44 protein-coding genes, 1 tRNA gene and 1 pseudogene (2 of these 46 cut by a window edge) are annotated in these 57,671 nt (G+C 63.4%); 20 read left to right on the top strand and 26 right to left on the bottom strand.

Translation table 11 applies throughout. The annotated features are described in order from the left end of the window. The 3 genes in view from POR01S_RS07025 to pilL2 are tightly spaced (at most 23 nt apart) and all read right to left on the bottom strand, a layout consistent with a single transcriptional unit that may run on beyond the window. On the bottom strand, positions 1-536 hold the 5' portion of the coding sequence (locus POR01S_RS07025) for a TIGR03759 family integrating conjugative element protein (protein ID WP_042134784.1). The gene continues 178 nt to the left of window position 1, outside the view; only the first 536 of its 714 coding nucleotides appear in the window; the start codon lies at positions 534-536; the stop codon falls past the left edge of the window. Next, positions 533-1,177, bottom strand: coding sequence for a hypothetical protein (locus POR01S_RS07020; protein ID WP_156045011.1), 645 nt, complete (start codon positions 1,175-1,177; stop codon positions 533-535). The genes POR01S_RS07025 and POR01S_RS07020 overlap by 4 nt, the downstream gene beginning before the upstream one ends. Positions 1,178-1,200: 23 nt before the next feature. Then, entirely contained in the window at positions 1,201-1,557 is a 357-nt protein-coding gene (gene pilL2 / locus POR01S_RS07015; RefSeq protein ID WP_052382639.1) for a PFGI-1 class ICE element type IV pilus protein PilL2, read from the bottom strand. A 605-nt stretch (positions 1,558-2,162) separates the two neighbouring features. Between pilL2 and POR01S_RS07010 the strand changes: the two genes are divergently transcribed. After that, the gene (locus POR01S_RS07010) at positions 2,163-2,399 is read left to right on the top strand and encodes a type II toxin-antitoxin system Phd/YefM family antitoxin (RefSeq protein ID WP_042134779.1); all 237 of its coding nucleotides are present in this window, start codon (positions 2,163-2,165) and stop codon (positions 2,397-2,399) included. A 273-nt stretch (positions 2,400-2,672) separates the two neighbouring features. Here the strand turns inward: POR01S_RS07010 and POR01S_RS23320 are convergent, their stop codons facing one another. The 9 genes and pseudogenes from POR01S_RS23320 to hemA form a co-directional block, all read right to left on the bottom strand. After that, entirely contained in the window at positions 2,673-3,881 is a 1,209-nt protein-coding gene (locus POR01S_RS23320; protein WP_081875176.1) for an STY4528 family pathogenicity island replication protein, read from the bottom strand. Positions 3,882-3,892: 11 nt separating this feature from the next. Next, positions 3,893-4,444, bottom strand: a complete 552-nt coding sequence (locus POR01S_RS07000; protein ID WP_042134775.1) for a DUF2857 domain-containing protein — start codon at positions 4,442-4,444, stop codon at positions 3,893-3,895. 29 nt (positions 4,445-4,473) lie between these two features. Continuing rightward, positions 4,474-6,042: a ParB family protein gene (locus tag POR01S_RS23315; RefSeq protein WP_081875175.1), complete on the bottom strand. Its 1,569-nt coding sequence runs from the start codon at positions 6,040-6,042 to the stop codon at positions 4,474-4,476. A 147-nt stretch (positions 6,043-6,189) separates the two neighbouring features. Next, positions 6,190-6,279, bottom strand: a pseudogene (locus POR01S_RS23310) (LysR family transcriptional regulator); the annotation flags it as partial. 14 nt (positions 6,280-6,293) lie between these two features. Then, on the bottom strand, positions 6,294-7,493 hold the full coding sequence (locus POR01S_RS06990) for an MFS transporter (protein WP_081875174.1): 1,200 nt from the start codon (positions 7,491-7,493) through the stop codon (positions 6,294-6,296). 69 nt (positions 7,494-7,562) lie between these two features. Further along, positions 7,563-9,419: an asparagine synthase (glutamine-hydrolyzing) gene (gene asnB / locus POR01S_RS06985; protein ID WP_042134774.1), complete on the bottom strand. Its 1,857-nt coding sequence runs from the start codon at positions 9,417-9,419 to the stop codon at positions 7,563-7,565. Between the two features lie 18 nt (positions 9,420-9,437). Continuing rightward, the gene (locus POR01S_RS06980; protein ID WP_042134772.1) at positions 9,438-10,508 is read right to left on the bottom strand and encodes a Gfo/Idh/MocA family oxidoreductase; all 1,071 of its coding nucleotides are present in this window, start codon (positions 10,506-10,508) and stop codon (positions 9,438-9,440) included. Beyond that, positions 10,505-11,005: a GNAT family N-acetyltransferase gene (locus POR01S_RS23305; RefSeq protein ID WP_081875173.1), complete on the bottom strand. Its 501-nt coding sequence runs from the start codon at positions 11,003-11,005 to the stop codon at positions 10,505-10,507. Before POR01S_RS23305 ends, POR01S_RS06980 begins: the two co-directional genes overlap by 4 nt. Then, positions 11,005-12,237, bottom strand: coding sequence for a 5-aminolevulinate synthase (gene hemA, locus POR01S_RS06975; RefSeq protein WP_042134770.1), 1,233 nt, complete (start codon positions 12,235-12,237; stop codon positions 11,005-11,007). Before hemA ends, POR01S_RS23305 begins: the two co-directional genes overlap by 1 nt. A 153-nt stretch (positions 12,238-12,390) precedes the next feature. Here hemA and POR01S_RS06970 point away from each other — a divergent pair, with 153 nt between their 5' ends. Then, positions 12,391-13,245, top strand: a complete 855-nt coding sequence (locus tag POR01S_RS06970) for a helix-turn-helix transcriptional regulator (RefSeq protein ID WP_042134768.1) — start codon at positions 12,391-12,393, stop codon at positions 13,243-13,245. Positions 13,246-14,220: 975 nt separating this feature from the next. On the opposite strand, the gene POR01S_RS06965 is transcribed toward POR01S_RS06970, so the two are convergent. Together POR01S_RS06965 and POR01S_RS06960 are read right to left on the bottom strand one after the other, a co-directional pair. Then, the gene (locus POR01S_RS06965; RefSeq protein WP_042134766.1) at positions 14,221-16,881 is read right to left on the bottom strand and encodes a DUF4214 domain-containing protein; all 2,661 of its coding nucleotides are present in this window, start codon (positions 16,879-16,881) and stop codon (positions 14,221-14,223) included. 152 nt (positions 16,882-17,033) lie between these two features. Further along, positions 17,034-18,371 carry a DUF4214 domain-containing protein gene (locus tag POR01S_RS06960; protein WP_042134764.1) on the bottom strand — a complete coding sequence of 446 codons (1,338 nt, stop codon included), beginning with the start codon at positions 18,369-18,371 and terminating at the stop codon, positions 17,034-17,036. A 221-nt stretch (positions 18,372-18,592) separates the two neighbouring features. Between POR01S_RS06960 and POR01S_RS06955 the strand changes: the two genes are divergently transcribed. The 5 genes from POR01S_RS06955 to POR01S_RS23080 are packed head-to-tail and all read left to right on the top strand — an operon-like array spanning position 18,593 to position 23,848. Next, entirely contained in the window at positions 18,593-19,582 is a 990-nt protein-coding gene (locus POR01S_RS06955; protein WP_042134762.1) for a GDP-mannose 4,6-dehydratase, read from the top strand. Next, positions 19,575-20,546, top strand: coding sequence for a GDP-mannose 4,6-dehydratase (locus POR01S_RS06950; RefSeq protein ID WP_042134759.1), 972 nt, complete (start codon positions 19,575-19,577; stop codon positions 20,544-20,546). The genes POR01S_RS06955 and POR01S_RS06950 overlap by 8 nt, the downstream gene beginning before the upstream one ends. 9 nt (positions 20,547-20,555) lie before the next feature. Continuing rightward, entirely contained in the window at positions 20,556-21,335 is a 780-nt protein-coding gene (locus POR01S_RS06945) for an ABC transporter permease (RefSeq protein WP_042134757.1), read from the top strand. 12 nt (positions 21,336-21,347) lie between these two features. Then, a complete protein-coding gene (locus tag POR01S_RS06940; protein ID WP_042134755.1) occupies positions 21,348-22,550 on the top strand; it encodes an ABC transporter ATP-binding protein in 1,203 nt (400 codons plus the stop codon). Positions 22,551-22,558: 8 nt separating this feature from the next. After that, a complete protein-coding gene (locus tag POR01S_RS23080; protein WP_052382635.1) occupies positions 22,559-23,848 on the top strand; it encodes a class I SAM-dependent methyltransferase in 1,290 nt (429 codons plus the stop codon). 79 nt (positions 23,849-23,927) lie between these two features. Here the strand turns inward: POR01S_RS23080 and POR01S_RS06930 are convergent, their stop codons facing one another. Continuing rightward, a complete protein-coding gene (locus POR01S_RS06930) occupies positions 23,928-25,763 on the bottom strand; it encodes a DUF4214 domain-containing protein (RefSeq protein WP_042134752.1) in 1,836 nt (611 codons plus the stop codon). Positions 25,764-26,856: 1,093 nt separating this feature from the next. On the opposite strand from POR01S_RS06930, the gene POR01S_RS23075 reads away from it, so the two are divergent. Beyond that, the gene (locus POR01S_RS23075; protein ID WP_052382634.1) at positions 26,857-28,521 is read left to right on the top strand and encodes a beta strand repeat-containing protein; all 1,665 of its coding nucleotides are present in this window, start codon (positions 26,857-26,859) and stop codon (positions 28,519-28,521) included. 481 nt (positions 28,522-29,002) lie between these two features. Here the strand turns inward: POR01S_RS23075 and POR01S_RS06920 are convergent, their stop codons facing one another. Both POR01S_RS06920 and POR01S_RS06915 read right to left on the bottom strand, forming a co-directional pair. Next, the gene (locus POR01S_RS06920; RefSeq protein ID WP_042134750.1) at positions 29,003-29,287 is read right to left on the bottom strand and encodes a DUF3509 domain-containing protein; all 285 of its coding nucleotides are present in this window, start codon (positions 29,285-29,287) and stop codon (positions 29,003-29,005) included. A gap of 184 nt (positions 29,288-29,471) precedes the next feature. Next, positions 29,472-30,911, bottom strand: coding sequence for a cellulase family glycosylhydrolase (locus POR01S_RS06915; RefSeq protein ID WP_042134748.1), 1,440 nt, complete (start codon positions 30,909-30,911; stop codon positions 29,472-29,474). Between the two features lie 328 nt (positions 30,912-31,239). On the opposite strand from POR01S_RS06915, the gene POR01S_RS23070 reads away from it, so the two are divergent. Genes POR01S_RS23070 through POR01S_RS06900 form a run of 3 tightly spaced genes read left to right on the top strand, consistent with a single transcriptional unit; the run spans position 31,240 to position 37,543 of the window. Beyond that, positions 31,240-32,589, top strand: coding sequence for a methionine biosynthesis protein MetW (locus POR01S_RS23070; RefSeq protein WP_052382633.1), 1,350 nt, complete (start codon positions 31,240-31,242; stop codon positions 32,587-32,589). Then, positions 32,586-35,870: a glycosyltransferase family 4 protein gene (locus tag POR01S_RS06905; RefSeq protein ID WP_255211806.1), complete on the top strand. Its 3,285-nt coding sequence runs from the start codon at positions 32,586-32,588 to the stop codon at positions 35,868-35,870. Before POR01S_RS23070 ends, POR01S_RS06905 begins: the two co-directional genes overlap by 4 nt. Then, positions 35,867-37,543, top strand: a complete 1,677-nt coding sequence (locus tag POR01S_RS06900) for a DUF6311 domain-containing protein (protein WP_042134746.1) — start codon at positions 35,867-35,869, stop codon at positions 37,541-37,543. Before POR01S_RS06905 ends, POR01S_RS06900 begins: the two co-directional genes overlap by 4 nt. Before the next feature lie 12 nt (positions 37,544-37,555). On the opposite strand, the gene POR01S_RS06895 is transcribed toward POR01S_RS06900, so the two are convergent. From POR01S_RS06895 to POR01S_RS06885, 3 genes are read right to left on the bottom strand one after another with little or no spacing between them, the layout of a single operon-like run. Beyond that, on the bottom strand, positions 37,556-38,536 hold the full coding sequence (locus POR01S_RS06895) for a glycosyltransferase family 2 protein (protein WP_042134744.1): 981 nt from the start codon (positions 38,534-38,536) through the stop codon (positions 37,556-37,558). Continuing rightward, entirely contained in the window at positions 38,533-38,913 is a 381-nt protein-coding gene (locus tag POR01S_RS06890; protein ID WP_052382632.1) for a GtrA family protein, read from the bottom strand. The genes POR01S_RS06895 and POR01S_RS06890 overlap by 4 nt, the downstream gene beginning before the upstream one ends. A gap of 51 nt (positions 38,914-38,964) precedes the next feature. Continuing rightward, positions 38,965-40,116, bottom strand: coding sequence for a glycosyltransferase (locus POR01S_RS06885; protein WP_042134742.1), 1,152 nt, complete (start codon positions 40,114-40,116; stop codon positions 38,965-38,967). A 152-nt stretch (positions 40,117-40,268) separates the two neighbouring features. Between POR01S_RS06885 and POR01S_RS06880 the strand changes: the two genes are divergently transcribed. Beyond that, on the top strand, positions 40,269-41,657 hold the full coding sequence (locus tag POR01S_RS06880) for an MBOAT family O-acyltransferase (protein WP_042134740.1): 1,389 nt from the start codon (positions 40,269-40,271) through the stop codon (positions 41,655-41,657). After that, a complete protein-coding gene (locus tag POR01S_RS06875) occupies positions 41,579-42,658 on the top strand; it encodes a hypothetical protein (RefSeq protein ID WP_255211805.1) in 1,080 nt (359 codons plus the stop codon). The genes POR01S_RS06880 and POR01S_RS06875 overlap by 79 nt, the downstream gene beginning before the upstream one ends. Here POR01S_RS06875 and POR01S_RS06870 read toward each other — a convergent pair. Both POR01S_RS06870 and POR01S_RS06865 read right to left on the bottom strand, forming a co-directional pair. Then, positions 42,639-44,099: a hypothetical protein gene (locus POR01S_RS06870; RefSeq protein WP_156045010.1), complete on the bottom strand. Its 1,461-nt coding sequence runs from the start codon at positions 44,097-44,099 to the stop codon at positions 42,639-42,641. The genes POR01S_RS06875 and POR01S_RS06870 overlap by 20 nt on opposite strands. A 41-nt stretch (positions 44,100-44,140) precedes the next feature. Further along, positions 44,141-45,310, bottom strand: a complete 1,170-nt coding sequence (locus tag POR01S_RS06865; RefSeq protein ID WP_042134733.1) for a glycosyltransferase family 4 protein — start codon at positions 45,308-45,310, stop codon at positions 44,141-44,143. Between the two features lie 380 nt (positions 45,311-45,690). Between POR01S_RS06865 and POR01S_RS06860 the strand changes: the two genes are divergently transcribed. The 4 genes from POR01S_RS06860 (at position 45,691) to POR01S_RS06845 (ending at position 51,693) form a co-directional block, all read left to right on the top strand. Then, a complete protein-coding gene (locus tag POR01S_RS06860) occupies positions 45,691-47,085 on the top strand; it encodes a glycosyltransferase family 4 protein (protein ID WP_042134731.1) in 1,395 nt (464 codons plus the stop codon). 123 nt (positions 47,086-47,208) lie between these two features. Then, entirely contained in the window at positions 47,209-48,972 is a 1,764-nt protein-coding gene (locus POR01S_RS06855) for a type I secretion system permease/ATPase (RefSeq protein ID WP_042134729.1), read from the top strand. Continuing rightward, entirely contained in the window at positions 48,972-50,294 is a 1,323-nt protein-coding gene (locus tag POR01S_RS06850; protein WP_042134727.1) for an HlyD family type I secretion periplasmic adaptor subunit, read from the top strand. Before POR01S_RS06855 ends, POR01S_RS06850 begins: the two co-directional genes overlap by 1 nt. Before the next feature lie 4 nt (positions 50,295-50,298). After that, the gene (locus tag POR01S_RS06845; protein ID WP_042134725.1) at positions 50,299-51,693 is read left to right on the top strand and encodes a TolC family outer membrane protein; all 1,395 of its coding nucleotides are present in this window, start codon (positions 50,299-50,301) and stop codon (positions 51,691-51,693) included. A gap of 49 nt (positions 51,694-51,742) precedes the next feature. Here the strand turns inward: POR01S_RS06845 and POR01S_RS06840 are convergent. Then, positions 51,743-51,818: transfer RNA gene (locus POR01S_RS06840), tRNA-Thr, on the bottom strand. 117 nt (positions 51,819-51,935) lie between these two features. On the opposite strand from POR01S_RS06840, the gene POR01S_RS06835 reads away from it, so the two are divergent. Next, the gene (locus tag POR01S_RS06835; RefSeq protein WP_042134723.1) at positions 51,936-52,283 is read left to right on the top strand and encodes a hypothetical protein; all 348 of its coding nucleotides are present in this window, start codon (positions 51,936-51,938) and stop codon (positions 52,281-52,283) included. A 152-nt stretch (positions 52,284-52,435) separates the two neighbouring features. On the opposite strand, the gene betA is transcribed toward POR01S_RS06835, so the two are convergent. The 3 genes from betA to betI all read right to left on the bottom strand — a co-directional run bounded on the left by betA (position 52,436) and on the right by betI (position 56,592). Continuing rightward, complete coding sequence (betA, locus tag POR01S_RS06830) at positions 52,436-54,178, bottom strand: choline dehydrogenase (RefSeq protein ID WP_042134721.1); 1,743 nt, start codon at positions 54,176-54,178, stop codon at positions 52,436-52,438. 90 nt (positions 54,179-54,268) lie between these two features. Then, on the bottom strand, positions 54,269-55,741 hold the full coding sequence (betB, locus tag POR01S_RS06825; protein WP_042134719.1) for a betaine-aldehyde dehydrogenase: 1,473 nt from the start codon (positions 55,739-55,741) through the stop codon (positions 54,269-54,271). A gap of 263 nt (positions 55,742-56,004) precedes the next feature. After that, positions 56,005-56,592, bottom strand: a complete 588-nt coding sequence (gene betI / locus POR01S_RS06820; RefSeq protein ID WP_027597348.1) for a transcriptional regulator BetI — start codon at positions 56,590-56,592, stop codon at positions 56,005-56,007. A gap of 195 nt (positions 56,593-56,787) precedes the next feature. Between betI and POR01S_RS06815 the strand changes: the two genes are divergently transcribed. Together POR01S_RS06815 and POR01S_RS06810 are read left to right on the top strand one after the other, a co-directional pair. After that, on the top strand, positions 56,788-57,198 hold the full coding sequence (locus tag POR01S_RS06815; protein WP_027597349.1) for a winged helix-turn-helix transcriptional regulator: 411 nt from the start codon (positions 56,788-56,790) through the stop codon (positions 57,196-57,198). Further along, positions 57,182-57,671, top strand: partial view of an LLM class flavin-dependent oxidoreductase gene (locus POR01S_RS06810; RefSeq protein ID WP_042134717.1) — the 5' portion only. 512 nt of this gene lie beyond the right edge of the window; only the first 490 of its 1,002 coding nucleotides appear in the window; its start codon is at positions 57,182-57,184; the stop codon falls past the right edge of the window. The genes POR01S_RS06815 and POR01S_RS06810 overlap by 17 nt, the downstream gene beginning before the upstream one ends.

The raw sequence follows: 57,671 nt of genomic DNA, 5'->3' as shown, positions 1-57,671 counted from the left end.
CTATCCACCAGGTACAGGTCGAAGGCCCGACCTTGTGCCTGCAACTGCCGGACACGTTCAAGGCAGGGCGGGCAGTCCGCTTTGACGAACACGGAAAGGCGCGCTTCCTCTGCCACCTTGGCATCCTCGAGCGTGACCCGCTGCAAGTCAGGTGCAAGGCGCTGCCAGGCAGCGTCGTAGGCGCGCTGATAGGTCAGCAGTTTCTCGACGCGTCGGGCCTCGGCTCTGACCTGCAACTCCGCAAAGCGCGCACGCTCTTCGTCACTTCGTGCCTCGATACCCAGGGCGGTCAACGGGTCCAGGTGCGGCGCGTAGATGCCTAGCGGCCCCTGCATCAGCTCGCGATAGCGGACCCAGTCACTGGCCTGCAGACCCCAGGCCTGGGCCTGTGCGTCCTCGCTCAGCGTGAGTCGGCTGTGTTGGGTATCGCTCCAACGCGTCTGGTCGTGGGCGGTGGGCGCAGGAGATGCCTGAACAGCCTGAATAGAGCCAAGGATCAGACTGAGCAACGCGGTAGCAGGTAACCGTTGTGTCATCGCGTGTCTCCTCCAGGCAGCGGCAGACGCCGCACCAGGCCATCCACTCGAAATGTCGCGGTGTCCTGGGTCAAGCCGGTGAGCTGCCATTGGCCCAAGGACTCGCCCACGCGGAGCAGCGTGACGGCGCTGAGCCCTTCCTGGTGAACTGGTAACAGGGCAAGAAAAGTGTGGCCGCCACGTTGCTCTGCACCGAGTAGCTGAAAGGGCAGTTTGGACGCCTTGGCCTTTGGTGCAGGTCGTGCCGGTGTTTGGCGCTTCTCGCGAGGCGCCGTTGCCTGGTGCATCAGGGCGTGCAACTGAGCCTCAAGTCGGTCAGTGCGTTGTTGCAAGGTCAGCACGTCCGCAGCCTGGGCATGCTTTTCTTGTTGCTGGACAACGGCAGCCAGGCTGGCTTTAAGGTCCTCGCGTACTGCGCTTAGCTCGGTCAGGCTGACCAGGCGCTCTGGCGTTGGCAGGGCATCCAGTCGGGCAGTGAGGGTGGCCATATCTGCCTGCAGCGCCTGAAGGCACGGCTGGTCATTGTGTTGCACTAGTTGCTGACGCAGGCGCGACTGGCCCATGTGGTCATGCACCATCAGGATGCTGAGCGCGAGTAACCAGGCGGCGCCGCCCAGGCGTTGTAGATGATCAGCACGCATGGCCAGAAAAGACGCTCGCACCCTCACGATGGCCGGCCCTCGATTGGGTAGGTCGGCGCAGGTGCAAAGCACACACGCCGAGCGAGCGAATCCACCTGTAGCGTCCAGGCAGGGCCTGCCAGGGTCTGCAGGGCGTCACGCAGCGGCAGCGGCCCCAACTGCAGGTGTGCGGCCGGCAAGGGCAGCGCATAGAGCTGAGCCGCCTCTTGCGTCTCGCACAGCGAAAAGCCGGAGCGGATCAGCACATAGCGCAGGGCATCGCCCACAGTACGGTCGGCGCCGGCGGGGATGGAAATGTCCACAACCTGGCGCATCAGGTTGCGTTGAGCGAGTTCAGGTCCTTGCTCGACCAGGGTGTAGCGTCCCTGGCGGACAACCAAAAGATCCTGTTCCGGTACGGGCGTTGGCGAACGCACAGGAGGGGTGTCGGACAGCGCGCTTGCTGGGCCGGATGGCAGTAGGGCGCAGCTTTGGAGCAGTAGGCATAGGGCCGCGGCGCAGGCAGGTATGAGGCAAGCGGTGGCGTAGGGTGCGCGCATGGAAGACTCCCGAGAAGGCGAGTCGCTACTTTCCAATGCAGGACCGTCTGGAGGCTGCGATTAAGGCGCACTGTGGCCGTACCAGTTTTTCGCTAGGTGTTAGGTAAGCGCGTCGGTTGCGAGCCATGTGATAGCTATCCCCTAGGGATAGCTATGAGCAGGTCGTACGGTAATTCTTGCGACGTTCCAGCGAGTACGTGTGGCTGCTGTATCGATCCACACAATTTGTCCGCATGCCCTCAGATCGACGGCATGAACGATCTGCGGCTCCATGGATTTCATGGGTAGCTCAAGCCAGAATGTTCGATCTGCGTGCAATGTCGAGAGGCATCTCTGCTTGCAGAAAAAGGTCTCTGCTGCGTTTCTAGGACCCACGGTAATGCTTCTAAGCTGGCCTAAGGGCTTTTAGCATCGAATTCAAGCGGTGTTTGAGAAGGGAGTGAAGAATGCGTGTACTGACCTTTAGCCAGGCTCGCGCCGACCTTGAGCAGACGATGGACGAGGTTTGCCGAAACCACGAGCCTGCTGTAATCACGCGTCAGCGTGGCGAACCTGTTGTGATGATTTCTTTGGATGATTACAACGGTATGCGCGAAACCATATACCTCCTGGGATCGTCGGCTAACGCCAAGCGCCTTCGCGCCTCCATTGATCAGCTTCGGGCCAGCAAAGCCATCTCATAGGAGTGACCATCAATGAGCCATATGGCGATGCGATGTCACAAAGAAGGCTCACAACAGTGTCTGAATCTCTTTACGTAGGATGGCCTGAAGGACGACGCCGAGGTGACCAGCGTTGTCTCAGATGAGCCTTACCCGCACTATCCCCTGGGGATAGATACTTCCGGCGCCTGCTCCGGACTGAGCAGCATTGTCTCAGGCTATCCCCGGGGGATAGCTTTCAGGAGTGAACGCGGCGGTGCTGAACAATGTTGCGCCCCGGTAAACCTGCCCTATCTATCCCCTGGGGATAGCGTCCCGCGGAGGGAGACGCAGCGCTGATCGTAGTTGATCCAAGTGAGCCCGACCTACCTCAGGATTTCGCGACGTCTGGCACGCACGCGCCGGTGGCGATTTGGCAGGAATGATCGGTGTCGGCTCAGGCGGCAGTGGTGGTGGGGCAGGCGTAGATGCTGCCGCGCGATTGAATTCGCCACGCAGGGCTTTCTGGATGATGCCGAACAGATAGCCTGCGGGATTGCGAACCGCAGAGCGCTCGCAGCGGGCCGCCCATTCATCGAGAATCGCCTGTCGCTGTGCAGGCTCCACGGGCTTGAGGGCCGCTAGGGCGCCGGACTGTTGCTCGCGGTCAAGGGTGAGAAAGCGTGGGGGTAGTACGAGGTCGTTAGACTCAGTCATCTTCGTACGTACTAATTCTTTATCTACTTTAAGTACAGTACGGTCTGCCTTCGGATTCCGAAGGGTGTCGTTAGAATCGGGGATTGCACCTGTTTCGGAATCCGAAGGCGGTGCGGGCGTACTGTCTTCGGATTTCGGAATTTCAGGGTCCATTACCGCCAGCACGCCTTTGTCCGCCCAGCCCTGCTGAGCGAGACGTTGAGCAATGATCTGCAGGCGAGAGGGAAGGCTCCGCTGGTTGACCTGCGGATCTTCAGTCACCTCCTTTAGCACCTGTCGCGCGACCACCTGCACTGTCTTCGCCGCGTGGCTCAGTGCTTGGCTCACCAGCTTCAGATAGTCCGGATCCAGCTGGATTGCTTCGAACGGCGTGAGGGGCTCATCGTGCAGGACATAGAGGTTGCCCTGGATACGGCCGGTGTGAGGATCACGTTGTCGCCGGACAAGACTCAGCCACCGCGTCAGTCGGAGGAGGGCCAGGGCGCGGGCCACGGTTTCGTTGGACGCTTGTGTGGCGCAAGGCATGACTGCCAAGTACGGACGGAGCCGCTCGTAGGTCGGAAAGGCTGTCAGGCCGCTGCGATCCAGCAGCACGTGCAAAACCTGCCAGGCGTTGCGCTCTAGCGGCGTCAGGCGCCGATCAAGCAGGAGCGCGCGCGGTAGGCTGTCGTGGCGGTTACCGCTGTAGAGGAAACCATCCTGGGGCGTGCCGTCCGCCTTTGGGGATGGTTTGAGGGTGCGCAGGACGTCATTGAAGACAGCTGTCAGGGGTGCGGGAGTCGCGCGCCGCAACGCCTCGTGGGCCATGCCTACGCTCCCTATTGACCGGTCCAGCGACGAACCGACGACCATAGAACGGCCAGCGGTACTTCATGCGCCTCAGCGAGCTCCATGGCCAGCTCAAGCATGGCGGTCTCGTCGTCGGTTGATAGCCCTCGCTGCGCTACCTCGGTTTTCCATTGCCGCCAGAGTGCGGCGTCCTGCGCATCGTCCAGCGCGGGATAACGGCCTTTGCGCTTGGGTAAGCCCAGCACCTTGCGGCGTAAGGCAACCTCTTGGTGGGTGAGCCCGAAGCGGTGACTGACCATCTCGCTGCTACTGCCCAGGCGCAGCATGCGATCAATCTGCGCGATTTCCTGACTCACATCGGCAGATTGTCCAAGCAGACGTTTGATCACGTCGCGATTGATCGACACCGTGCACCATGAGACTGGCGCGTTTACCAGAAGGCTGACCAGGTCTGGCTGCTTCAGGGCGGCCAGCTCCTCCTCGTCAAATCCCATCGCTTGGCAGCGGCGCAGCTCGCCGTGATGTAAGTGGTGCAGGGCTTGGGTCAGGACGGCTTGGTTCAGAGGGTGGCTGGTCGGCATGACAGAGGTTCTCGGAACAGTGCACAGGATTAAGAGAAAGAACCGGCCTCTAGGCGGTTGAGGCGACGGGTGTGGCGGATGAGCCGGAATAGCAGTGAGAGCGAAGGTCCACTTAGTGGCGCGATCTCGCCCGCCTGACCCTGCAAGAGCGCGCCGAATCCATCGGCAAGGGCTGCGCGGTCGACCAGGGGTAGCCTCTGAGCGGTGCCGTTGAGCGCGTGCAGCAGGATCAACACGGTACGCGCAGCGGGCTGCAGGGCATGGGCACCGGTTGGCCACGTACAGGAGAAGCCCAGATGACTGGTCTGGACGCTCACGTAGGGCTCGATACCTGCGTCTCGAGCCAGCTGCTGCGCAAGATGTGCAATCTGCTCCCGCAGGTGCTCAGGTTGGATACGCACAGATTCATGGGGTGTCGCGTGGTCGCTGGATTTATCCTTGCCCAGAGAAGATTGAGCCATGTGGGACTTGTTTCCCGGCTGCGCAAAGGGCTCATCGGTATGGCGGGCAATCAACTGTTGAATGGCCATGAGCCGTGGAGTAGTACCCGAACCGGTCTCATTGGGTGTGTGCCCCGGTGCGTGCGAACCGAGCGGTGGCGTTTGCGAGAGCGCACGTTGGCGCGTTTCCTGATGATTGATGTCCAGTGCCAGCGCCTCGTAATGCATCCCGAGCGCTGCGGCCATTTGTGCGATCAGCTCGTCCTGTACGCGTCGTGGGCAAAAGTGCTCGCCGGCAGAATCAAATTGCGCCAATACGTGTTGGAACAATTCGGCAAAGGTGTGGCGCTCGCGGTGGTTTGCCAGACGCTGCCAGGTGCGTTCGCACGCCCGTCTTAGAATCGCAAGGCGTTCCACTTGATGCCGTCCAAGGCCGGCGTACAGCACGGTGGGTATGGCAGGGAGCAGATAGCGCAACGCTTCCTGCATGCGACTGATGTGGGATTGGCGAACGGGATAGCCATCCGCGTTGAGGCGCCGTGCCAGTTCGGATTGGGAGAGGGTGCGTCCGGCTTCTTGCTCGTAAAGCACTTGCGCCCGTTGGATGGCCTTGGCGCGTTCGATAAAGGTGAGGCCGCCGCGGAGTTCATTTTCGGCTAGGTGGCCCGTCAGTGCCTCTAGCTCGCCACGCTCGGTCCACGGACGATACCGGCAAGTCAGCCGGGAAAAGCGCTCTTCGCCAGTTTCGGCATAGAGCTCGCGCAGGATCGACAGGCGCGTATTACCCCCGCTGTAAATGATGTAGTGAGACTCGCCAGTACGCCGCGTGATGACAGGTACGCTGTCCAGACCACGCTCGCGGATCGAAGCCTTGATCTCGTCATAGGCAGGATTTCTTAGAGTACGGGGGTTGTGATCAAAGGGGCGCAGCTCGTCGAGGGTAACAATCCGTAGCGACTCGCAAGCCGTTCCTGCTTCGTACGTTTCGGGCTCCAGGCGCGAATCTTCTACCGGGCTATCTTGGTGAGCCTTGGCAGGAACGCCCTGTCGGGAGGCATGGGATTCGGCATCGCCGGAAACTGTTCGGGCCAGCGGGTCAAGCGAGTCAGGTTTGATCGGCTCGTCAGAGCCGGTGGCTTCATGAGGATACGTGTGCATGGCAGACGTAAGGTCAATTGAGTAGGGGTGAATAGGTCCGGTCTCCGTTGCTCCTGCAAACGGTGCCACCGTCGATGGAAACGCCCTCACAGCGCACGACCAATAGGAGATACCAGGATTAAAGCGCTTCTGACGCTCTCCCTAAACCGACTGCTCGATATGCAGTCGTGCCGCTGCCCGGGCGAAATGACGTTCTTTTGCCGCGGCAATGAAACAGCGTAAGTGGCGCAGTTCCACAGCCTTTCCTTCAGTCAGTGTTTAGAGTCGAGATAGGTGTGATTGGATGCCGTGCCTTTCTGGCGTAGTAGGAGCAGTTGAGCAAAGGCGCCAAGTGCGGCTACGCCGGCAGCGTAGAGCGCCAGATTACCGACCGATTGTTCGAGAAGTAGAACGAACCCGCCTGCAGCCGCACCAAGAGCGCTCCCCAAGTACAAGGCTGATTCATTCAAGGCCACGGCAAGGTTGCCATCACCATGGTGTTGGCGCGCCTGGATCAGCTCGTTGTTCTGCGGTACCTGCAGGGCCCAGCCGACCGCGCCCCAAGCGGCAATGGGCAGCATGACAAGCCACTGATTCCACTGTGCGGTTTGAGGAAGAAAAAGCAGAGACAGAGCCAGAACGACCATGATCCCTAGGGTCAGCACCGCACCACGAACGCGATCAACCAGGGGGCCAATTAAGAAACTTCCTAGTACACCGCCGATACCCCATACCCAGAGGTAGGGCGTGACAGATTGGATACCACCGTAGGCAGGGTCGGACAGCAGAGGGGCGATGAAGGTATACATGCCGAGGCTGGATACGGCCGCTAGCAACGACACGAGCAAAATGGTCAGGACTCGGCCATCGCTGAGCATGGCGAGTTTTTGGCCAAGGGAGCTGGCGGTCGCCTTGGGTAGCGCTGGCAGACGCAGGTAAAGGCCCGCCCAGCTCACAGCGCCCAGGAGCGTGATCAACCATAGAGCTGCTTGCCAGCCCCATTGGTCAGCCAATAGCAAACTCAGCGGTACACCAAGGACCACACCGCTGGCCATGCCGCCCAAAATTACGGCGATACCTTTGCCGCGGCGCTCCGGAGTAGAGAGCGATGCGGCGGCAGCAATGCCCATGGCGAGGTAGACACCGGCACCAATACCGGCGATTGCGCGGCAAACTACAAGCGTCATAAAGCTATCAGAAAGGGCGCTTCCTGCGTTCGCAAGTACGAAGACCAGTAGGGCGAGTAACAGTCCAGCACGTTGCCGGTTGGGCGGCACAAGGGCGACGAACACAGGCGAGCCGATGCCATAAGCAAGGGTAAAGGCGGTAACCAGTTGGGCCGCCATGGCTACTGACACTGAGAGGGAGCTTTGGATGAGCGGGATGAGCCCTGCTGTCACATAGGAGGCCATCCCAAGGGCGAAAGCGCCCAGGGCGATGAGATAGGTAGGTGAAGTACGATTTGAAGGCATGACAAAGTCCTCACGGAGGTGAGTCGGTAAATAGGAAGTGAAGGGGCGACGCGGCGGTCGCCCAAGTAGCTAGAAAAGCTCGACGCTGACGTCGTACTCGCGCAACCAAGTATCAAGCCCGACCGCGAGTTCCATACCCATGCGGTCATACATAGGCGAGTGGGCGCCAAGGGGCCTTTCTAACGCTGCCTCTACACGGGTGAAGTCGAGGAAGGGGCGGACGGGCGCATTCGAGTCATCCTGGATAGCGGCTAGGGCTCTGCGTAGCCCCTGCTCGTAAGCGGGATCTTGCGTCGAGGGGTAGGGGCTCTTCACGCGCTCGACGATAGACGCTGGCAGAAGGTCGCGTGTCGCCGCGCGCAGAATGCTCTTTTCTCTACCGTCGAAGGCCTTCATCTGCCAGGGGATGTTGAATGCATATTCGACCAAGCGGTGGTCACAGAACGGCACCCTTACTTCCAGTCCAACCGCCATACTCATCCGGTCCTTGCGATCTAGTAGCGTCTGTACAAAACGGGTCAGGTTGACGTAGCTCATCTCCCGCATCCGGCGATCACCGGCGGCCTCACCCGGCAAGCCGGGCGCTTCAGCAATAGCCTGCGAATAGCTGTCCTGCAGGAAGCTGTGCATATCCAGATGTTTTAATAGTCCTGGATCGAACAACGTCTTGCCGTCGAAATATTTTTCCGTCACGGAAGTCAACCAGGGAAAAGTGCGCGCTTGGATGGCAACTGGATCGTGGAACCAGCGGTAGCCGCCGAACACTTCGTCTGCGCTTTCTCCGGACAAGGCGACAGTAGAATGCCGTCGGACCTCTTCAAAGAGTCGGTAAAGCGACGGCCACATATCGCCCCAAAAGGCGGGGGGTAGGTCCAACGCTCGGATAACCTGAGCCCGCAGTTGCGGATCGGCAAGTTCCCGACTGTCGAGGACGACCTCGCCATGGTGGGACTGGATCTGCTGCACCAAGTCCGTCACGAAGGGTGCATCGGCCGTGCCTCGAACAGCATCGCTTGCGAAGCCCTGGCCATGATCAGCGAAATCCAACGAGAAAGAACGGATGTTCTCTTTTCCCGCTGCAAGTAGCTTGCGCGATGCCAGCGCTGTGATGATAGAAGAGTCGAGTCCGCCTGAAAGCAGACTACACAAGGGCACATCCGAAACGACCTGACGCTCAACTATGTCTTCGAGTAGATCACGCGTGTGGCCAATGGTCTGGTCCAACGAGTGCTCGTGCTCCCGTGCTTCAAGCTTCCAGTAACGCTGCCGTTGCAGACCACTGCGGGCAATCCTGATCCATTCGCCGGGTAGCACTTCGCGCATGCCAGCAAAGATGGCCTGCCCTGGGGTTTTCACCATCTCAAGGATTTCACGCAGACCGTCTGCTTGAATCTTGCGAGGTACCAGAGGGTTCGCCAGCAAGGCTTTGGGCTCGGAGCCAAAAATCACGCCATCGGCAGTTGGAAAGTAATAAAGCGGCTTGACCCCCATCCGGTCACGGACCAGTAGCAGTTCTTGCTTGCGTCTGTTCCAGATCGCGAAGGCGTACATGCCATTGAGTCGTTCGACGAAGTCATAGCCCCACTCCAGATAGGCGTGCAGGACTACCTCGGTGTCGCTGCGAGTTTCGAACTGATGTCCGAGTGCTTGCAGATCACGCCGGAGGTCCTGGAAGTTATAGACCTCGCCGCTGTAGGTGATGGCTACCGCTTCAGGGTCGTTGCCGAAGCCTGCCGTCATTGGCTGGCGACCGCCTTCGAGGTCAATGATGGAGAGGCGTCGATGTCCGAGTCCAATAGGTCCATCAATCCATAGGCCGCCCGCGTCAGGTCCTCGTCGCGTCATCGTTGCGGTCATGCGCTCCAAGATAGAACGCTGGAAGTTAAGATCTTGGCTGAAAGACAGCCAGCCAGTAATGCCACACATTGGCGGTCTCCTTTGAAATCAGCCCAAAGTTTCCAAGTCACTCGTTTCCGGCAGCAGGCTGCGGTTCCCGTAAGGGACATAGCAGGCCGGAGCAGGGCAGCGGGCTGAGGACTCAATCAGGTTAAGCTGGTGCTGTAGAGCGATAGCCGTTTGCAGGTCGGCAAAGGGCTGTGAGGGCATCTCGCGAAGGGATACCCATCGCACTACGTGGCGGCAGAGGCGACTCAGCTTATGTAGGGTTTCGAGTCCGGGTTGGGCAGGGCTAAAACACTGTTCATCGATCAGTTGCTCCCGCCCTTGATCATTGCGCGTCCAAATTCGCAGATAATCCTGATCCCAGGACGGCGTATCGAAGACCAGGCGCGCCTGAATGACTCGCTGTTCTTGATCGATGAAGCTGAAGTCCACCGTGCGCTGACGCATGATGTTCACGAAGCTGGCATAGCCTGCGAGTGTGGCCTGGCCCAACGTTCCGGTGAGAGAGACGGTATCCAGCACGGCATGTCCGGAAATCGAGAAGTCCGAACGTACTCCGAGCACATCGTGAATCTGCAAAGGATCAGCAGAGGAGCAGATCCACGACACCAGATCCAGCGCGTGGATGACCTCACTGGTGACACCGCAGGTAGGGCGGTAGTCATTGAGCCGGTCCTTACCCCAGTGAAAGCTGGCCCTCACCAGCGACCAACCCTGTGCGCTGATCTGCCGACGCAGAGATTGTGTGGCGGGTGAGTACCGTTCTACCAAGTCCAAGGCAAAACCACTTACCTGACTTAGCTGCTCGGCAACGAGTGTCAGGTCGTCAGCGGGAGTAACGAGTGGTTTCTCGCACAGCACGAAGCCACGATATCCGCTTAGCTCCGTCAAGATTCGTGCATGACTTTCATCGTTGACGCTGACTACGACGATGTCGGGCTCGAAGTGATGAAGCGCGGACGCCACCGTAGGAAAGAATGGCAGTTCTGGTGCCTTGGGTTTCCGATCAACATACGCCAAGCGCAAGGGCATGCCAGTACTGACGGACAGGTGTTCAAAGGCACGCCAAAAACGATGACCGGCATAGCCCAGACCGATGATCAGGACGTTCATGGCCGGCCCTCCGCACGTACCAATAGGGCTTCGCCAGTCGAGGCGAATCCGAGCCTCTGGTAGAGCGAGGTAGCAGCAGGCGTAGTTTGTAGAGCGACTGAGTTCACTTGGCGCGTCCTGAACCAGTCTAGAAGCCGCTGCATGAGTGCCTTTGCGATACCGCAGCGGCGTAGCTCAGGCGCTACGGCAACCGATTGAACCCAACCCGATCGGCCATTAAGACAGTCGGGAGCCGGGGCACGGTCATCAATGATGCCTGTGGCGCAGCCGAGTATGGCTTGGGTGTGCTTATGCTCAGCGCACAGGATGAGTACCCGATCTGACCCTTCAAGACAGGTGGCCAGCCAAAGCGGGTAGGCCCTGCGCCAACGCTCAGTGTCTGTGGGTGTACGGCTGGCGTAAGGCGCTCCGCCGGCATCGAGTAGATGGGCTCTGAGCTCGATGAGCGCAGGGATGTCGTCAGGCGTAGCACGACGGATGTCGTAGGAGATGCTCATCACGCAACCTCCGCACCAATCCGCTGGGAGGCAAAAGGAATGGCGAAGTGCTCGAAGGTTTCCCGTAGGGCAAAGGCCAGTTGCTCGATCTGCTCATCGCTATGGTTGGGCGTTGCGTTAACGCGGAAGCGTTCCGTGCCTACGGCGACCGAAGGAAAATTGATCGGCTGGAGATAGATGTGATGGGTTTGCAAGAGGCGTCCTGCAGCCGCTTTGCAACGCTCGGCATCGCCGATTAGTACCGGCAAGATGTGGGTGCGTGAGCAGGGCATGACGGGGATGTCCTGTTCCAGAAGCTTGCCGCGCAGTTTTGCGGTATGCGCGTGCAGCCGCTGCCGTTCTACGTCACTACGCTTGAGGTGTTCGATACTCTTAAGGCAGCCCGCCGTTACCGCGGGCGGCAGAGACGTGGTGAAGATGAAGCCCGTTGCAAAGGAACGTACAGCATCAATGATGACGGAGCTTGCGGTGATATAGCCACCGATGACACCAATGGCTTTAGCCATAGTGCCTTGGATAATGTCTACCTGCTCCGCGATGCCTAGTTCAGCCGCAACACCGGCACCCCTAGGCCCATACATCCCTACCGCATGTACTTCGTCGAGGTAGCTTAGAGCGTTGTATCGCTTGGCCAGCGCAACAATTTCTCTAACGGGTGCGACATCGCCGTCCATGGAGTAAATAGACTCGAAGACAATGATCTTGGGTCGGTCATGGGAGTAGGTTTGTAGCAGCTGCTCCAAGTGCTCGAGATCGTTGTGCCGGAAGATATGGCGCTCATTCGAAGTTGAGCGGATGCCGTTAATGATCGAGGCATGGTTACACTCATCACTGATCACCACGCAATCGGGTAGCTCCCGCAGTAGACACTGCAGGGTGGCATCGTTGGATCCGAAGCCGGTAGGAAACACCAGTGCCGCTTCCTTACCGTGCCAGTCGGCCAAGCTTTGTTCTAATTGTCCGTATAACGCATGAGAGCCTCCAATGTTGCGCGAGCCTCCCGAACCTGCACCGTAGGCATCCAAGGCCTCGTGCATGGCGCTTCGTACCTTGGAATGCTGGGACATGCCCAGGTAGTCATTGCTGCACCACATCACGACTGGTGATTGCGAGCCATCAGCAAGGCGAGCCAGAGGGTAGCGGCCACATAAGCGGTCCAAGGTTGTAAAGGTGCGGTATTGGTTGGCTTGTTTCAGGGCTTCCAACTTCTGATGCAAGAGCGTGTTGTACATCCGTTTGACTCCTAGACAGTAATAGCAGGCGCGTCTGTTCCTCCTCGCGCAACAGCCCTGACATAAGGCACTCGGCGCCAGGACGCGCTATTCTTCGCACCCTTTTAAGACTGTTACAATTTGGTTGCTTATACTGTTACTAGGAGTAATGGCATGCCGGCGGCACGGTCTTTCGAACGTTCTCGGATTGAGCTTGCAGAGTTTCTAAGAAGTCGCCGGGAGCGGCTGACGCCTGAAGAGGTCGGGTTGCCGTCCGGTGGGCGACGACGGACACCTGGGTTACGGCGTGAAGAGGTAGCGACGCTGGCACGAGTGGGTCTCAGTTGGTACACCTGGCTCGAACAGGGCCGAGAAATCAACGTGTCCTCGACTTTTCTGGACAATCTATCCCGTGCACTCAAGCTCGATGCCACGGAGCGTCGTCATCTCTATCTACTCGCCCAACAGCGGCCACCGTGTGAGCCCGGCAGGACATGGTGCGTGGTTCCGCCCCTGATTATTCGCTTGATGGAGGATCTGAATGCCCGGCCGTCCTACGTCCTAAACCTGCGCTGGGATGTGCTGGCCTGGAATGACGCAGCTGACCGACTGTTTGGCTTTTCGGAGCAAGCGCTTGAGCGGCGTAATTTGCTTTGGATGCTGTTTACGTCCAAGCGGCTACGCCAGCTTCTCGACCCATGGGAGGGCCAAGCAGTCCAGATCTTTTCGAGCTTCCGGCGCGATTTTGTTCAGGGAACCCAGGACGCAGACATCGTGGGACTGGTAAAGGACTTGGAGCGGGTAGCTCCAGAATTCTGTGACTGGTGGAATCGCCAGGACATCCATGGGCCCTGCCAAGGGACTCGATACTTCCGACTCGATGGAATAGGCGAGATGGTGTTTGAGCACACGACACTTACAGTAGATGTGGACCGACATCTACGGTTGGTTTACTACGCTCCACAGCTGGATGGAGCACAGAACGCGACGTTCGAGCGCTGGCTTAAGGAAGGGGAGAAAGAAGCTTAAGTCACGAAGCCAAACGACCTGGCTGCGGAGTATCCATGGCCAGGTCGCGTCTCGACTACAGATTTGCAGCCTACGCTGATGAAAAAGCGGTGGTAGCTGCTTTAGAGAAACCCTCGCCAAAGCCCATAGGTTTTTCTAGCCGTCACAATCTCATGGACAGCTGAGTGCCACACGAGTGACGCTCAGCTGTCTCCTCCCCTAGGGGTGACGAGCCTCTGATAGCGCCCTGCGATAGAGCGTCACCATTTCATCGAGTAGATCTCGAGCCATATAGGCCGAAATTCGCTGACGTAGGTCTGTTGGGCTATCCGCATTACCCTCATCGTTGGCTAGGCGATCCAACAGGTCGCTGAGCATTGAAGCCCGTATATCCGCATCTGCCTCTGGCGACTCCCAGGTGAACTCAGGCTGTCGTAACGAGGCTGGGCTGACGGGGAAGGGAAGTACCGCACCTTTCGTATCAGCCATTGTTCACCTCCATCATGGAAATACAACGCAACGAGGTAAGGCAGGGGAGGGGCGCGAGCTTAAAAGGAAGACGATGCATGTTCATGCTGCTCCTTGGTTCGGTTAAGGAGCCGCCACCACCGTTGCTACGCGGTATGGAGGCGGACCGTACGGGGGTAGCAAACCGGGAACCAAGGGAACCGGCCAGGCCGAAGCCTGCCCCGCACGGCCCGCCATAGAACGCGCACAACCAGATGCTAAGCATTGGCTGTGAGCTATGACGCTGCCGCGCCTTGGTTTGTCAGGTTGCTACACCCGTCCACGGGATTGACCGTGGCCCGTAAAATCTAACGTTTAGGCCGATCGACTGCAAATGGTTGGCACGGATCGCGCGCCCGTTTCTGCAGTACCTACTGTGGCTTGGCCCTCCCGCTTTGGTCGTCCAGCACACGGGGTCTTGGGTGTTGATAGAGCCTCACCTTCTACCTCGCTATTTACTGTCATCGCAGAAGGTGCCCCCGAGGCTTGCTAGTGGGTATCTATGGACTGCGCAGACTGTCCAACCAGCACGACGCCGGGAGAGCCAATCGAGACCGCATCGCCGGTCTGAGCGAAGGCCCCATCCTTGCCGACCGTAGCGCCGACATAGGCGGGTTGGGTCGTCGAGAGACCGTCCCACACCGCCGAGGTGGCAGCGCCAGCGCCGAAAGCCGCTCCCGCATGCTGACCGTCGCTGAAGGTTCTGCCGCCGCCGACGGAGGCCGTCGTGACCAGGGTTCCGTCACTGGCAAGCACCGCGGTCAGGTCATAGTTGAAGGCAGCCGCGACGTTCCCCAGCTTGTCGAACAGCACTACTGCATCCTCCTTGCCGAGGCCGGGCCCGTCGACGCTGATGACTGCCGTACTGTCGCTCAAGCCCCACGCCGTCTTGAACGCACTCAGGTTCGCCATGGCCACATCGGCCACGACCAGGGTCGCACCGGCGGCGAGAACCGTATTGCCGTTGAGCGTGATCGCCGACGAGAACTGACCGGCTTCGTCCGTCATGCGCCAGCCGCTGAGATCGATGCTGGTCGAACCGTAGTTGTACAACTCGAAGAAGTCCCCGCCCTTGGCGTTGGAATTGACCTCGGTGATCAACAGGTCGTAGTGAGGTCTGGCGGCAGTCGCAAAGCTGAGGTCCATGGCGGCCACGGCATTGCCCGCATGGTCGACGACCGCGCCTGGTTGTAGCTCCAGGTGGTAGTTGCTGCTCGCCTGCAACCTGCTCGTCGGCGTCAGGTTGAGGACATTGAAGTCGACCGAAACGCCCGGATCTCCGGCTTTGAAGACCTGGACCACGGTGCCGGCCTGGTCCACCAGCTGGAGGCTGCCGCTGCCCAGCGCGATGCCTTCATCGAACGTCAGGCTGATGCGGCTCCCGGTGGGGACATCCTGCGCATCGACCGCTGGACTGCTGGCCACCAGAAGGGGAGCGGCAAGGTCCACGGCGGCAGTACCCAGCGTGACCAGATTGCCCTGGAAGTGCTGCTGCGCCGGGTCGAGGTCCTTGGACACCTGCGTCTGCCCCTGCCACAGGGTATCGCCGTTGTCCTGCAGCAGCAGGATCTCGGTACCCGGTCTGACGCTGGCGGGGGAAGCGATGGACTCGAAACTGCCCCCGGTAGCGGCCAGCAGTGCATCCAGGTTGTTGTCGAGTTCGATGGGCGCGGTGGCCGGGTCACCACTCCAGGTGAACAGCCGGAAATCGTGGGTGACCGCGGCGGAGGCACTGCCGGCGGGACCGGCCAGAATCAGGTAGCCACTGCCATCCAGGGCCCGGTCGATGGAGCGGATACCCCGTCCGCCGAGATTGAGCTCCATGGCCTCGAAGGTGGGCGAGAGGCGGTTGTCGGCCAGCACGGCCTGATAGTTGGTCACGGCAATCAGCAGCGCCTTGTCGCGCGACCCGGTATCCAGCTGCGGCGCGCGAAAACCCAGCCACAGCTGGCTGTCGTCGGGGGAGGTGGTCAGGCCTTCGATGGAGAAGCCGTTGACGTGCTCGGGGGCGATGCCGGCATCGGAAGAGACTTTCAGGCCGTAGTAGCCGGCCGGCTTGCCACTGCTGCCACTGGCATCCCAGGCATCGAGCGCCGCGACCAGGCCTTTGTAGGTCTGGATGCCAGCGGTATCGAACACCGGCTTGCCCTGGGCGTCGGTGGTCAGCTTCACGGCCAGGATGGCTTCGCGTCCCGGCGCTTCCTTGCCGCTCTTGCTGTTGCTGTGCGAGCCGGTGAGATACAGGGTCCCCTCCGTGCCGAGGGTGCCGGTAAAGGTCATGGCTTCGAAATCCAGTTCGTCGCTCAGTCCCAGCACCCCACCGTAGTCGAATGCGTCGAGCGCCTGACCACCCTGCTGATCGTAGACCCTGAGCACATTGCCCTCGTCATCGCCCACGATCAGGTACTTACCCCAGCGGATGACTCCAGACGCGTCCGACGCACCGGCCTGGGTGCCTGCCTCCGGCGTGAAGGTGAAGACGGCTGGCTGTGGCTCGGTAGGCGCCGGGGAGGGCGCGGCATTGTCGATCAGGCGCTCGGTCGTGCGGGTGACCAGTTCGATCAGTGACTGCTGTCCCTGTTGCGCCAGGATCTCGTTCAGCTCGGTCAGGCTTGGCGACTGGCCACTGACCCCCTGATAGGCGAGGGTCAGTTGGGCCTTGGCCAGCGCATGGGGCTGACCTTCCGGCGAATCCGCAAGCGCTGCCAGCACCTCCGCCCGGCTGGTGCCGGCCGCCAGTTGCTGGGTCCAGAACTGCAGGCCGTCCGCATCGGCGGGCCGCCCCAGGGCATTCTCATAGGCAGCGGTCAGAAATGCCGTTGCCGAGCCTGCAGCCACCGTGGCGAACTCCGGCGATTGCAGAAACGCCTGCTGGATGGCTTCCAGGGGTGTGCCGTTCTGCAGCGCCTGGGTCCAGTACTGCAGCCCTTCGGTGTCCGGCAGCCGTCCAAAGCTGCTCAGGTAGAGCGCGACGACAGGCACCATGCCGGAAGCCGCTTCGGTGGAGAGCGAAAAACCCGTGGCTACCTGCGCGAGACTGGCCTTGCCTTGGTCGACCTGCGCCGTCCAGTAATCGAGTCCCGCCGCATCCGGAGTGCGGCCGAGAATGCTCTGATAGTAGGCGCTGATCGTTTCACGGGTCGTGGGCATGGCGCAGGTCCGTCTGATGACAAGGGAGACGGAGCCTAACGGGCAGGGTGTTGCAGAAAGATTGCAGTTTCGGAGCAGCTTTTGCGTGTCCTGGCCAGCGACAGCGCCCTTGCCCGGAGGGGCGAAGGGCACTGGCCGCTAGAACCTCTGGGCTAGGCCCACTCGTTCTGACCCACCAGCAGGATGAAGCCATTGGCGCCGGTGGTCAGCGCCTGGTTTTCCGTCGAATCGGAAAAGGACTGCAACACATTGGCGCGACTCAGCCCGGTGCCCAGGTCATGCAGCCAGTAGTCGATACCGGCGGTCTCGCCGGTACGGCCGAGCACGTTGGCATACAGCTGCGTGACATAGGAGCGATCGTCCGCCGCGGAGAACAGCCCCTTGAACTCGCTCGAGGCGGTAAAGGACTGAGCGATGGTCTGGCTGGTCGTGCCCTTGGCGTGGTCGTACATCCAATAGTCGAGACCCGAGTAGTCCGGCACCCGGTGGAAGGCTGCGTTGTAGAGGCGGGCGATCTGCGCCTGATCGGCGGTCAGGATATAGAGGTTGCGATCGCTGAAATTGAGCAGGTTGATGTCGTGCAAGTTGAGCGCGAGGTCGCCGCTGTTGCTGGTCAGGCTGACCACGTTGCCGGCGGCCTGCCACTTGTAGGCGCTCGCCGCGTTTTCCAGCCGCAGCACATCGCCACCGCCATAGCCATAGAGGCTGCCGCGATGATCGCCGTCCAGGGACAGACGATCCTGGAAGAAGAACTCGCCATCCTTGCTGCCGCTGTTGACGCCCAGACCCACCGGCCGCGAGCTGGCATTGAAGGCGGCGGCATCGTTGTCGATGCTGGCCTTCAGGTACCACTGCCAGTTGCCGGTGTCGCTCATGCTGGCGTAGGTCGACAGGGTGTCGTTGGTATTGCCCGAGGACAGTACGCCGCGCAGGTTGCCACTGCTGTCGAGCAGCGGCCCGCCCGAGGCGCCACTGCCCAGTCCGGTGGAAAATTGATAGGCGGCAACATCGCTGTACTGGGTGGCCGTGCCGGTGTCTTCCATGAGACCGGTGCCCCGACCTGGATAGCCGAGCACGGTACCGGCGAAGGAGGTGGCGCCGCCTAGTGTGGGCGTGAGGGTGCCGGTTACCGAGCTCAGGTTGACGTTGAAGCCCAGCAGCGTCAGGTCGTTCTGCGCCTCTGAAGGCGAGACCAGGCCATCGCCGTTGGCGTCCCAGTTGCCTACCCGGCTCGACCAGTTGGTCGCCAGGTAGGTACCCAGCGGGGCCGACCAGGCACCGGTGGCGTCATTGACGAAGGCCCCGGGCGCGACCATGACCTGGACGGCGGAACCGCCATGCTCGGCGTTGTAGACCATGTGATTGGCGGTGAGCACGTCGTTGTTGCCGACCACGCTGCCCGAGCCGCGGAAGGCGGAACCATCGGGAAAGATGGATTCGAGATAGACGATGCTGCTGTAGGGTGCGGAACGGCTGGTGATTTCGCGCATGTCAGGAGAACCTCCCTGTATCTGAGCGGAGACATTCTAACGCTCACAGCGCACCCTTTCCGGGCATTCGTCGGCCCAGACAGCCGCCTGGCATCGGTATTCCGGAAACCTTGCCCTGCCGAGCACAGCACGCTTCCAGCCATATATCTGTGGTAGCATCGCCGGTCTTTTTTGTGTGAGTCGCTCGCACCTCGTCTCATAACTTTCGGAACCGTATCGCGATGGCCCAAAAAACTGCTCTGATCACTGGTATCACTGGCCAGGATGGCGCCTACCTGGCGCAGTTTCTGCTCGGCAAGGGATACAAGGTACTAGGCCTCAACCCCCGGCGTAGCACCTCCGACGTCAACCTGGCACGTCTGGAGTGGTTGGGTATCGCCAAGGATGTCGAGATGATCGACGGCGACCTGCTCGACCTGTCGGGTCTGATCCGCCTGTTCCAGCAATACCAGCCCGACGAGGTGTTCAACCTGGGCGCCCAGTCCTTCGTCAAGACCTCCTGGAACCAGCCGCTGCTGACCGGTCAGGTCAGTGGCATCGGCGCCGTCAACGTGCTCGAAGCGGCCCGTCTGATCAAGCCTGACGCCCGTTGCTACCAGGCCTCCACCTCCGAGATGTACGGCCTGATCCAGGAGCCGGAGCAGCGCGAGACCACCCCGTTCTACCCGCGCTCGCCCTATGCGGCCGCCAAGCTCTACGCCCACTGGATGACCGTCAACTACCGCGAGAGCTTCAACCTGTTCTCCTGCAGCGGCATCCTGTTCAACCACGAATCCCCGCTGCGCGGCCTGGAATTCGTGACCCGCAAGGTCACCGACGCCGTTGCCCGCATCAAGCTTGGCCTGCAGGACGAACTGCGCCTGGGCAACATCGACGCCAAGCGTGACTGGGGTCATGCCCGTGACTACGTCCAGGCCATGTGGCTGATGCTGCAGCAGGACGTCGCCGACGACTACGTCATCGCCACCGGCCGTACCACCACCGTGCGCGACATGTGCCGCATCGCCTTCGACGTGGTCGGCATGGACATGGACAAGCACCTGGTCATCGACCCGGCCTTCTTCCGTCCCGCCGAGGTCGACGTGCTGCTGGGCGATCCGTCCAAGGCCCGCGCCAAGCTGGGCTGGCAAGCCACCACCACCCTCGAAGAGATGATCACCGAGATGGTGGAAGCCGACCTGGCGCGCCTGAAGCCCCTCGCCCGTGCGTGATTTCGCCGGTCAGCCGGTCCTGGTTACCGGCGCCAGCGGCTTCGTCGGCAGCCATCTGCTGCCGGCGCTGGCCGCCGCCTTTCCGGCCGCCGAGCTGCACGGCACCTGCCGTGACGGCTCGCTGCCAAGCCAGGCCCAGGTCGTCGGCCATGCCCTCGACCTGAGCGATACGGCTGCCACCCTGGCGCTGGTGCAGCAGCTGCGACCGGCCGCCATCGTCAACCTGGCGGCCTTCGCCAGCGTCTCCGGCAGCTTCGCCCAGCCCGAGCGCTGCTGGCAGATCAATCTGCACGGCACCCTCAATCTGCTGACCGCCGCCGCGGCTCTCGAACAGCCCCCGGTGTTCCTGCAGGTCGGTTCCGGCGACATGTATGGCGCCAGCTTCAAGCGCCATGCCGAGGTGGACGAGCAGGTACCCCTGCATCCGCTCAACCCCTATTCCGCGAGCAAGGCCGCTGCCGATCTCGCCGCTGCCCAGTTCGCCGCCACCTCCAAGGTGCGCGTGATCCGCGCGCGCCCCTTCAACCACAGTGGCGCGGGTCAGGGTAAGGGCTATGTGCTCACCGACTTCGCCAGCCAGATCGCGGCCATCGAGCGCGGCGAGCAGCCGCCCGTGCTGCGCGTCGGCGACCTCAGCGCCCAGCGTGATTTCCTTGCGGTCCAGGACGTGGTCGCCGCCTATGTGGCGTTGCTGGGGCACAGCTCGGACATCCCCAGCGGCACTGCGCTCAACATCGCCTCCGGTCGTCCGCTACGTGTCCAGGAGCTGCTCGACGCCCTGATCGATCAGGCCGCCTGCCCGATCCAGGTCGAGCAGGATCCCGCACGCCTGCGCCCGAGCGATATTGCCCGCGCCGTCGGCGATGCCGGCGAACTCCGCCGCCTCACCGGCTGGCAACCCCGCATCGAGCCTTCTGCACTCGTCGCCCAGGTCCTCGCGGACTGGCGCCAATCCGGTTCCTGATCTCTGCCCATGAACTACTCGCTGATCCTCAACTTCACCCGGCAGGATCTGATCGATCGCCATTCCGCGTCGGTGCTCGGCGCGGCCTGGACCTTCATCCTGCCGCTGGTCAACATCCTCATCTTCACCCTGGTGTTCTCCAACATCATGGGCATGCGGCTGGATGCCATGGGGATGCAGTCCCTCGGCCAGTACAGCTACAGCGTCTACCTGGTCACCGGGTTGCTCGCCTGGAACTGCTTCTCCAACACCCTGACCCGCATCACCCAGGTGTTCCACGAGAAGGCCCACCTGCTGGGCAAGGTCCGGCTGTCGCTCTGGTCGCTGCCGCTGTACATCCTGCTCAGCGAGACGGTGCTCTATGCCATCTCCATGGGCTTCTTTGTCGCCTTCCTGGCGATCATCGGCTTCCATTTCCCGTCCACCGTGCTCTGGTGGCCGGTGATCTTTCTCTGCCAGCAACTGCTGGCCTACGCCCTCGGGCTGATCTTCGCCATCCTCAGCGTCTTTCTGCGCGACATCGGCCAGATCGTCGGCGTGGTCATGCAGCTGTGGTTCTGGCTGACCCCGGTGGTCTATGTCATCACCATCATGCCCGAGCGCTGGCACCCCTGGTTCGCCGCCAACCCCTTCTATTACATCGTCGAGGCCTACCGCGCCGCCCTGATCCAGGCGAGCCGGCCGGATCTGCTGGCGATCGGCGGCCTGATCCTGGCGGGCGCCGTGCTGCTGGGCCTGGGCATCGTTCTGGGTCGCAAGCTCGAACGCGACATCCGCGACTTCATCTAGCAGGCCTTCGTCATGCTCCGCGTTTCCCATGTACGCAAGGAATTCAAGCTCTATAGCCGCCCGGCGCTGCGCCTGAAGGAAATCCTCTTCCGCCGCAGCTACCACACCCGCCATGTGGCGCTGGAAGACATCAGCTTCGAGGTCCGCAGCGGCGAGACCCTGGGCATCCTCGGTCGCAACGGTGCCGGCAAGTCCACCCTGCTCAAGATCCTCAACGGGGTGCTCTTGCCCGACGGCGGCGAGATCGACATCAAGGGTCGCGTCACCGGTCTGCTCGAACTGGGTACCGGCTTCGACGGCAACCTCACCGGGGTGCAGAACATCCTCGGCAATGGCCTGCTGCTGGGCATGAACCGCGAAGAGATCGAAGCCAAGCGCGACGCCATCATCGAGTTCTCCGAGCTGGGCCGTTTCATCGACGAGCCCATCCGCACCTATTCCTCCGGCATGGTCATGCGCCTGGCCTTTTCCATCGCCATCCATGCCGATCCGGACATCTTCCTGGTCGATGAAGCCCTGTCGGTGGGCGATGGCCACTTCCAGCAGAAGTGCATGAGGCGCATCAAGGCCTTCCGTGCCTCTGGTGGCTCCATCATCTTCATCTCCCACGACCTCAACGCCATGAAGATGCTCTGCGATCGCTGCATCGTGCTGAGCGAAGGCCGCGTGGTGGCCGACGACACGCCCGAGGCGGCGGTCAATCGCTACAACCAGCTGCTCGGCGCCGACCGCGAAGAGCTGGAAGTGGAAGCCGAGGAAAGCGGCTACGGCACCGGCGAGGCCCGCATCGAATCCGCCGTGCTGCGCGGCGTGAGTTCCGGCAGCGACACCCTGGCCTGCGGCGACGTGGCCCATCTGGATGTCCGCGTCAGCGCCCGCGAGCACCTGCCCGACGCCACCCTGGGCATGATGATCCGTGACCGCTTCGGTCAGGACATCTATGGCACCAATAGCTTCCTGCTCGGCGTGCCCCTGGTGCTCGCCGCCGGCGAGACGCGCGTGCTGCGCTACGAATTCCCCATGCGCCTCGCCCCGGGCAAGTACACCCTGACCCTGGCGCTGCACGAAGGCCCCGACCATACCCGCCACTGCTACCACTGGCGGGACAACTGCATCCGCTTCGAAGTGGCCGGCATCCTGGGCTCGGTCTTCGGTGGCCTCTGCGATCTCTCCGCCGGGTTACATGACGTGACCCCCGTTTCCCAGCCCGCCTAGGCCCTGCCATGTCCGCTTCCCGTCCCGAACTCGCCCCCTGGTACGCCCTGCTGAGCCTGGAGGGCGAGGCGCTGCTGCGCGCGGCCTACCCCTACCTGCTGGGACGCGAGATCGATCCCGAGGGGCTGGCGCATAATCTGCAGCGACTGCGCGCGGGTGAAGACAAGCTCGAACTTCTAGCCGGCCTGCGTGACTCCGCCGAGGGCCGTGCCCACCGCGCCCCGGTGGCAGGGCTGCGCGGCGCGCGCTTGCGCCGGCGCTGCCGTCAGTTGCCGCTGCTCGGCAGCCTGTTGCGCCGCTGCCCGAACGCCCAGCGCCAGCAGCGCGACGCTGCGCGCCATCTGGCCCTGCATGAACGCCTGGAAGCCCATATCCAGCGCCACGAGCAGCATTACCGGGTGCTCAGCGCCGAACAGCAGGTGCTCGGTGCCCGCCAGGCCACGCCCGATCCGGCCCTGGCCGAATTGCGCGAGCGCCTGCGCCTGGCCGAGAACCTGAACCAGGAACTCCGTGCCCGCCTGACCGCCCTGGAAAGCGCACCCCGCGCAGTAACGTCCGCGGCGTCTCAGGCGACCGTCAACCAGACGCCCGCGACGGAGGCCGCCGAAACCCCGGCCAGCAACCTGCCCAGCGGCACCGTGCCCGACAGCTTCTACCTGGCCTTCGAAGACCGCTTCCGCGGCAACGCCGACGTTATCAACGCCCGGCTTTCCTACTATTTACCGACCATCGCCGCCAACCCGGCCCTGGCCCGGGGGCTGCCGCTGGTGGACATCGGCTGCGGCCGCGGCGAGTGGCTGGCGCTGTTGCCGCCTGAGGTAGAGCGCCTCGGCATCGACCTCAACGCCACTAACGTCGAGCTGTGCCGCGCCCGCGGCCTGCCCGCCGAGCACACCGACGCCATCGCCTGGCTGGCCGCCCAGCCGGCCGGCAGCATCGGCGCCGTGTCGGCCTTCCACGTCATCGAGCACCTTGGCTTCGAGCGCCTCAACCAGCTGCTCGACGTCTGCCTCCACGCCCTGGCGCCGGGCGGGCTGATCCTCTTCGAAACGCCCAACCCGGAAAACATCGTCACCTCGGCCAACTACTTCTGGACCGACCCCACCCATATCCACCCGCTGCCGCCGGCCTTCACCGAATTCCTGGTGCAGTTCAAGGGCTACGCCCAGGTGGAGATCCACAAGGTCAACGCCGTGGAGCCTGAGCATCGCCTGCACGAAGACAGCGAAGTGGCCCGCCACTGCGATCGTTGGTTCTACGGCCCGCAGGACTACGCGGTGATCGCCCAGCGGCCTTGAGGCCGGGCCCTCCTTATATAGCGCCCAATAAAAAGCCCCTGCTCCATCACTGGAGCAGGGGCTTTTTATTACCCGGCTATCAGACGTTCGCGATACCCAGGCCGGCGATGCTGGTGCCCTCGGCGAAGGGCGTACCCGCCAGTTTGATCACCGTATCGTTCTCGACATAGGTGGTGCTGCTGCCGGTGGTTTCCACATAGGCATAGGTGTCGCCCCCAAAGAGGAAGACGCTCAGGCCGTTGTCGGTCGTTGCCCCATTGGCGGCGGTGTTCAAGGCATCCGCCAGATCGGTTGCGCTCGACAGGTCCTGCACGGTCGCCTTGTCGGAAGCCACGACCGTGGCGCCTCTCAGGGTGATGGTGTCTGCCGCGCCGGCATTGGCCCCGGTGGTCGCTCGGTAGTCGGTGATGGTATCCAGCGCGCCGAGGGTCGAGATGCCATTCGGGCCAAAGACGAAATTATCGATACCTGCGCCGCCGGTCAGAGTATCCGCACCCTTGCCACCGTTCAGGGTGTCATCCCCCGAACCCCCCTTGAGGACCAGGATGCCATCGGCTTCCGCGCTCCCATCGATCGTCACCGAGCTAGTGACGGCCGACGCATCGATGGTCAGCGTCTTGCCCGCGGCTACCGTCTGATCCACCAGCGTCAGGGTGTTATTGGCCACGTCCGCCAGGGTGAGGGTGGTGTGGTTGGCCAGCACCACGTCATCCAGGGCGCCAGCGGTGAGCGCATCGGTCAGGGTCACGCTGTTCAGGCTGGTAGCCGACAGCTCCGTTCCGGTGGTGATGGCGCCCAGTACGCCTTGCACAGCGGTCAGTTCACCGGTGATCGCCGTCAGGGCGTCGGCACTGATCTTGCCGGTCGTCGCGCCATCGAGGGTCACCAGATCGGCAGCATTGGCCGTGGTATCGGTCAGGTCGACGGCCACGCCATCGGCATGAATAAAGGAGGTAGCGTCTGCGCTCAGCAGTGCCTTGGCCTGGTCGAGGCTCGCTTCGGTGATGGCAGTGACCTTGGAGGCATCGAGCACACCCGCGGTAGCTGCATTCAGCTCGGTCAGGGCCGCAGCCGTTAGCGGGCCGTTGTCCGTAAGGGCGACGGTGCCGTCCCCCGGAAACTGGATAGCGGCGGCATCGGCACTGCCAATGTTCAGGACAGTACCGCTCGGTACGGTGATGCTGGCGACGGTGCCAGTGACCGTTACCGAGCCGGCATAGGGGCCATCGCTGGAGAAGACGAAGTTGCCATCCTGTTTGGCGACAGTCACCGCAGCGCCCTGATTGGTAAAGCTCACGACGCCGTCCTGGTCCAGGGTGGCGGCGAATACCGGAGTCGGCTCGGGTTCAGGCGTCGGCTCCGGTGTCGGAGTGGTATCGGTACCCGTGGCCTGGGCGACCGCAGCGGCTACTGCCGTATCGAGGTTGGCCAGGGAAGCATCACTCGCATCGATGCTATTGAGGAAGTCGCGGCCCACGGCCAGCGCATCCGCATCGCTATAACCGGTCGCGCCACTGGCCGCGACGCTGGCGGTGAAGGCATTGGCAGCGGTGAGCTTGTTGCCCGCCGCGGTGATATCGCTGTCCTGGGCGCCCAGCAGGATCGCCAAGGCAGCCTGGGCCGGGTCCACGGCGCCGCTTTCGATCTGCGTCTGCCAATAGGCCACGCCAGCATCGTCGGCGTCGCGCTTGAACAGATTGGTGTAGATGGCATTGATCGCCTGGTTGGTGCTCATTTCGCCATACAAGGCTGCGGACTCTTCCGAAGCGGCAAAGCCGGAAAGCACCAACGACAGATCACCGCCCTGGCTATCGACCTGATCGGCCCAGTAGGCCAGGCCCGCGGGGTCGGCCGGGCGACCCAGGTAGGCGAGATAGATCTGTTGTATCTGATTCGTGTAATCCGAAGCGGCCATAGCTTTCATCCCTTTAGAAAATTGAGCGAAGTGCCCAGGGACTGTGAAACCTATCACGGTTAAATAGCCATACCATTCATAATTGTTGCGCTAAATGAAAAAGGCTGAACGTGGCAAAGTGCCTTATAGAAGGAAAGCGCTCTAGCAGGGTATTAAAACGCTTCGCTCGTTTCGCCAACGGTAAAAATTGTCGGAGGGGCATCCAGGCTTTCGCTAGCTGCAGGCAGTGGCGCTAACGGACTACAGGAAGCCGCCTCAGCTCCCCGTAGGTTGGCGCTGAGCACAGCGAAGCCCAACGGGCCCAGGCCGCGGCGCTCCGACTTCCGCTATCGATGAATGACTGCCCTTGAGCAAGAAGTTAAGACAGCCCCATGCGAAGCGAGTCGGTAGGTACAAGTAGGAAGGTTTTTAGTAGCCAAACCGGGCCAAGAAGATGGCCTAGGCCGTCGCTGCCTCTATGTCGGCAGCCAAGTAGCAGCTGGAAAATGGGTCGCTAATAGCGGCATCTGGCCAGCTTTTAACGGTTTTTGCGCGCTTTTCGCTGGCTTATCGCATTCCCAGGTACGACCGTTCGTCCGCCCGTAAACGCGACCATTGGTTGGGAAAAGAGAGAGGCGTGGATCGCAGGCGGTCGTAAAAGTGGAGCGAATGGTCCAGGCGCGAAAGCCAGCAGAAAAATGGCCAGCGTCAGATTTATGGCTTTTTACAGCGGTTTGTGTCCGTTAAACGACGATTCCCGTGGCTATGTCGGCAGGTCAGGAACTTTAGCCTCTATATCAGCGCCGTTCGCGGGCTGTCGACCCAGCAGGTCTCGGTACTATGAATCCGTCTGAGTAAAGCGTGAAAGGCTCTGAAGAAATGCTTGTTCCTGTCACAAAGGTCTGTGTAGGATTGCCGCCGATACCGCTGCTTTGTACGACGAACGCACATCCTGGATGTGAACCTCTTTACAAAGCCGATATCGAAACGAAACCCATCATGGGGGCTTCGCCCCAGCAGTTGGGGTGAGGCGACAGGCCGGGGCCGACGGGCACCCATCCATTGACGGAAGGCCTGAAGTCGAATTCGACAAAATCTTAGGAGATGCAAGGAAATGGCTGTTACTTCTACTCAAGTACAATCTCTGTACCTGGCCTACTTCGGTCGTCCCGCCGAGCCGGCTGGTCTGACCTACTGGACCTCCCAGGCTAATGCTACCGTTGACCAGATCAGCGCCGCATTCGCTCAGCAGCCCGAGTACACCTCCGTATACGCCGGCCTGACCCGCTCGCAGACCATCAACCAGCTGTATCAGAACCTGTTCGGCCGTTCCGCTGCCAGCAACGAACTGTCCTACTGGCAGAACAGCGCCGACATTACTGTCGACCGTCTGGCCCTGGCCCTGACCAATGGCGCAACCGGTACTGACCGTCTGCTGCTTGACGGCAAGACTCAGTATGCTGCTTCCGTTTCCAGCAATCTGACCTCTACTGCTAGCGCTTCGGATGCCAAAGCCGCTCTGACCAACGCCACTATCATCACTGGCGTTACCGGTGGCACCGCTACTACTCAGACTTTGTCGGCTTACCTGGCTGCCAGCTCTACCAACACTGCTGCTAACTTCTATCAGCAAGCTGCTGTTCAAGTTGCCAATCAGAGCAAGACTTCTATTACTGGTGCCCTGGTAGGCGACGGTAACGGCGTAGCTATCTCCGGTGGCGTTAACTTCAAAGATGCTACCGCTGGTACCATCACTCTGAACAATGCCTCCAGCGCCAACGCCATCAACGTGGCTCTGGCAGCTACCAACAAGGCCACCGATCTGACCCTGAGTGGCACCAGCGGTGCTGCTACTGGCGGTACTGGTAATGCCACCAACTTCGTACTGACCGAAGGCGCTACCACCAAGATCGTCAACACTCTGCACCTGAACATCACCGACTCCGCCGTGGCCAACACCGCGACTGGCTTCGATGTGACCGGTCTGACTGCTCTGACTACCGTTGACGGTGCCAACTCCACTTCCGGCCTGACCATCAATACCACCACCCTGTCGTCGATCGCTAACGTGACCACTGGCTCGGGCGCTGACGTTCTGACCGTTGGTACTACTGCTGCGAACGCTGTAGCTCTGACCGTCAACTCGGGTGCCGGTAACGACAACGTTACTGCTACCGTCGGTACTGCTGCTCTGACCGTGAACGGTGGTGCCGGCAACGACACCCTGACCGCTAACGTCACCTCCACCAGCGCCGCTCTGCTGACCGTCAATGCTGGCGACGGCAATGACACTGTCAACGTCAACGCTGCCTTCAGCGCCGCTACCGCTGCTCATGGCCTGCAGATCGCTCTGGGCGCCGGCAGCGACACCCTGAATATCGCTGCCCTGACCAACGTTGGCACCGTAAGCCTGAGCACTGCTGCCGGCATCACTGCCGCCAACACCAGTCTGGCTGCCAACGCCGTCAAGGTCTCCGACTTCAGCGGTTCGGGCGACGTGCTGCACCTGGCTGCCAATAGCGTCTTCACTGCGCTGAACAACACCCAGGCTGCCAACGTGACTGCTTCCGCTACCCTGGCTGAAGCTGCTAGCGCCGCTATCGTGGCTGCTCACGGCAACCTGAACACCACTACTGCTACCTCCTTCGTCTACGGTGGCAACACCTACGTAGCGATCGACGCCGCTGCTGGTGGTACCCTGAACGCTGGCGACGGCCTGATCGAGCTGACCGGTTTCACCGGTGGCCTGACTGCTGGCACCAACCTGACCATCGGCTAACGCTGACTGGTTTGAAAAACGGAGAGCCTCGGCTCTCCGTTTTTTTTGCTTCAAAAAATGCTTTCTCTTCGCCGCAAGTTACCGCTTCTTATCGCTGCTAATACGCAAGAGGCGCGGTCTGTAGTTGTCCAGCTGCGGCATCCTGCCGATTGACAGCGCTTCGCTTTTCGTCGGCTGTCATTGCAATTTAATCTCTCAGCCCCCAATTCTTAATAAATTCGTTAAATGGATAGCAAACCTTGGCGCGAGCGCCATTCCCTGATTGAACGCCCGTTCGGTTTTCGGTTTCCTATCGCCGATAACGAGGCGCCCATGAGCCCTCGACCTTCCTTGCATCTCCTAGAGGCCAACCCGGACGCGGCGCGGCCTTTTCTTTTGCCTGCAGAAAAGTGAGCTGCGCTGCTGATTGGTCGCGTCGGTCCGCTCGGTCGTGACCGCCTTGTGCTAGCGGGCGTTGCGCCCTTGGGCAGTCATGAAGGTATTAGTCCCCGTACCGCCGAATCCGCGCGCCGCGGCGTTGCAGGTCGGAGGTGCAGGCGGCGTCCAGGGTGCCGCCGCAATTGGCCAGGTCGCGGCGCACATCCTTGATGACAGTAGCCAGGCGGTCCGGGCAATTCAGCTCGGTCAGGGGGATGACCTTGGTCAGGGAACTGCCGCCCTGGCTGTCCTTGACGGTAAGCAACAGGCTGCGATCGGCAGGGCGCTGGGTGCCCTGGCAGCTATGGGGTTCGAGAGCGGTGACCAGACGGTCGATGGCGTCTTGCATGCGAGATCCTCCTTGAATCGGCACGTACAGGGGGAGGAGGGTAGAGGCCTACCCTGGGCAAAGGTTCAGCCGCTCTGAGACGGTCCTTTGCTTTCACGCGCGTCTGCGCCTGTCCCCGGGGCGGCATCCATGCCGCGCTCGGAGGGCCGCACAAGGCGAGTCGGATCCGACTCGCCTTTTCCCATCACTTCATATTGCTGAAGGCCGCCGAGGTACGGGCGTCGAAGTTGCTTTTGTCGCTGTCGCCCAGGCCGCGCACCATGGCCAATACCAGGGTCTGCGGCTTGACGTTGCCATTGTTCAGCTCGCCCACCCAATAGTTGAGGCCGGCTGTCTCGGCACTGCGGCCGATGACGTTGGTGTAGACCTTGCTGACCAGCGCCGCATTGCTCAGGCCCTGGTACTGGCCGCGGTATTCGGGGCTTTCGGTAAAGCTGGCAGCGATCTGGCCGACGTTCATCTCGCCAGAGGCGACGCGGTTGGCCCAGTACTGCAGGCCGGCCAGATCCGAGGCGCGACCCATGTAGGCCAGGTACAGCTGCTGGATGCCGTTGAGGTCAGCCTGGGTCGCGCTCTTGGGCGCCTGGGCGCCTGGTCCGAAGCTGCTGCAGCTGCTGCCGTCCAGGTACTTGGCTAGGGTCGGCCACTGCGGGCGGGTCTGGCCGTTCACCGGCTCCACCGACATGTTGTAGTTGGCCCAGCCCGGACCGGCCGCCCAGTAAGTGGCCGGGATGCAGTTCTGCTTCAGGTAGGCGAGCATGTTGTCCATGATCACGTTCCAGCGCGCATCGCTGTCGGGTACGCCGAATTCGCCGATGAAGCCGCGCTTGCCGTTCTTTTTCAGCCACTCCACGAAGGGCCGGACCCGCTGTACGCCGTAGTCGTCCGGGTACGCGGCAGCGCTGGTGTTGGCATAGTTGCCGCCACCGCCGTCACCGTCGAAATAGGTGTGGGCTTCGAAGATCAGGTTGTTGGCCGGATCGCGCAGGGCGAGCAGCGAGTCGTTCCACTGCGGCCAGCGGGTGGCCTCGGCCCAGCCGTTGCCCTCGATGAAGATGGGTCGCACGTTGTCCACGCTGCGCACGCCGTTGATGCCGTACTGGGCGGCCACGGGCCACTGGGCGGTGGCGTCGTGGGGCTCGTTCATGATGTCGTAGCCATACAGCGACGCCTGGTTGCTCCAGCGCTGGGCGATGCGGGTCAGCACATCCTGGTAGTGGTTGTAGCCGACACTGCCGGTACCGATCACGGTGCCGCGGTATCTCATGTAGTTGTGCAGATCCAGGATGATCTTGATGCCGTGGTTCTGCGCATACAGGAAGGTGCGGTCGATCAGGCCGGCATAGGTCGGATCGAAGGCGCCACCCAGGCTGGGCTGCAGGCGTTCCCAGATGATGGGGAAGCGGACCAGCTTGACGCCGCGCGCACTCCACTGCTGGAAGTAGGCTTCCACCGGAAAGATGTAGTTGCGTTCGTTCAGGCCCGGCAGCACCTGGCTGGCGAAGCCGGCTCCGGAAAGGTTGAGGCCGACCAGCTCCACGGCACGCGCGGGGGCGGCAGCGGTTAGCAGGGCGCTCAGGGTCAGGATGCCGCCCAGGGCGGCCAGGGTTTTGCGAAGAGTCATGAGGGTACCGGCGATAGGTGCTGCCGCCGAGCTCCTGCCCGGCCTGCCAACTACAAAATTCTGGCGACTGTCCTCAGCCAAGATTTAGCGACTTCTTGACGCTTACCGGCCCAGTTTCAAATCCTGTGCCAGGGCTCAATCGATTCGTCTCTCCCAGCTGATTCGGCCAGGCCCCGGTTTTCTTGACCCCAATCGCCAGGGCGCCGACGAGGTGTCAGGGGTGGGAAAGGGCGGAGACGTTCATCCAGGGCGTCCGAGCGGGTATCCTTGCCGTCTTCTCGCGATGGCCTGGCCATCGTCTCCCTCCTGTCCGACCGAGCGCCCCGCGATGTCTACCCCTGGCCCCGACCTGGATCTTTCCCGTCTCGACGATCACCTCGCCAACCTGATCGCCGACATTCGCCAGCGCACCCAGGCGCTGCAGCCGGCCGCGGCGCCGGCCGAGCCCACCTGGGAGGCCCTGCAGGAGCTGGACGACGAGGCCCTGGTGCGCGCGGCCTATCACTACCTGACCGGGCACCCAATCGAGCCGGAGCGGCTGTCCTACTACCTGACCCGGCTGCGCGGCGGCGAAGACCGTTTCGATCTGCTGGCGGCCATCCACCTCAGCCCGGAAGGTCAGCGCCATGGCGCCGCCGCACCGGGCCTACGGCGTGCGCTGCTCAAGCGCAAGCTGCGCCGGGTGCCGGTCATCGGGCGGCTGCTGGGCCTCCTCCTGGAGGTCGCCGGCCTGCCGGGGCGGCAGCAGCGCGACAATGCGCGCTACTACCGCTGGCAGAACCAGCTGGCGTTGCAGGCGATCCTGCTGCAGCAGCAGAGCAATCTGCTGGAGTGGCATCAGCAGCGCTGGCAGGTGCTGCAGGACCAGGCGCCCGAACCGCGCCTGGGCGAGCTGGAGCGCGAACTGGCCCGGGTCGAGGCGCAGCTGGCCCAGGCCCAAGTCCAGCTGGATCGCGGTGAGCAGGAGCTGCGGATGCGCCTGAATCTGCTCGAAGCCGCACCGGCCCTGCCGCTGGCGCCGCAGAGCGCTGCGCTGGGCGTGCCACTGGCCCTGGAGCGCACGCTGCGTGCGCATTTCGCCCTGGACGAGCAGGCCCTGCGCGGTCTGCTCGGCTTCTATCTGCCGCTGGTCGAGGAGTGCCTGCCCCTGCGCCAGGGCCTGCCCCTGGTCCAGCTCGACTGTGGCGCCGGTCAGTGGCTGGCGAGCCTGCCGCAGGGTATCAACGGCCTCGGTGTGGAGGCCGATGCCGAGGTGGCTGCCCACGCCGCGGCCCAGGGTCTGCCGGTCGTGCAGGGCGAGGCCCTGCGCTGGCTGAGCGAACAGCCGGCGGCCAGCGTCGGGGCGCTGTGCGCCTTCGAGCTGGCGGATCGACTGGACATGGCACAGCTCTCCACCCTGCTCGACGAGGCGCTCCGGGTCCTGGTCCCGGGCGGCCTGCTGCTGTTGCAGGCGCTCGATCCCGCCCAGGCGTCCAGCGCTTGCGCCTTCTGGCTCGATCCCGCCCGGCAGCGGCCGTTGCCGGCGCCGCTGCTGGAGTTTCTCTGCCAGCACAAGGGCTTCGCCCAGGTGGCCATTCAGCGGCCGCTGGAAGCCGAGTTGTTGCTCGAGGGCCAGCAGGCAGAGCCCCTGACCTGGCAACACTATGCCGTGTCGGCCTTCAGAGCCGAAACGGCATGACCCAGACCCTCGCCACCTTCCACCAGTGGGTCCTGGGGCCCCTGACCGGACCCTATGGCTGGACCTATCTGCTCGGCCTGCGTGACGTCGCTCGCCGGGCCGGTCTGGCGGCGGACATCTATACCGATGAGCCGCCGGCGGATGGGCCTGCCGACGTGCGTCCGCTCGACGACTATGCCGGTGCCGGGGTGGACGAAGTGCTGCTGGTGCACGGCCAGCTGCAGTCCGCCCAGGCACGTCGCCTGGCGCGGTGCCAGGGGCGGATCCTGGTCCTGCCGGGTACCCGGGTGGAGGCCACCGGCCTCGCCGAGGTGATCGCCCGTCAGCCCGCCATTCGGGGCGTCTTGAGCGGTGAGCCAGGCGTGCTGGAAGCCCTCTATGCCCATGATGTCACCGTGCCGGTCCGCCGGGTCGAGCAGCTGCAGTGGCAGGTGCCGCCGGTTCCGGCGCCCGCAGACCTGGACCGGCCGCGTCCCTTCACCGTGCTCGTGCACGCGCTGGAGTTGCAGCACGCGGAAGCGGTCAGCGGACTGCGACAACTGGCGCAGTTGCCGGGTGCCCCCTGGCGGCTGTGCGTCTATGGCGACGAGCAGCCGGCGCCGCGCGCGGACTTTCTGGCCGGCATGGCCGCCATGGAGCGGGTGGAGCTGACCGTGCTGCGCGCCGAGGAGCCGCTGCCCGCGGTGGACTTGGCATTCAGCCTGGAGCCCATGCCCGATCCGGCCTGGCTGCTGCGCCTGCTGGCGCTGGGCATTCCGCTGGTGGGCAACGCCCAGAGCGGGGCAGAGCGCGAAATCCTCAGCGACGGCTATTGGCCGCTGGCGGCCACCGCGCCCGCGCACACGGCGGAAGTCCTGCAACGCCTGATGGACAATCCGGCGCTGCGCTACGGGGTGCAGCGCCGGGCCGAAGACCAGGCGCGTCGCTGGACGGCGGAAGGCTTCTACACCTGGCTGGCGGATGAGTTGCTGGCGGACGGGATCCGGCTGCCGCAGCCCCGGCAAGCGCGCGTCGAGGTGCGCCTGGAAGGGCCGTTCGACAGCAGCTACAGCCTGGCGGTGGTCAACCGCGAATTGGCCCGGGGCTTCGCGGCCATCGGCGCCCGCGTGGCGTTGCGGGCGACCGAGGGTCCCGGCCCCATTCCCGTGTCCACCGAGTTTCTCGCCGCCGACCCTGGCAGCGCGGCCGCCCACGCCCGCGCCGAGGAGCCAGCAGCCGCCGTGCTGCGCCTGCTCTATCCGCCACGGGTGAGCGACATGGCGGGCGAGGTCCGGGTGCTGTCCTGCTATGGCTGGGAGGAATCCCTGCTGCCGGTGGAGGCCGTGGCCGGCTTCAATCGCTATCTGCAGCTGGTCACCAGCATGTCGTCCTATGTGACCCGGGTGCTGGAGGACAATGGCGTCGACGTGCCCGTGGTGACCGTCGGCCTGGGCGCCGATCATATCCTGCGCACCCCGGCGGAGTCGGCGCTGCTCGGCCGCGCGCTGCCCGGCAGTGCCTCGACGCTGAAGCTGCTGCACATCTCGTCCTGCTTTCCACGCAAGGGCGTCGACATCCTGCTCGACGCCTATGCCCGCGCCTTCACGGCGGCGGATGACGTGGTGCTGGTCATCAAGACCTTTCCCAATCCCCATCACGACATCACCGCCGAACTGGCGGCCTGGCGCGCGCGGCATCCGGCGGCGCCAGCGGTCGAGCTGTTCAATCTCGACCTGCCCGAGGCGGCGATACGCGCGCTCTACGTCTGGGCCGATGTGCTAATGGCGCCCAGCCGCGGCGAGGGCTTCGGCCTGCCCCTGGCGGAGGCCATGCTGCACGAGTGCGCCGTGGTCACCACCGGCTATGGCGGCCAGACGGATTTCTGTACGCCCGAGACCAGCTGGCTCATCGATTACCGCTTCACCCGCGCCCAGACCCACATGCAGCTGAGCGGCTCGCTGTGGGCTGAGCCAGATACCGACCACCTGGCGCGGTTGTTGGTCGACTTCGCCGCCGCGCGCCGCGAAGGACGCTGGCAGGCCCTGGTGCGCTCGCGCCTGCTGCGGGCCGACCGCCTGATTCGCCGGGACTACACCTGGGAACAGGTCGCCCGCCGCACCCAAGCCGCCATCGCCCGGGTCCGCGCGCTGCCGCCCTGCAAGCCGCAGCCGCGGGTCGGCACCGTCACCACCTGGAACAGCGCCTGCGGTATCGCCGGCTACAGCCAGCAACTGATCGCCGGCCCCCTGGCGGCCACCCAGGTTTTCGCCAATCGCCATGTCGCCCTGATCAATCCGGAAGGGCAGGAGATCCAGCGGGTCTGGGATCAGGGTGGCCAGGATTCGCTCGACGATCTGCTGCAGGCCCTCGATCGGCAGCCGGTGGACATCCTGCTGATCCAGTTCAACTTCGGCTTCTTCGGCCTGGTGCCCTTCGCCCGCTTCCTGCACGAGGTGCATCGGCGCGGTATCCGTACCCTGGTCACCTTCCACTCCACCGCCGATCTCGACCGGCCGGGCGATCACCGCAGCCTGCGGCAACTGCGCCTGGCGCTGCGCCAGAGCAGTCGCCTGCTGGTGCACAGCAGCCACGACCTCAATCGCCTCAAGGACTTCGGCCTGGCCGACAACCTGATGCTGTTCCCCCACGGGGTGATGCCGCCGCCCAAGGCGCTGGCGCTGCCGGACGAGGCCCAGGCCCTGGCCGGTCGCCGCATCGTGGCCAGCTACGGCTTCCTGCTGCCGCCCAAGGGCATCCTGCAGTTAATCGAGGCCTTCGCCGAGATCGCCGCCGAGAATGACGACCTCTACCTGCTGCTGGTCAACGCCCAGTATCCAGTACCGGAAAGCGCGGCCCTGGCCGACGAGTGCCGCCAGCGGATCGTGGAGCTGGGCCTGGAAGGCCGTGCCCAGTTGATCGACCGCTTCCTGGACGACCGCGAATCCCTGGCCTGGCTGAGCCTGGCCGAGGTGGTTGTCTTTCCGTACCAGCACACCCAGGAGTCTTCCAGCGCCGCGGTGCGCTGGGGCCTGCTGGCCGGCAAGCCGGTGCTCTGCACGCCGCTGGACATCTTCGAAGACGTCGACGAGGCGGTCTACCGCCTGCCCGGCACCGATGCCCAGGCCATCGCCGCGGGGCTGCGCGAGCATCTGGCGGCAGGGCGACCGGCACGGCAAGGCGAGTGGCTGCGCAGCCATGCCTGGCCGGCCATTTCCACCCGCATCGACGGACTGTTTCGCGCCTTGGCCCAGGAGGCCAGCGTCAACCGTTCAGGCGTTCAGCCTTCGCAGGAGCTTTCATGACCGCTGTTGCCGGCCGTCTGGCCGTTCTCGATCGCCCCATGGGCCGGACCATCTACTATGGGCTGGCCCTGTTGCTGGGCGTGCTGTACATCGCGCGTATCTTTCCGTGGGACTTTCTGACCGGTCACTCGGGGTTCTTCTTCGACAACCGCACCGATCCGACGCAGCACATCACCGGCATGTGGGCCTTCGTCCAGGATCGCTGGCGCTTCCCGCTGCTCTATACCCGGCTGCTCAATGCCCCCGAAGGCCTGTCCGTGGCCTATACCGACAGCATTCCGCTGGCGGCCATCCTGTTCAAGGTGATCTATCCCTGGCTGCCGCCGGGCAGTCACTACTTCGGCGTCTGGACGCTGGGCTGCTACCTGCTCCAGGGACTTGCCGGCGCCTATGCCGCCGCATCCTTTCGCGGCCGTACCCCGGCAGCGCTCCTGGGCGGAACGCTGTTCGCGCTGATGATGCCGGCGCTGATGATCCGGATTCCCCACGCAGCGCTCAACGCGCAATTCCTCATGATCCTGATGCTGGCGCATTACGCCCGGCTATCGCGCGGACAACTGGTTCCGGGACAATTCTGGCGTTATGGCACGGCGCTGCTGGTGTTGTCGGCCACCATCCATCCCTATCTGATCGCCATGCTCTATCCGCTGTATGGCGCTGTCTCCCTGGCCATTGGCGTTCGTCGCTCCGCGTCCTGGCGTACGGTCGCCGTGGCTCTGGTCGCGCCGCTGCCCCTGCTGGCGCTGGTGCTGTACGTACTGGGCTATCTGAGTTTCAGCCAGGGCATGCCACCGGCTGAGGTGGGCTACATCGAATCCTCAATGAACCTGCTGTCGCCGTTCCTGGGAACCCATCTGGCGCCCAGCGTGTTCCTGCCCTCCGGCGGACTGGTCCTAGATGCGACCGGGCTGCAGATCGATGGCCACAATTACCTCGGTGTTGGCCTGCTAGCCATGCTGCTGAGCATCCTGGTGCTTGCGCCCCGCTGGCTGCTGTCGCAATGCCGTCAGCACTGGGTGCTGTTGCTGGTCTTCGTGGGCCTGACCCTCTATGCGCTCTCCAATCGCGTGTATCTGGGCGGGACGGCGCTCTTCGAGTACCCGTTGCTACCCGGCGTGGAACAGCTGGCGCGCATCTTCCGGGGCTCGGGACGGTTCTTCTGGCCGGTGGGCTATGGCCTGCTGATCCTGGCCCTCGGCTTCTACCTGACCCGGGCGTCCAGCGTCTGGCGTCTGGTCCTGCTGGCGCTGATTGTGGTGCAGTACGCCGATACCCGCCATCACCGCGGTTACCTGGTGGAGGCGGCCAGCCGCCAACCCCATTTCGACTATGACCGTGCGACCTGGGATGCGCGGGTCGCCTCGGCGAGCGAGGTCCACCTGCTACCCAACTACGGCTGTGGCGGCAAACCCTTCGATGCGCTGTTTCTCCAGTATTTTTCCGCACTCCATGCCGTGCCGCTCAACACCGGTTTCATCGCCCGGGTGGTCGGTGACTGCGCGACCAAGGCGGCGGTGCTGGATCGACCCCTGCAGCCCGGCCAGCTTTTCGTCTTTGGCCGTAGCGAGAATGCCTATTCGCGCGAACGGATCGAGCAGGCTATGGGCGGGCACTACGGGCAGTGGTGCCGCGAGGAAGACATCGGCACGGTGTGCCGGATCGAGGCGCCCTGACGGGGCCTGCATTCAACGCGATATTTCTTTTTCGGTCACCGATTGCTCCGCAGTACCGCGGGGCTTCTGTTCGCGCTTGATCACATAGCGCGGCCGGCGCTTGCTCTCGATGTAGATGCGGCCGATGTACTCGCCCAGCACACCAATGCCGATCAGCTGCACGCCGCCGATAAAGAGGATGGCGGTCATCAGCGAGGGGTAGCCGGGTACCGGGTTGCCATACAGCAGCTTCTCGAAAACCATCAGGGCGGCATAGGCCAGGGCGAACAAGGCCACGGCGCCGCCCAGATAGGTCCATAGGCGCAAGGGGAGGGTGCTGAAGGACGTGATGCCTTCCAGGGCCAGGTTCCACAACTTCCAGCCATTGAACTTGCTGGTGCCGGCGCTGCGTTCGGCACGCTGGTATTCGACGATGCGCGTCTCGAAACCCACCCAGGACAGGATGCCCTTCATGAAGAGATTGCGCTCGGGCATCTCCTTGATCGCTTCCACCACCTCGCGACTCATCAGGCGGAAATCACCGACATTCTCTTCGATAGGGGTATGGGTGATCCGGTTGTGCAGGCGATAGAAGCATTCGGCGGTAAAGCGCTTCAAGGTCGTGTCGCTGCTGCGGTCGACTCGCTTGGCCAGGACCACGTCGGCACCGTCGCGCCACTGCGCCAGCAGGCGCGGCACGACATCCAGGGGATCCTGCAGATCCACGTCGATGGGGACCACGGCATGCCCCCGCGCGTGTTCGATGCCGGCGAAGAGCGCCGCTTCCTTGCCGAAGTTACGGGAAAGATGCAGCACCACCACGCGCTCGTCACGAGCCTGCAGCAGGTCGAGCTGCTGCGCGGTGGCGTCACGGCTGCCATCGTTGATGAAGACCAGCTCCAGCGGCAGCTGGCTGAGCTCGGGGTGATTGCAAACCGCGTCGTAGAACAGGCCGATGGCCAGTTCTTCGTTGTAGACCGGAACAACCAGGGAAAGCTGCGGCGTCGTTTTCATCGGAAAGCCCAAAGCGAAGAAGCCAGATAGCTGAAGACGGGGACCAGCGCGGTGGCCACGACGATTGCCAGGAACGCGGCCAGCCCCAGGGCGAGCAGACCCGTCAGGAGCAGATTGTTGAGCGCGAACCCGGCGATCGCCACGACGAAGAAGCGCAGGATCGAGCCCTGGCGAGCAAAGGTCAGGTAGCGGTGACCGCAGTAGGACACACCGAAGGCCACTAGAAAGGCGATCAGATTGGCCACATAGGGCTGTGGCTCGAAGAGCGCCAGCAGTGTGCCTGCGACCAGGATATGGACCAGGGTGGCAAGACCACCCACAAGGATGAAACGGAGCGGTCTGAGCCGGTCGTCGTTGAGCATCTGCATCAGGGACATTGGGGTAGGTGACCTCCGGGGGACGCGGCAGGATGAATTGAACGGCAAAGTCTACCGAGGGTGTCCGTAGTCGTCTGCCGCACCCGGGCTGGTGGCATACGGGGCTATCTGCGCATAGACCGTCGCGAGTCGTCGGCCCAGCTGCTCCGCCTGGAAGTGCCGCTCGAAATGGGCGCGCGCGGCGGCGCCGAAACGCGCCCGCTCCTCGGGTGCCTGCCAGAGTCGCAGCAGGGCTTCCCGGATCGCGGCGGAGGTGGGTGCCACGTCGAGCCCTGTCTGCTCGTGCCGGTTGATCTCGCTCATGCCCGAGCCGATGGCGCAGCTGATCAGCGGCTTGCCGTACATGGCCGCCTCCAGCAGAGCCATGCCGAAGGCTTCCGAACGCAGGTGCGACGGAAAGACGAAGGTTTCGGCGAGGCTGTAGAGCGCCGCCACGTCTTCTTCCGGCAGGCGTCCGAGGAAGTGGCAGTTGCGCAGGCCGAGGCGGTGGGCCTGGGCTTCCAGCGCGGCCCGTTCCGGTCCGTCGCCGACGATGGCCAGCGGCAGGTCCAGGCCGGCCAGGGCGTCGAGCAGCAGGTGCAGGCCCTTGTAGTAGCGCAGCACGCCGACGAAGAGCAGAAAGCGCGGACCCAGCCGCTGGCGCCACTGCGCGAGGCAGGCTTCGGACGGCGCCGGATAGCTGGCTTCGTCGAGGCCGTAGGGAATGACCTCGGTGTGCGCCTCCAGACCGCGCAACTCCTGGCTGCTGCGTCTATAGGGCTCGGTGGCCACGATGATCCGGCTGGCGCGACTCAGGAAGTGGCGCTGCAGAGGGCGATAGAGTTGCAGCAGATGACGCTGCTTGACGATATCCGAGTGGTAGCTGACCACATAGGGCTTACCCGGCCGCACCGCCAGTTGCAGCACGTCCATGAACGGCCAGGGGAAGTGATAGTGGATGACGTCGCTGTCGCGCGCTGCTCGGGCGAAGGCGCCGAAGGCGGCCCGGGACAGGCCGGTGGAGGCGATGTTGGCGTCCTGGCGCACCCGCTGCACCGGAATGCCCTCGACCTCGATCCATTCCGGGGCGGGCTGCTCGCTCAGGGTCAGGATCCGGTTGCTCACCCCCAGCGTGCGCGTGGCGCCGCACATCTGACGTATCACCTGCTCGATGCCGCCATGGGTATCGGGGAGGTAGGTTTTGAATACATGGAGGACACGCATGCGGATCCTGCGCCACGGCAGCCTGAGGGGCGCGAAGTCTAACATGCGGTTTGGCCTGGCTCCCTGACGCCTGGCCGCCTTGGCTTCATGCTAGAGTGCCCCGCTTCACGCCAGCGCCATCCGGCCCTCGTCCAACTGCCGCTACTCTCGCCATGGTCTTCAGCTCTTTCGCCTTCCTGCTGGTCTTCCTGCCGCTCGCCTTCCTGGGCTTTCTAGGGGCGCGTCGGCTGGGGCGGCAGAGCTCAGTCTTCTTTCTCCTAGGAGCCTCCTGGCTCTTCTATGCCTTCTGGGACTGGCGCTACCTCTTTCTGCTGCTGGCCTCCATGCTGGTCAACTATGGACTGGGCGTGCAGGTATGGCGACACCGCAGCCGGCGCTGGCTGGTGGGGGCCCTGGTCTTCAATCTGGGACTATTGGCCTACTACAAGTACCTGGGCTTCTTTGCCGGCATGGCCGGGCTGAGCCTGCCCGGCCAATGGGTGCTACCGCTGGCCATCTCCTTCTATACCTTCCAGCAGATCGCCTGGCAGGTGGATCTCTACCGCGGCCGGCTGGCGGCGCCGGGGCGGCTGGCCGATTTCATGCTGTGCGTGAGTTTCTTTCCGCACCTGATCGCGGGCCCGATCTGTCGGCCGAGCAGTCTGCTGCCACAGATCGAGCACGGGTTCGCCACTCGCCCCTGGCATTGGCAACTGGGCGCAACGCTGTTCGTACTGGGGCTGGCCAAAAAGGTGCTGCTCGCCGACAGCCTGGCGCCCGGGGTAGATGGCCTGTTCGACCTGGCCCAGCCGGCGGCGCCCCAGGTTGTGTTGGCCGCCCTGAGCTATGGCCTGCAGCTGTATTTCGACTTCTCTGGCTATGCCGATATGGCGGTGGGTCTGGGGCTAATGTTCGGGATCCGCTTGCCCATCAACTTCCGTTCTCCCTACCGCAGCCGTTCAATCATCGATTTCTGGCGGCGCTGGCATATTTCGCTGTCACGGTTTTTGCGGGATTACCTCTATATTCCTCTGGGCGGTAGCCGCCATGGGCGGGGCCGGCAGTGGCTGAGCCTGCTGATCACCATGCTCCTGGGTGGGCTCTGGCACGGCGCTGGCTGGCAATTCATCCTGTGGGGCGCCGCCCACGGCACCCTGCTCTGTCTGAATCACGCCTGGCGCTGGCTTTCGCCCTGGCGCCTGCCGGGGCCCCTGGCCTGGGCCTTGACGCTGGTGGTGGTGATGCTCGCCTGGATCCCGTTCCGGGCTAGTGACTTGGCGCATGCCCTAACCCTGCTCACCGCCCTTGGGCAGTGGAGCTGGCCAAGTCTGCCTGGGCCGGGGGTGTTGCTGGTGGAAGCTTCCGCCCTGCATCTCGATCGTTCGCTCTGGCTGGCGGCACCCCTGCTGCTGGGGGTATGCGTGGTGGCGCCACGCGCGTTCACCATCGCCTTGCGGTTGTCGCCGGTCTGGCGGGGTCTGGTATGCGCCATCCTTGTGCTGCTGGTAGCCAAGGCGATGCTCGCCCGCCCGGACCGAGCCTTTCTCTACTTCAATTTCTAGCGGTCATCATGCGACGTACCAGACGCTTTTTCCTGGGGGTATTCATTGGCTGCCTGTGCTTTGGCATCGCCTGGGTCGCACTGGTCGCAGGCCAGCTTGGCCGGCCTTTCGTCAACAACCTCTGGGTCGAGGGCGCCTATGCCAAGAAGCTGGCTCGCGCGGCGAGTGTGCAGGCGCCCAAGCTGGTGGTGGTCGCGGGATCCGGCGCCATGTTCGGCATCGACTCACCCCAGCTCGAGCAGGCCTTCGGCCGACCTGTGGTGAACCTGGGAGTCAATGCCGGCATCCTGAGTCCCTATCTGCTGATCTATGCACGTCAGGCGGTAAAGCCCGGGGACTGGGTACTGCTGCCGCTCGAGTACCCGCTCTATCACGATCGCTTCGAAGTGAACCAGGTCTACCTGGAATACTGGCTGAGTCATCCAGTGAGCTATGGCCTGAATCCCTGGCGACTGGCCAAGCTGTTGGCGATGACCCCGCTGGAACGCGTGGTACAGGGCTATCGCGGCGTGCCGCCAGGCTTTCAGGTGGCGGGACTCTACGGTGCGCAGCATCTGGATGAGCGGGGTGACCAGACGCTGAGTCGGCATGCAGAGCGCAGTCCAGAGTTGTTCGCCGGCGCGCTTCACTCAGGGGTCCAGCATTACGGTGCTCAGGCCACAGCGCTGAGTGGTAGCTGGAAGCTCTGGCAGGCCTTTGCCCTGGAGGTGGAAAAGGCCGGCGGCTGCGCGGTGTTCGTACCTCCCGCCATGCTCGATCGGCCTGCTTACCATGACGATCCGGTCGAGCGGGCCTTTTATGAGGGCCTTCCTGCAGCGGCCCGTGCACATGGCTTGACGTATCTGGGGCGACCGCTGGAGTTCATGTACCCGGCGGATGACTTCTTCGATACCAACTATCACCTGACGGCTGAGGCGCGCCAAAGACATACCGCACGGTTGATCGCCTTGTTACGGTCTTCGTCGGCGCATTGTGGTTTCGTCAGGGCCGCTGGAGGCTGACGGGACCCTTCCAGATCAGCAGGAATTTGCCATCGACCTTTTCCTGATGTTCCGGCACGCCAAGCTGGCGAATGGCATGGATGACCTGTTGCTCGGTATCGCAGATCAGAAAACTGCCACCGTTATGGTGCCATTCGGGCTTTGATAGCCAGTCGAAGGGTTTGGCCCCTTCGGCATCGATAACGATCGGTGATATTTCGGCATCTGAAACGACCGCGTTGACGCTGGCATTCCAGAAAGTCGCGTAACCGTCCTGCAGGTTGTGCTTGAGCAGTACCTGGGCGAGCGGAAAGCTGCGATTGGGCGTCGTGTAATCCCACTTCGGCACGGCCAGAAGGGTGGCTGCATAGGCAAGGGCAACACCACTGCCCAAGACGACCATCCTGCGTTCAACCAAGAGATGACGTCCCAAGGCGATAGCGCCGAGGATGAATACCGGGACCAGATAACGCGTAGTCATCAGGTTCACCGGCAGATTGCTCAGCACATAGGCGCCCAGCAGAATGGCCGCGCCTAGCAGGCAGCCGATGCTCAGCGTATCCAGTGCCCGTCGCTGCCTGGCGATCCAGTAGAGCGCACCGAAGAAACCAAAGGCCACCGCGGCGTGGAAGGCCTTGCTCAGGCCGCCGCGCGAAAAGATCCGCTGATCAAAGAACTCGGCGTCGAAGAACGCCAGCACGCCTTGCAGGGTCAGTTCGAGGTTTTGCCATAGGGCGGCGTAGCTTGCGAATCTCAACGGTGGCAAGCCAGGCGTGGTGAAGCCGCCCGCGGCCTTGACCGCTAGGGCCAGAAGCTTGGCCAGGAGTACCGCCTCGATGCAGCTGGCGATGACCCACCCCAGTTTCGGGTTGTGGCGCATCTTGATCAGGACGGCGGCGAGCAGCGGCAGCAGCAGAACGTAGCGAACGATGTCGTCGCTGAAGAGCACGAGGCCGAGCAACAGGGTCAGCAGGGCCAGACGCCAACGATCCTGGCGCTCTTCGTAGGTCTCCACCAGCCACCAAGCCAGCAAGGTCGCCAAATAGGCGCCCATGTGGATGCAGGGGACCAGCAGCAGATTGCTGGCGAAAAAGCCGGGTGCGGCCACGATCACCAGGGGCGGTAGCCCCGCGATACCGCGCTTGCGAACGATGAGGTGGGCCGCGACCACCACCACGGCGGCGAGCAGCATCCCGGGTACCACATAGGCCCAGCTCAGGTGCCAGCCAAACACCTTGATCAGCAGCGCGTACGGCAGGACTTCGGTGAAGTAGAAGGAGACCGTGGACAGATTCCAGCCGCTCAGCAGCACATTGCCGGCAGCGATGTCCTGGGCTTCGAGCAGCGCCGATGCGGCGTCGGAGTTGAGCGGTACCTGAGTGGCGAAGCAGGAATAGAGTACCGACAGTGCGATGAAACTCAGCAGGTACCAGGCGGTACTGGATTTCAATGAAACAGACATCAGCTCTTCTCGTATAGGTCTTGCCGGTTATGCCCAGGCGCTCACGGCGCGGCTGCGGTAAGGCTGGCGATGAGATCCTCGACCCGATTGGACCAGGTCATTTCTCGCGTACGGACGGTGCCGGCCGCGGTCAGTTGGTCGCGCAGGTCCGAGTCGTCGAGCAGACGCTTGAGGCCCGCTGCTATCGACGACTCATCCAGGGGGTCGACCAATACCGCAGCGCCCCCTGCGACTTCGGGCATCGAGCTTACAGTGGAGGTCAGGACTGGGCAGCCGGCGGCCATGGCTTCAGCGATGGGCATGCCATAGCCCTCATACAGCGAGGGGTATGCCAACAGCGTCGCGTTAGCATAGAGCGCGGGAATATGGCGCTGATCGACATAGCCGAGGAACCGCAACTCACCTGCTTCTTGCAGCCTGGCCATCAGCTCGGCCAGCTCCGAATTCTGCCAGCCGGGTGCGCCCGCCAGGACCAGTGGATAACGCTGCCGCAGGGCATGCGGCAGGCTTTCGAACGCCCGTAGCAGACGTGCGAGATTCTTGCGTGGCTCAAGGGTCGCCACCGAAAGAATGAACTGCTCCGGAAGGCCCAGGTGCTGGCGGCATTCCTGGCGCTGGGCAGCGGTGATGTTGAAGAAGTCGGCGGCGATACCGGGGCTGACCAGGTCCACGGGCTTTTTCAATTGCAGCGTGTCGACCAGATCGTTGCGGATGAACTCCGAGATCGTGATCAGGCGCGTGGAAGCCTCGATGGTGTGAGGGATCAGACGCCGCATTTCGTCGATGCGAGCTGGGGGATGCAATTCTGGATGACGAAGGTGCGAAAGGTCATAGAGCGTGGCAACGCTGGGGCCCTTGAAAGGCAGCAGAAAATAGCCGGGCTCCCAGTAGACGTAGCCATCCAGCTGTGCGCCCCATGGGCGAAAAGCCTTGTTCAACCGTGCCCGGTAGAGCCGGCGCAGCCAGGGACGATACCCGAGCCACCGCCGGAGCCGGCCATAGCGTAGCCGGGTAGGCGACGGCGCCTCGCCTTCGGCCAGGTGCTGGAGCTTTGCGCGCAAGGCGGCGCGGTCCATGAGGCCGTCGTCACCATAGGCCTTGATGTCTTCCACCGCGGGATGATCGACGAGCTGCTCCAGCAAATGCAGCGTATAGCGCCCAATACCGGTCATTGGCGGCTTGAGAACATTGATGGAAACGAAGACATTCATGTTGGCTCGACAGCTCTGGTTGAACGCAACCCTCACGCGAGGACGGGTGAAGGGCGTCGGGACGGCTCTGCCGTAGGATCGGTCCGGATGCCTTTCAGGCGTTCTAGACCAACCGGGCAGCCCTGGCGCAAAGCCAGGCATTATCCGGGCTGACCACGATTAGTCCACGTCTGGTAGCAGTTTTATGACCTGCTCTGGCGCTGGTGAGACGACCGGACTGGGCGCTGTGTGCCCTGGGCCTTATAATCGCCCGCCAATTTTGTCCCTACGGATCCAGACGCCGGCCCCTGCAGTTTTCCGGTTGGCGCTCCTTCATTTCGGCCTTCCATCGGCCCTTCTCTGGCAGGCCTGCCGGGCCTAGCGAGGATTTGCGAGTTGCCATGCGTCTACTGATCGAATGCACCTACGTCTACGAACACCCTTCTGACAACTCCGGTATCCAGCGGGTGGTGCGTAACGTCATCAAGCAGCTGCCGCACCTGGAGCCCTCGGTCGAGTGCATTCCGGTCATGATGAAGCACGATCAGCTCTACCGGGTGAACAGCCTGGAGCCGTTGGAGGTCGACGAGGGCCGGATCCGTCGCCGGCAGTGGATCGGCCGCCTGGATCGCCTGCAGGATCGCTTCTGGCGCTGGCACGACCGCGTCGAGCAGAAGCTGCCCTACGCCGACCGCTCCCTGCTGCTGCGCCGCCTGTGGTACTGGCCGTGCCGCGCGACCAGCCAGGTCATCCAGTGGCCGCTGAACATTCTGCGCGAGCAGGACTATAAGGCGGGTGAAGAGCCCGAGCGCGCCACCCCGCTGGACATCGAGCCCGGCGACCAGCTGGTGCTGTTGGACTCCTCCTGGCACGCCGATTTCTTCAAGCTCGCCGAATCGCTCAAGGCACGCGGCGTGGGCATCGTCTCGGTGATGTACGACCTGATCCCGCTCACCCATCCGCAGTTCTGCGACAACCACCTGGTCAAGGTCTTCGATGAGTGGTTCGACTGGATCGCCCGCACCGCGGACGGCTTCATGGCCATCTCCCAGACCATCAGCCAGGAAGTCGAGGCGGAATTGCGCCTGCGCCGCGGCGCCGCGGCCGAGCGCCAGTGGCATGGCTATTTCCAGCTGGGCTCTGAGCTCGACCTGAATGGCAGTGGCGCGGCCTGCGATCCGGAGCTCAAGCGTCTGTTCGACGGCAAGACCCCGGTGTACCTGATGGTCAGCACCATCGAGCCGCGTAAGAACCACGCCTATCTGCTCGACGCCTTCGACCTGCTCTGGGCCAGGGGCGCCGATGTGCGCCTGTGCATCATCGGCAAGGTGGGCTGGAAGACCGAGGCACTGATCGAGCGCATCAAGACCCATCCGGAATACCGGCGGCGGCTGTTCATGTTCAATGGCGCCAACGACACCAGCCTGGAATACGCCTATGCCCATGCCCGGGCCCTGGTGTTCCCCTCCTATGTGGAAGGCTTCGGTCTGCCGCTGGTGGAAGCCATGCAGCGCGGCCTGCCGGCCATGGCCAGCGACATCCCCGTGTTCCGCGAGGTGGGTGGGGATTTCATGGCCTATTTCGAACTGCAGGACCCGGCGTCCCTGGCCGCTCAGGTAGAGCGCTACGAAGCCGAAGGCAGCTTCCCGTCCGCACGTCCGCTGCAGGACTGGGCCTGGGTCGGTTGGCGCGAAGCCTCGCTGCAGCTGGTGGAGCGCACCCGCCAGGGCATCCTGCAGCAGCGCCATCTGCCGGCCAGCGATACCGTCGAGACCCCGGATATAAGGCAGGCTTAAGGCTCTGGACCCGGTCATCGGGTAGGATCGCGGGCTCCGCTGGTAGGGGGAACACCCCTCAAAAACCTGTGATAGAGTCCGCACCCTGCGGTTTTGTTCCTTCTTGTCCCCGCTGGTATCTGCATGCAATCCAAACCCAAGACAGATCTCGAGCAGGCGTTGATTGCCTGCAAGGGCAGCTTTCTAACGGTCGGCTTTTTCAGCCTCTTCATCAACCTGCTGCTGCTCGTCCCTTCCTTCTACATGCTGCAGGTCTACGACCGTGTCCTGAGCAGCAGCAGCATCACCACGCTGGTGATGCTCACCCTGATCATGCTGCTGCTGATGGCGACCTACGGCGCCCTGGAATGGATCCGTTCGCGCATCCTGGTGCGGGTTTCCACCCGCCTGGATCTGGTGCTCAACGAGCGCCTCTATGACGCCAGCTTCAAGCAGGCGCTCTACACCGGCGGCGCCCAGGCCTCGGCGCAACCGCTCAATGACCTGACGGGTCTGCGCCAATTCCTGACCGGGCAGGGGCTGTTCGCCTTCTTCGACGCCCCCTGGCTGCCGATCTACATCGCGGTCATGTACTTCTTCCACCCCCTGTTCGGTGCCCTCACCGTGCTCGGCGCCATCCTGCTGATCCTGCTGGCCTATGCCAACGAGAAGCTGACCGGCAAGCGACTGGCCGAGGCCAACCAGGAAAACGCCCGCGCGACCCAGTTCACCACCAAGAACCTGCGCAACGCCGAGGTGGTGGCCTCGATGGGCATGATGCCCAGCCTGTTCAAGCAGTGGCGCAAGCGCAACACCAACGTGCTGGCCCTGCAGGCGCGCGCCAGCGAGCACGGCGGCGCCCTGAGCAACCTGTCCAAGACCCTGCGCATGGTGCTGCAGTCGCTGATCCTGGGTCTGGGTGCCTGGCTGGTCATCGACCACCAGATCACCCCCGGCCTGATGACCGCCGGCTCCCTGCTGCTGGGTCGTGCCCTAGCGCCTATCGATCTGATGATCGGCAGCTGGAAGGGCTTCATTTCCGCCCGTGGCCAGTACGCCCGCCTCAACGAGATGATGCGCAACGTGCAGGCCGAACCGCCGCGCATGTCGCTGCCGGCGCCCAAGGGCAATATCTCGGTCGAGCAACTGATCCTGACCCCACCGGGTGCCTTCCAGCCCGTGCTCAAGGGCGTGTCCTTCAACGTCACCGCCGGTGCCTCGGTCGGCATTCTCGGCGCCAGCGCGGCCGGCAAGTCGACCCTGGCCCGCGCGCTGCTGGGCATCTGGCCGGCGCAAAGCGGCAAGGTACGCCTGGACGGCGCCGACATCGCCCAGTGGAAACGCGAAGAACTCGGTCCGTACATTGGCTACCTGCCGCAGGACATCGAACTGTTCGACGGCAGCATCAGCGACAACATCGCCCGCTTTGGCCAGGTGGATGCCAAGGCCGTGGTCGAGGCCGCTGAACTGGCCGGCGTGCACGAGATGATCCTGCGCCTGCCCCAGGGCTACGACACCATCATCGGCGCCAACAGCGGCGCCCTTTCCGGTGGTCAGCGCCAACGTATCGGTCTGGCTCGCGCCGTCTACGGCAATCCGCGACTGGTGGTGCTGGACGAACCCAACTCCAACCTCGACGAGGCAGGCGAGAAGGCGCTGGGTGCGGCGCTGCTGCGCCTCAAGCAGACCGGTGCGACGCTGTTCATCGTGACCCATCGCGTCAGCGTCCTGGCCTATGTCGACAACCTCATCGTGATGAACGATGGCCAGATCGTCATGTCCGGTCAGCGTGATCAGGTCCTGGCGCAACTGCAGGGCCGCCCCGCGGCAACGCCCGTGGCCGCCGCTGAAACCGAGTCCCTGCCCAAAACCGATGGCAGCGCCGAGCAATCGGGAGGTATGGCCTGATGAATACCCAGTATCTCGCTGAAGCCGAGGCCGAAGGCCTGAAGATTTCTGATAAGCCGGTCCGTCGACTGGGCTATATCATCCTGATCGTCGTCTTTGGTCTGGGCGGGCTCTGGGCCGGTCTGGCCCCGCTCGACAGTGCCGTGCTCGCCCAGGGCTATCTGACCATCAAGAGCTCGCGCAAGACCGTGCAGCACCTGGAAGGCGGCATCGTCAAGGAGCTGATGGTCCACGACGGTGATCACGTCAAGGCCGGCGATACCCTGATGCGCCTGGACGATACCCAGGCCCGCGCCCAGCTCGAGGCGGCGCGCAGCCAGCTGATCGCCTCCCAGGCGCTGGAAGCGCGGCTGATCGCCGAACGCGACGACCGCGACGACGTGACCTTCGGCGCCAGCGACTTCCCCGAGGACGACAAGCGCGTCCGCGAGGCCCGCAACAGCGAACGGCAGATCTTCCTGGCCCAGCGCGCTGCGCGCCTGGGTGAGATCGAGGTGCTCAAGAACAAGAGCGCCGAACTCGAACAGCAGATCCGCGGCTTTTCGGCGGTCATTCAGAGCAAGCAGGGCCTGTCGCAGTCCTATGGCAGCGAAATCAAGGACCTGAGCGAGCTGCTCAAGCAGGGCTACGTCAACAACGAGCGCCTGCGCGACCAGGAACGCAACCTCTCGCGCCTGCAGGCCGAGATCGCCGATCAGCAATCGGCCATCGCCCGCGCCAAGGTGCAGATGGGTGAAACCAAGCTGCAGATCCTGCAGACCACGCAGAAATTCAAGTCGGACGTGGCCAATAAGCTGGCCGAGACCCAGTCGCGCATCTATGAATTGCGCGAGCGGGTAGGGGCCTTGCAGGACACGGTGAATCGGACGGTGATCAAGGCCCCGGTCGACGGCATGGTCATGGGCCTGGCGGTGCATACCATCGGCGGCGTCGTGGCGCCCGGTACCCACCTGCTGGACATCGTGCCGCTCGGCGCCGACCTGCTGGTCGAGGTCGAGGTGCAGCCGAACGATATCGACCGTATCGAGCTGGGCAAGCTGGCCGAAGTGCGCTTCAGTGCCTTCAAGAACGCCACCACCCCCATCCTGGAAGGCGAGGTCGTCTACATTTCCGCCGACCGCTTCACCAACGAGCGGACCGGTGCGCCCTATTACCTGGCGCGCGTGACCCTGACCGACAAGGGCCGGGCCGACCTGGGCCGTCGCGAGCTGGTGCCGGGGATGCCGGCCGAGGTGCTGATCAACACCGGCGCCCGTACCCTGCTCAACTATCTGCTCAAACCGGCGCGCAATGCCATGGCGCGCTCGATGATCGAGGAGTAAGGCGATGTTCAAGCCCGCCCGACTGCTTCTCGCCCTGGGCCTGGCCCTGCCGCTGCTGGGTCAGGCGGCGCCCGTCGCCACCCATGAGCCGGCGGCCTACCTGGATCTCTGGCAGCTGTACCAGAAGACCATGGAATCCGATCCCCGCATCGGCGGTGCGGATGCCCAGGTCAAGGCCAGTCAGGGGCAGCAGGACGGTGCCTTCGGCCAGATGCTGCCGCAGCTGAGCGGCGGCGCCTCCACCAGCCGCATCAAGCGCACCGAAGGCCCGCAGACGCTGTTCTACGACGGCCAGACCTACAACCTGAGTCTGACCCAGGCGATCTACAACCCGGCCGCCTGGCGCGGCTTCAAGAAGTACAGCGAACTCACCAAGCAGTATCGCTCGCTGGCCGAAGATACCCGCATCCAGTCCGCTGCGGATGTGGTCCAGCGCTATTTCGCCGCTCTGGCGGCCGAGGATGAACTGGAGCTGGCCACCGCCGAGCGCAAGGCGACCCAGCGCAACCTCGACAGCGTCTCGGCGCTGTTCGACCGGCAGCTGGCGACCATCACCGACAAACTGCAGCTGTCCGCGCGTGTGGACAGCCTGAAGACCGCGGAAATCGAAGCCAAGAACCAGATCCAGGTGACGCGCGAAGCCCTGGCCGAGCTGGTCGGGCGGGACATCTACCAGCCCTTCAAGCGCATTGATGACCGCACCCTCTTCACCGCCTTGCCGGGTACGGAAACCGACTGGGTGCGGTCGGCCATCAATCACAACCCGGCGCTGCAGGCCAAGCAGGAAGCCTTGAATTCGGCGGAGTACGCCGTCAGCGAGGCCAAGGCCGGTCACCTGCCCACCCTGAGTCTGCAATTCGGCGCCCAACGCAGTGACTTCGCCTACGAGAACGTGATCGCCGCTGACGTCGTCGATACCTATTCGGCCAGCCTCAATCTGCAGATTCCGATCTACAGCGGTGGCTCGGTGAGCGCCCGGACGCGGAGTCTGTACGGCTCCCAGGAATCGGCCGAGGAAGACTACGAAGCGGTGCGCCGCCAGGTGGTCAAGGAAACCAAGACCGCCTACCTGAAGAGCTTTGCCAGCCTGAGCAAGATCGAGTCGTCGCGCAATGCGTTGAACTCGGCGGTCAAGGCGCGCGAGGCGAGCGAGAAGTCCTTCTCCTTTGGCGCGGCTACCGCGGTGGACGTGCTGAATGCGGTGCGCCAGGAGTACAGCGCCCGGCGCGACTACCTGCGCGCGCAATACGACTTCATCACCAACCAGCTGGTCCTGCTGCGCTGGAGCGGTGACTTCAAGGATGCCGACATCCAGCGCATCAATGCCTGGCTGACCGTGCCCAAGCCCGACGAGACGCGCAAGACAGGGCTCAAGCCGGAAGAGGCTGACAAAGGCTGAAAGTTTTCAGTGGACAGCAAAAAGCCCGCCATTAGGCGGGCTTTCAATATGGTGCCGGCACCAGGAGTCGAACCCGGGACCTACTGATTACAAGTCAGTTGCTCTACCAGCTGAGCTATACCGGCAAGGGGACGTCATTATAGCCATGGGAAAGCCCTTGTAAACCAAGGATGTGCGACGGTTAAGGCTGGCGTAAGCCAGCTGCGGCTAAAATGGCGCAAAGAGCTTGCGAGGAGCCGCTGATGAGAACCAAAACCCTGGCCTTCCTGGCCGCTGCCCTGACCGGTTGCACCAGCCAGGCGAATCTTGAACGCAATCCGCCCATGGAGCTGCGCACCGGCAAGAGTGCCGAGGACTATCGCACCTGCCTGGTGACCGGTCTGGAAAAGGACGGCCGCCATGTGCTGGTCCAGCCACAAGGCAGCAGTGGGCAGCGGGTGCTGGTGGACAGCAAGGTGCCGGGCGCCACGGCGGCCATCATCGACATCGGGTCGGCGTCGCGCGGCACCCGTATCCAGTTGCGTGAGCAGATGGCCAACAATCCACTGCGGCCGCGGACCATTCTGACGGCGGTGAAGGATTGTCTGTGAGGTGAGAGGCTGGGCGGCCCTCACCCCGGCCCTCTCCCAAGGGGAGAGGGGGAAGAGCGGGCTGTCTTGCCGAACCCCTTGCCAGACGATTCGAAGAGCCAGATACAAGAAGGGCGCCCGCGGGCGCCCTTCTTGCGTTCGGCTGCCTGGGATCAGGCGGCCGGCTGGTTGCGGCGCTGCGGGACCGGCTCGGCGGCGCGCTGGCCGTTGACGTCACGCAGCGGGGTACCCCGTACCGGGGCGCCGTTGGCGACGTAGTAGGCGGCATTGCTGCGCGGCAGCGGGGCGCGACCGCGGATTTTGTCGGCGATCTTCTCGGCGATCATGATGGTCGGGGCATTGAGGTTGCCCGTCGCGATGATCGGCATGATGGAGGCGTCCACCACGCGCAGGCCTTCCAGGCCGTGCACGCGACCGGCGCCATCGACCACCGCCATGTCGTCGGTACCCATCTTGTTGGAGCAGGACGGGTGATAGGCGGTCTCGGCGTGGGAGCGCACGAAGGCATCCAGCTGGGCGTCGGTCACGCAATCGCGGCCCGGGTTGATCTCTTCGCCACGATAGGGATCCAGCGCCGGCTGCTGCATGATTTCGCGGGTCAGGCGAATGCCGTCGCGGAATTCGCGCCAGTCCTGCTCGGTGCTCATGTAGTTGAACAGGATGCTCGGATGCTGGCGCGGATCGCGCGAGGTCAGTTCAATGCGACCGCGGCTGGGCGAACGCATGGAGCCGACGTGGGCCTGGAAGCCATGGGCCTCGATGGCGTTGGTGCCGTTGTAATTGATGGCGATCGGCAGGAAGTGGTACTGGATGTTGGGCCAGTCGAATTCTTCGCTGGAGCGGATGAAGCCGCCCGCCTCGAAGTGGTTGCTGGCGCCCAGGCCGGTGCCCTTGAGCATCCATTCCAGACCGATCTGCGGCTGGTTGTACCACTTCAGCGCCGGGTACAGCGAGACCGGCTGCTTGCACTCGTACTGCAGGTACATCTCAAGGTGGTCCTGCAGATTCTGGCCGACGCCCGGCAGGTCGTGGACCAGCGGGATGTCGAAGCGCCGCAGCAGCGGCGCGGGGCCGACGCCGGAGCGTTGCAGGATCTGCGGCGAGGCGATGGCGCCGGCGCAGAGCAGGACTTCGCGGCGGGCGCGCACGGTGATGGCTTCCAGGGAATCGCCCTTCATGTAGGCGACGCCGTTGGCGCGCTTGCCCTCGAAGAGGATGCGATCGGTGGTGGCGTGGGTGACGATGGTCAGATTCGGGCGCCCTTTGGCCTGATCCAGATAGCCACGCGCGGTGCTGGAGCGACGGCCGTTCGGGGTGACGAAGCGGTCCATGGGGCCGAAGCCTTCCTGCTGATAGCCGTTGAGGTCTTCGGTGCGCGGATAGCCCGCCTGGACACCGGCTTCGACCATGGCTTCGAACAGCGGATTGGTATTCGGCTTGGCGGTGGTCACCGAGACCGGACCCTCGCCGCCGTGCCAGTCGTTGGCACCGGCATCGCGCTTCTCGGCCTTGCGGAAGTAGGGCAGGCAGTCGAGGTAGGTCCAGTCGTCCAGGCCGTCGAGTTGCGCCCAGTTGTCATAGTCCAGGGCGTTGCCGCGGATGTAGCACATGCCGTTGATCAGCGAGGAGCCGCCCAGGCCCTTGCCGCGGCCGCATTCCATCCGGCGGTTGTCCATGTGCGGCTCGGGCTCGGTCTGGTAGGCCCAGTTGTACTGCTTGCCCTGCAGCGGATAGGCCAGGGCGGCCGGCATCTGGGTGCGGAAGTCCAGGCGGTAGTCGGGGCCGCCGGCTTCCAGCAGCAGGACGGTGACGTCCTTGTCTTCGGTCAGCCGGGTGGCCAGGACGTTGCCGGCCGAGCCGGCGCCTATGACGATGTAGTCGAATTCGTGTGCCATGAAAAAGTCTCCTCCTGACGGCGGGTGGGGTCGGGCCCCAGCCCCGGACCCTCTCCAGCGGAGAGGGGAGAACAGCGCTGCCTGAGCGGCTTAGAAGATCGAGGCGTAGTCGCCCAGCTCGACCTGCACCGACTTGATGCGGGTGTAGTGGCCGAGGGTGGTGAGGCCGTTTTCGCGACCGACGCCGGAATGCTTGTAGCCACCCACCGGCATCTCGGCGGGGGATTCGCCCCAGGTGTTGATCCAGCAGATGCCGGCTTCCAGGCGATGGATCATGCGATGGGCGCGGGCCAGGTCACGGGTGACCACGCCGGCGGCCAGGCCGTACTCGGTGTCGTTGGCGCGCCGCACCACCTCGTCCTCGTTGGCATAGGCCAGGATGCTCATGACCGGGCCGAAGATCTCTTCGCGGGCGATGGCCATGTCGTCACGGCAATCGGTGAAGACGGTGGGGGCGACGAAGTTGCCCTTGGCCAGTTCGCCCTGGGTGACGCGCTCGCCACCGGTGAGCAGGCGGGCGCCTTCGGCCTGGCCCTGGGCGATGTAGCCCAGCACCTTTTCCATGTGCGGGGTGCTGACCAGCGGACCGAAGTTGGTCTCGGCGGCCAGGGGATCGCCCAGCTTGATGCGCTTGACCCGCTCCACCACCTTGGCCTCGAAGTCGGCCTTGAGCGCCTGGGGCACGAAGACGCGGGTGCCATTGGTGCAGACCTGGCCGGAGCTGAAGAAGTTGGCCATGACGGCGATGTCGGCGGCGCGCTCCAGGTCGGCGTCGTCACAGACGATCAGCGGCGACTTGCCGCCCAGCTCCATGGTGACTTCCTTAAGGGTCGAGCCGGCGGCGCTGGCCATGACCTTCTTGCCGGTGGCGACGCCGCCGGTAAAGGAGATCTTCTCGATGCCGGGATGCTCGGTCAGGGCCACGCCGACTTCCGGGCCGACGCCATTGACCACGTTGAAGACGCCGTCGGGCAGACCGGCCTCGGTGTAGATCTCGGCCAGCTTCAGCGCGGTCAGCGGGGTGACTTCGCTGGGCTTGAAGATCATGGCGTTGCCGGCGGCCAGGGCCGGGGCGGATTTCCACAGGGCGATCTGGATTGGGTAGTTCCAGGCGCCGATGCCGGCGACCACGCCCAGCGGCTCGCGGCGGGTATAGACGAAGGAGGTCTCGCGCAGCGGGATCTGCTCGCCTTCCAGGGCCGGCACGAGGCCTGCGTAGTACTCGAGCACGTCGGCGCCGGTGACGATGTCGACGGCCTGGGTCTCGGACAGGGCCTTGCCGGTGTCGAGGGTTTCCAGCAGCGCCAGTTCGTCGTTGCGCTCACGGAGGATATCCACGGCCTTGCGCAGGATGCGCGAGCGCTGCATGGCGGTCATCGCGGCCCAGACCTTCTGGCCGGCAGCGGCGGCGGCTACCGCCTTGTCCACGTCGGCGCGGCTGGCGCTCTGCACCGTGGCGAGCACCTCGCCGGTGGCGGGATTCAGGGTTTCGAAGGTGGTACCACCGGTGGCGGCGACATAACGGCCACCGATGTACAGCTGCTGTTCGGCGAAACGGGCCATGGACGTTCTCCCAAGCTGGGCGGGCGCCGTGGCACCCGCAAGGAACACAGGGGGCGCGAAAGAAAGGTCTCTCTGCGCCAGCGATAGATCCAGTCTACTTAATTTTTATTGAACGTTCAATCAATGAAAAATTCACAGGCGTGCCGAAACGGGGCGATGGGCGGCCCAGAGCGGTTCTGGCGAAGCGGGGAGGGAGCGGGAGACGCAGGAGGAGAGCCCCGCGCCGAGTGGACGGGGCGGGGCCTGGGCGGCGATAGAGGGGGTCAGGCCTTGGCCAGTTGCAGGTCCAGGTAGTCGTAGGCGATCTGCAGGGCCTGCTGGGTGTTGAAGGTGTCGCCGGAAAGGGCGCCGCGCAGCCAGAGGCCGTCGATGATGGCGGCCAGGCCGCGGGCCGAGGCGCGCGCCTGCTCGTGGGGCAGGAGGCGGCGGAATTGCCAGCAGAGGTTGGAATAGAGGCGCAGGTCGTTGATGCGTTGCAGCCGGCGCAGATTGGGCTGGTGCATGCTGGTGGCCCAGAAGGCCAGCCAGGTCTTCATGGCCGGGCCGCTGACCTGGGTATCGTCGAAGTTGCCCTGGATGATGGCGCGCAGGTTGGCGGCGGGGTCGTCACCGGGCAGGGCGGCACGGCGTTCGCGCACGGCCTGGCGCAGGGCATTCATCAGATGCCGCATGGTGGCTTCGAGCAGGCCATTCTTGTCCTGGAAGTAGTGGCTGATGATGCCGTTGGAGACCCCGGCCTTGCGGGCGATAAAGGCGATACTGGCGTCGCCCATGCCGACTTCGTCGACGGCTTCGAGGGTCGCGGCAATGAGCTGCGAACGGCGGATGGGCTGCATCCCGACCTTGGGCACGAGGCATCTCCTGGACAGAGCGGAAGGAGCCTCGGAGGGTAACTATTTTTTATTGAACGTTCAATCAATAAAAACGCTCACGACCTCCTGGATTGTGCCCTCGCCAAGGCGGCAATACCAGTCCTGACGGGTGGTTACTTTTAATAACCGCCCGAAAGGCGTAGGCTGGAAGCCAGTTCTGCTTCGAGGATCGCCATGGACGCCGTGGTCAGTCGTATCTCCAGCCGTCGCCGCCTGCATGCCCACGCCTGTCCGATCAGGGACGTGCTGGACCGGATCGGCGATGCCTGGTCCCTGCTCACGCTCTTTACCCTGGAACCCGGTCCGCTGCGCTTCAACGAATTGCGCCGGCGGGTCGACGGCATTTCCCAGCGCATGCTCAGCGTGACCCTGCGCCAGCTGGAGCGCGACGGCCTGGTGTCCCGCACGGTGACGCCGAGCAAGCCGCCCCAGGTGGAATACGCCCTCACCGAACTGGGCCAGAGCCTGATGGTGCCGGTGGGCGCCCTGGCCGCCTGGGCCTCCGCGAAGCAGCCTCTCATTCAGCGCCACAGGGCGGCCTACGATCAGGTCGCCGAGGAGTTCTCTGATGACCCGTCTCGCTAAGACCGCCCTGTCGGTCCTCGACCTCGCTCCCATCCGTGACGATGGCGATGCCGCCCAGGCGTTGCACAACGCCTTGGATCTGGCGCGCCACGTCGAGCAACTCGGCTTTTCCCGCTACTGGGTCGCCGAGCACCACAACATGGACGGCATCGCCAGTTCGGCGACCGCCGTGCTGCTGGGCTATCTGGCCGCTGGCACCAGCACCCTGCGCCTGGGTTCGGGCGGTATCATGCTGCCCAACCATGCGCCGCTGGTGGTGGCCGAGCAGTTCGGCACCCTGGCTTCGCTGTATCCGGGCCGCATCGAGCTCGGCCTGGGTCGCGCACCGGGCTCGGATCAGCGCACCGCCTATGCCCTGCGCCGTGATCGCCTGGGCAGCTCCGACGACTTCCCGCGGGACGTGGAAGAGCTGCAGCACTACTTCGGGCCGCAACAGCCCGGGCAGGGCGTGATCGCCATGCCGGGTGCGGGTA

Origin of the sequence: Pseudomonas oryzihabitans NBRC 102199, from assembly GCF_000730625.1 — a bacterium.
Lineage (GTDB): Bacteria > Pseudomonadota > Gammaproteobacteria > Pseudomonadales > Pseudomonadaceae > Chryseomonas > Chryseomonas oryzihabitans.
The sequence above is the reverse complement of the archived record's forward strand: the minus strand, read 5'-3'. Positions and strand labels throughout refer to the sequence as shown.

Bases quoted from the DNA above. Each gene is read 5' to 3' on its own strand.
- POR01S_RS07020 (WP_156045011.1), bottom strand. From the start codon at position 1,177: ATGCGTGCTGATCATCTACAACGCCTGGGCGGCGCCGCCTGGTTACTC.
- POR01S_RS07010 (WP_042134779.1), top strand. From the start codon at position 2,163: ATGCGTGTACTGACCTTTAGCCAGGCTCGCGCCGACCTTGAGCAGACG.
- POR01S_RS23320 (WP_081875176.1), bottom strand. From the start codon at position 3,881: ATGGCCCACGAGGCGTTGCGGCGCGCGACTCCCGCACCCCTGACAGCT.
- POR01S_RS07000 (WP_042134775.1), bottom strand. From the start codon at position 4,444: ATGCCGACCAGCCACCCTCTGAACCAAGCCGTCCTGACCCAAGCCCTG.
- POR01S_RS23315 (WP_081875175.1), bottom strand. From the start codon at position 6,042: ATGCACACGTATCCTCATGAAGCCACCGGCTCTGACGAGCCGATCAAA.
- POR01S_RS06990 (WP_081875174.1), bottom strand. From the start codon at position 7,493: ATGCCTTCAAATCGTACTTCACCTACCTATCTCATCGCCCTGGGCGCT.
- asnB (WP_042134774.1), bottom strand. From the start codon at position 9,419: ATGTGTGGCATTACTGGCTGGCTGTCTTTCAGCCAAGATCTTAACTTC.
- POR01S_RS06980 (WP_042134772.1), bottom strand. From the start codon at position 10,508: ATGAACGTCCTGATCATCGGTCTGGGCTATGCCGGTCATCGTTTTTGG.
- POR01S_RS23305 (WP_081875173.1), bottom strand. From the start codon at position 11,005: ATGAGCATCTCCTACGACATCCGTCGTGCTACGCCTGACGACATCCCT.
- hemA (WP_042134770.1), bottom strand. From the start codon at position 12,237: ATGTACAACACGCTCTTGCATCAGAAGTTGGAAGCCCTGAAACAAGCC.
- POR01S_RS06970 (WP_042134768.1), top strand. From the start codon at position 12,391: ATGCCGGCGGCACGGTCTTTCGAACGTTCTCGGATTGAGCTTGCAGAG.
- POR01S_RS06965 (WP_042134766.1), bottom strand. From the start codon at position 16,881: ATGCCCACGACCCGTGAAACGATCAGCGCCTACTATCAGAGCATTCTC.
- POR01S_RS06960 (WP_042134764.1), bottom strand. From the start codon at position 18,371: ATGCGCGAAATCACCAGCCGTTCCGCACCCTACAGCAGCATCGTCTAT.
- POR01S_RS06955 (WP_042134762.1), top strand. From the start codon at position 18,593: ATGGCCCAAAAAACTGCTCTGATCACTGGTATCACTGGCCAGGATGGC.
- POR01S_RS06945 (WP_042134757.1), top strand. From the start codon at position 20,556: ATGAACTACTCGCTGATCCTCAACTTCACCCGGCAGGATCTGATCGAT.
- POR01S_RS06940 (WP_042134755.1), top strand. From the start codon at position 21,348: ATGCTCCGCGTTTCCCATGTACGCAAGGAATTCAAGCTCTATAGCCGC.
- POR01S_RS23080 (WP_052382635.1), top strand. From the start codon at position 22,559: ATGTCCGCTTCCCGTCCCGAACTCGCCCCCTGGTACGCCCTGCTGAGC.
- POR01S_RS06930 (WP_042134752.1), bottom strand. From the start codon at position 25,763: ATGGCCGCTTCGGATTACACGAATCAGATACAACAGATCTATCTCGCC.
- POR01S_RS23075 (WP_052382634.1), top strand. From the start codon at position 26,857: ATGGCTGTTACTTCTACTCAAGTACAATCTCTGTACCTGGCCTACTTC.
- POR01S_RS06920 (WP_042134750.1), bottom strand. From the start codon at position 29,287: ATGCAAGACGCCATCGACCGTCTGGTCACCGCTCTCGAACCCCATAGC.
- POR01S_RS06915 (WP_042134748.1), bottom strand. From the start codon at position 30,911: ATGACTCTTCGCAAAACCCTGGCCGCCCTGGGCGGCATCCTGACCCTG.
- POR01S_RS23070 (WP_052382633.1), top strand. From the start codon at position 31,240: ATGTCTACCCCTGGCCCCGACCTGGATCTTTCCCGTCTCGACGATCAC.
- POR01S_RS06905 (WP_255211806.1), top strand. From the start codon at position 32,586: ATGACCCAGACCCTCGCCACCTTCCACCAGTGGGTCCTGGGGCCCCTG.
- POR01S_RS06900 (WP_042134746.1), top strand. From the start codon at position 35,867: ATGACCGCTGTTGCCGGCCGTCTGGCCGTTCTCGATCGCCCCATGGGC.
- POR01S_RS06895 (WP_042134744.1), bottom strand. From the start codon at position 38,536: ATGAAAACGACGCCGCAGCTTTCCCTGGTTGTTCCGGTCTACAACGAA.
- POR01S_RS06890 (WP_052382632.1), bottom strand. From the start codon at position 38,913: ATGTCCCTGATGCAGATGCTCAACGACGACCGGCTCAGACCGCTCCGT.
- POR01S_RS06885 (WP_042134742.1), bottom strand. From the start codon at position 40,116: ATGCGTGTCCTCCATGTATTCAAAACCTACCTCCCCGATACCCATGGC.
- POR01S_RS06880 (WP_042134740.1), top strand. From the start codon at position 40,269: ATGGTCTTCAGCTCTTTCGCCTTCCTGCTGGTCTTCCTGCCGCTCGCC.
- POR01S_RS06875 (WP_255211805.1), top strand. From the start codon at position 41,579: ATGCGCCATCCTTGTGCTGCTGGTAGCCAAGGCGATGCTCGCCCGCCC.
- POR01S_RS06870 (WP_156045010.1), bottom strand. From the start codon at position 44,099: ATGTCTGTTTCATTGAAATCCAGTACCGCCTGGTACCTGCTGAGTTTC.
- POR01S_RS06865 (WP_042134733.1), bottom strand. From the start codon at position 45,310: ATGAATGTCTTCGTTTCCATCAATGTTCTCAAGCCGCCAATGACCGGT.
- POR01S_RS06860 (WP_042134731.1), top strand. From the start codon at position 45,691: ATGCGTCTACTGATCGAATGCACCTACGTCTACGAACACCCTTCTGAC.
- POR01S_RS06855 (WP_042134729.1), top strand. From the start codon at position 47,209: ATGCAATCCAAACCCAAGACAGATCTCGAGCAGGCGTTGATTGCCTGC.
- POR01S_RS06850 (WP_042134727.1), top strand. From the start codon at position 48,972: ATGAATACCCAGTATCTCGCTGAAGCCGAGGCCGAAGGCCTGAAGATT.
- POR01S_RS06845 (WP_042134725.1), top strand. From the start codon at position 50,299: ATGTTCAAGCCCGCCCGACTGCTTCTCGCCCTGGGCCTGGCCCTGCCG.
- POR01S_RS06835 (WP_042134723.1), top strand. From the start codon at position 51,936: ATGAGAACCAAAACCCTGGCCTTCCTGGCCGCTGCCCTGACCGGTTGC.
- betA (WP_042134721.1), bottom strand. From the start codon at position 54,178: ATGGCACACGAATTCGACTACATCGTCATAGGCGCCGGCTCGGCCGGC.
- betB (WP_042134719.1), bottom strand. From the start codon at position 55,741: ATGGCCCGTTTCGCCGAACAGCAGCTGTACATCGGTGGCCGTTATGTC.
- POR01S_RS06815 (WP_027597349.1), top strand. From the start codon at position 56,788: ATGGACGCCGTGGTCAGTCGTATCTCCAGCCGTCGCCGCCTGCATGCC.